We start from the raw sequence: 56,126 nt of genomic DNA on the forward strand, positions 1-56,126 counted from the left end.
AGGAGTAAATGCATTATCATGTACTGTTCTGCATCTACAATTGGAACTATTGTGGCACTTTTGTGGTACCTAAGTTCCTTTTACCACTTGAAACCCTTGATTTTACTGGGGTTTACTTGCTTGTTGACTTCAAGGTCGGGATTTTGAGGAGTTCCTGCACCTCTCCGTACGATTTGCACCTCACGGCACCTTATCATACCTTGGCGGTGCACCCATCTGTACCTCTCAGTGCACCCCTCACCCAACTTTTTGCTGTCAAATCTGCTGTCAGGTATTTTTTTGTGATACGACTCACTGAAAATGAGCCATTTTTGCTTGTTTCATGCTGGAGAATTGAGCCCCTAAAAAATACTGTCTGATGTATCTGCTGTCAAAATGCTGTCACTTCCAATTTGCTGTCAAAATACATCATCCATGTTCATTCCGAGCATCGCCATCACTTCCTGGTTCTTTGTTTCACTTGGATCTGCATAGATATCCATGGTGGTTGTTACAAACTTATGCCCCATTATCGAAGCGATGACTTTGATGTTTGTGCAAACCTCACAGAGCCACGTTGCGAATGTGTGTCTGCAAATGTGGAGCGAGAATTTTGGAAGCAATTCAGGTTCTCTCTTCTCCTTCGCTGCACACTCTTCTTCAAGCTTGTTGTAGTGTGCAACTATATCCTTGATCTCACGGTTAAGGGTCTGTGGATTATGAACTTTGGAATTCTTGTTGAGGAAAATGAAATTTGTAAGCCCGTCCACTTCCGGCTGTTCATATTCACAACTCTCAAGCTCTTCCTTCGCCATCTCAAATGCCATCTTCACGGAATCCACCATAGGCACTACTCTTATACCGGCCTCTGTCTTTGGTCTGTGTAAATGGAATCTTGACTTCTTCTCACCCTTTTTCTTGTAGTATGACAAAGAATGATTGACGTTTATCGTACGCTTCTCAAGGTCAATGTCATCCCAGGTCAGACCGACAAATTCTCCGGCTCTGAGCCCGGTTCCAAAAAGAACTACAAACAGCGGCCACCACTTAGAGTAAACTGGATGAGTTGCCATATAGCCCATGTAGGTCTTTAGCTGTGACTTGGTGAGACCTGTTCTCTTTCCCCTTTTCTTGATGCCCTTCTTGGATATCTCTTTGATCGCATCAGTTGTAGGATTCTTTCTGAGGATTTCATCCCTTACTGCAAGCTCGAATGTCGGATGCAGTAACGACTGGATATTATCCACTGTGGCAATCCCGAGGTCATCTTCCGTAAGGAGCTTCAGGTAAAACGTCATTATATCCGTATATTTTATCTCTGCAATAAGCCTCTTACCGATTGAATCCCTGACGTAATGGTCGTAACTGTAAAGATATCCGATCTCCGTTGATCCAAGGATTTCATATTTAGTTGTCATATATCTGTCGAAAACTGAATTGAGCGTTGCTGTGCTCCTTCTGTACAAATCGAGTCCGTCCAGCTTGTCCCTTAAGAGCTCCTCTTCCTTTTCCCTGAGGCCTATCAGGTCCCTGTCGTATATGTACCTGCGTCTGCCCAGTGGGTCTTTATAACTGTAACAGAATCTTTTATCGCTCTTACGGTAGAACTCGCCTTTCTTCAGCGTCCGACCCCTGCTATCTTTTCTTGATGCCATATATTCTCCTATTATTAAAGAAGACATGACATGCACAAAAACACAGGGCTTCATCACTATTAATTATGACTCTGATTCCGTGATAAAGCAATCATATTTCTGAACATGTCATGTCTTATAACGCCGCAATGACTCACTCTGCCAAAGCCGGATCCTGTAACGGGCAGGTATCAAAATACTTCTTAAGGATCTCATAGTTATATGAAACATATCCATCAACATACCTCTGAGCTCCGCATCTCAATCCGATATCTCTCGCCCTGTTCTCACTGCATCCAAACTTGTACATCACCTGCTCTATCCTGATGTAATCAGGTTCGCCCATAACTGCCGGCGTCATCTTTAATCTTCCCATTTCTGTTTATGCTCCTATCTGTAATTCCATTTCAGCTTCATCGCTGAAATATTTATCTTCCATAAACAGCACGGCACCTTCCTTGACAGTCTTTTTAGTACGTTTGATCCTTGACTTTACTGCTTCAGGAGAGAGATTGACATCATCTGCGATGGTAAAAAAGCTTTCTTTCTCCACGATGTATCTTTCCAGGAATTTCCTCTCATCATCTTCCAGGCTTTCCACCTGGCTGCAGACGATCTCGTAATCATCTCTCATATCGAGCAGTGTCTTGATCTCTGCCCTGTGTTTGAAGTAGTCCTCAGTGCCTTTAAGTGCTGTGTTGTAATCCCCCTCATGGATTGCTTCCTGTATGGAAACATTCTCAACCGCAGTATTTGCAGTCACATCACTTATGTTTGATGTCTGGACTCTTACGCCCAGATCCCCGCGCTCCCTGCGCCTTCTATGCTCACGTTCATTTCGGATAACAATGCTCAGGCACTTTTCATAGCCCTCGACCATCTTGTTGAACCTTGCGTAGTTACGCAGGATGATATCCACTCTTGTGTCCAGGTCAGCGATTCGATATTTGTCAACAATACTTCGTACTACAGCCATAAGTCCCCCTCTCCAGAAAGCCTGTAATAATCTAAAGTTGTAACCCCATATACTATCTTAAACCGCATGAACACTGAGTTTCAATGTAATTATTGTGTCGTTTTCGTCACACAGCCTGACACTTTTCAGAAGTCCTCAAGGCCTCTGATCTGCTGGATCACAGCCTGCTTCACGACAGAATTATTGATGGAGCTGTAAGCTCTGACCAGCTCATCGATCTCATTGTTTCCGGAACTCGTATCACCCTTAAGTATCCAGTCAGTTGTTACGTTGAACTTCTCAGAGTAAAGAAGCAGAACTTTGACCGGTATATCCCTGAGCCCAAGCTCGTAATTTGCAAGCGTCGATCTGCCATTGAGCAAAAACTCTTCTGACATATCCTGCTGGCTGAGCCCCCTGCTTTCACGCAGTGCTCTGATCCTGTCCCCAACAGTAGCTCCTGTAGCCATAATCATAGGTACTCATCTCCTCTCCTTTTAATATAGTAGAAACTCCAAATGCGCTATTTGGTACTGTTTTCGCGAACAGTGTGTATAATAGCACCATCAGGTGCATTTGGATTACGCATTAATTACGCTACGAATACAGCCCCAATACACATTAATTACGCTCCAATTACAGCATAAAGGGCAAAAGAAAAGACTGCCGAAGCAGCCTCAATCCTCAATCTTATTCCCATTTTCATCAATAATTCCGTTGATCTTGTCTTCCATGTCCCTGCGCTTGCAATACTTCCAGATAAGAAGCCCGAAAAGAACTATCGCATCCTTCTTGACTTTGAAGAACCTTGTATTCGGAATCCCCGTCTCCATAATCATAGTATCATTGGAAACCAGTCTGTTCTTTCCCCTAAGATACATTTCATCCACTATCTTCGCAAGAACAACTCCATCTGCAGCAAATGCCTTCATCTGGTCAAGAACTAAGGCACTTTTACCTTCAAACCATGTTTCACAAGCTACTTTCCAGGCAAATGCTCTCTTCTGTTCCATGGTATATTTCCAGGGATGCGCAACAATATCAAGAAACTTGGTCCTGTATGGAATCTTTTTTGACTCGTTGCTTACCCAAGCAAGTCCCTGAGCGTCAGCATACTCTTTCCCATCATTAAACATCTCAAGCAGATACCGTATTACTTCATCCATCTCATCATAATCAATGCCTTCAGCAAGACACTCATTAACAATTATCTGGTGTGTAGTGATTGTAGCCATCATCATAATCTCTTCCCTCTTTTCCCTCTGAACTACTGAAAAACGCAAAAACAGACAACCAGTCATGAGATAGAGCTTCACGCTGATTGCCTGTCATATTCCCCTTGTAGTTAAAACATGTTGTCGCTATGCAGGCGCATTACTAAATGCCCACAGTTGTTGATTACTTCTTCTCTTTCTTTGTATTCTTTTTGCTCGACCTCCGTGTCTTACTACCCTTTTCCTTTTTATACCACTCCAAGTCCTCTTCCCTCTGGAGAGCCAGCATGGAATCTATAACTTTCCAGATTATCTGCTGATTTTCAGGTCTCAGTTTACGATACTTCCTAAACTGATAGTCTTCTTCATCGCTTAGATGCAGCGTGTTGACTGAAGGTTCCAGTATTTCTGAAAACTCAAATCCCAATGCCCTGAGCAGTATCTGCACAGTATCAAGCTTTGGTACACGGTCTATTCTTAGAGCATCACATACAGTGCTGTAGCTCAAACGTGCTGCTATGGCTATCTGATGTGGATTGATATTCTGTTTATCCATTTTATCGCGAACGGCCTGAGTGAGGTCCTTCATATCAATATTAGCCATGGATGTACTTTCCTCCGTTAATTATTAAACAACAAATCCTCGCGGAAATCACTGACGACTGCACGTGTTTTTTATTACCGACACTTCGTGATTCCGCCAGAAGTCAACTCGTGCTTGTCTGCTCGGATTTGATGGCGGAGGTCTTACATTATACCAACCATTTATAAGTATCAGAGTATAAAAAAGAAGCCCCGGCCATCCCGGCACAAGGCTCCTGTACTCACATTTTATAAAGTTAGCATTTTCTCTAACAGCAAAAAGCACACTGATAAATCAAACGCTCCTCAAGCAAAAAGCTCAACAAAACAATTACATAATACTATATCATTTATCCGACCCTTCGTAATCTCTGTGCTTCTTTTTTATTTCTTTAAGCACTGCCAAGTAGTACTTCCTCTCTGCAGGCGTGCAGTCTTCCACAAGATCAGCTATCTCCTTTCCATATCTGAGCACAACATCAGGACTCTTTTTTCCAACCAGATAATCAAGGGACACACTCAGTGTTTCTGATATATTCACAAGAATCTCAAGCCCAACCCTTGCCTGCCCTCTTTCTATTTCGCTCATGTATGTATGAGACACACCTGCCTTATCAGCCAGATCAGCCTGTTTTATGCGCTGCTTTTGCCTCAACCGCTTTATCCTACGTCCAACTTTATCGTACTGAATATCCATAATCACCCCATAATCTGCAATACAAGTCACTTCTATTCAAGTTTAACTAAATGGATATTCAGCATAAATAAGCCACACATGAAGTACTTTAACTATAGTTTAAGTTAATGGCCTCCTATATCATATTTTAAGCCAGTTGTCATTGAGTGCAAATTGAGCGCAAATTGTTTTTGGGGCAAAAAATATCCCCGCCGTTACATTGAACGACGGGGATATCGGTAGTTCTATTATCCTTCAATTGCTATAAGGTTCTTTTCCGGAAGCTTCTTTTCAGCAGCTTTCTTAGGAATTGTGAGTGTAAGTACGCCATGTCTGTAGGTTGCCTCGACATCCTCTTTTTCTATATTCTCACCAACATAGAAGCTTCTCTGCATTGCTCCGGCATAACGCTCCTGACGGATGAGTCTGCCTTTCTTGTCATTAGAGTCCTTATCAAGTCCCTTGGAAGCTGAGATTGTGATGTAACCATCGTTGAGTTCAACCTCAATCTCTTCTTTCTTGAAGCCTGGCAGGTCGATTGCAACCTCATAGTTGTCATCTTTCTCCCTGACATCGGTTCTCATCATCCTGGCTGCTTTTCTGCCATAGAGCTTTTTCTCCATGTTGTCGAAATCCTTCATATAAGGAAATCCGAACAGGTCATCCAAAAAATTCTCTTCAAAAATACTAGGTGCTAACATAATGCTTACCTCCTTTGCACAGAAACAATTGGTTAACTGTTAATGAGCATTGGGACGGAGGGTTCAGATCATCGGAAACCTAAAGTCCTAACGGTCTTCTCTGTTCCTTTGTTCTACTTATGGTATAACACCGCAATTAGCACTCGTCAATAGAGAGTGCTAATTTGAATAAAAAGATATTGCTATTTACAGCACAAAATTAATATCTATATTTTTAGTTAAGCATATTGACATATTATACTTAACTGCATATACTTAGTTAAGTGAACAGCAACAAAATACTTAACTAATAGACTGGGGGATTAAAAATGACAGATTTTTACATGAACTATTTGGATTTATGCAAAGAAAAAAACTTGCAGCCAGTAAGCGATGAAGCTGCGAAATTATGGGGCGTATCGAAAGCAGCCATAAGTGGATGGAAAAACAAAGACTCTATGCCAAGCTATGATGCAATGTTTAACATGATGAAGTATTTCGACATCGCTATCCCAGTACTTGAGAACAGGGAGCTATTCCTGGAGAACCATTCATTCTTTATAACTATTGAAGGCAGAATAAACGGAAGACTTGCCTATATGAGATGCTATGATCTGTTCCACGCAACCAGTGAATTTGTAGGTTTTGATGTCAAAAACACAATGCTTTCACTTGAACCCGAGGGAACAATATCGGTAAGGCCATCAACTCCAGAAGAAATAGAAAAATACACAAGAAGAATTGATGGCACTGAAGATAACAGATATAAGATTGTGAGCCAGGCGGAGGCTCACAGGATATTTAAGGAAAAAACCGGGCAGTACATATCACTTGGGCACTGACACCAACAAAAAGGAAAGAGTTCGGCGCAGGACTCTTTCCTTTTTATATCTACTACTTTATTTACTCACTTATTCAAGCTTTACCCACTCTATAAAAGTATTTTCTTTAGAGTACTCGTCCATAAGAGCATTGAACTCCTCTTCAGTAATGCTCTCGAATTTATCTATATTCTCAAGATAGTCCTGAGGTGGATTCTCCTGTTTATAAAACTCCGGAGATCCGGATTCGGCCCAGTCGTCGTAGTAGTTTACAAAAGCCATGACAACCTTAGCTTCCCCGTTATCCCCAATTTCTGATACCACATACATTTTGCGGCCTTGATGGCCTGTATCGCCACTGACAAACTGGTTCTTATCGTTTATGAACGTAACACCGGAAGATCCAAGATTCTCCACATTTGCTGATTGGATTTTATTGTCCTTATACTCGATGATGTCGTAAATCCAATACCCAAAAGAGCGGACAATCAGCTCATTTACGCCATCTCCGTTCATGTCAAAAAGGGCATACTCCATATCAGGCTCGCCTACAGCCCAGAATGTCTCGCCGTTTGCATCGGTCTCATTTCCCTTCAGATACTCCATGAAATGTGTATCAGCATTGCTTTCTTTACCCATGGTAGAGGGAAGCTCAATAGTTGCGGGTTCATCTGCCCCACCTATTATTTCTGCATCATCTGCCTTTTTCGCACCGCAGGCTGTCACCCCAAACGCAATGATCAATGACAATGCCGCTATTACAGCTCTCTTCATAATCAATCCTCCTCAAATATCGAATAGTCCCTCTCAAACAGGACTTCCAGCATCTGCTTTTTCAGTAATTCTTTATCCACGCTCTCCATCAGGTACTTCTTCCGGTACGTCTTGCTCTTATCGGAGTACTTGTATAGCCCGTTCTCTTCCTGCAGGACCGCCAGCTCTCTTTTCCACAAAAGCCCCATCTGATTAGTCAGTTTCACCTTCGGACTGCGCTGCGGAGAACGCATGTCATAACAGTCCAACTTTCCGCCATCATCTTCAACAGTAATGATTCCCCAGTGCTCCGGGACATGCTCTTTTATATGCCCAGCATGACTCGTCCCCACAACAACATAGTTGTAATCAAAAAATCTGTCATAATCCCTGACCTGCCTTGAAAGCCGCTCATAGGTATCCGCATCCGACTTGATTTCAACTCCCATCAGCCCCAAGTCAGTCACAATAACAATATCAGCCCTGGATTTTCCCATGGTGAGTTCTTCAAAGAAGCGTATCTTGCCATATTTTGTTTCAAGATAGTCGCAAAGACCATCCCTGATATCCGCATCACGGAGCATAACCAAGATACCTCATCACTGTCTCAAGTCCTTCAATCGGCACACAAAACGTACCATCCCGGTGTTTGCAGCCTTCCAGGACTTTTTCAATGTCAAACCACTTTACCTCTTCTACTTCTTCAGTCTGCAGGACCAGCGTGGTCTCATCCACGGGCCTTTCATAAACATAGACAAATGCCACCTCGTTGTCCCTGAACATCTTGCCGTGGAACTCCATAGCATAATTGATATGGAACTTTCCGGCATACGTAAGATCTCCCTCATTAGCCCTTATGCCCAGCTCTTCAAAGAGTTCTCTCTGAGCAGACTCCAAAGGTTCATCCCCTGCCTGTATATGCCCGGCTGATGATGTGTCATACATTGAGGGAAAAGATTCTTTTTCCTCACTTCTCTTCTGTAGCAATACCTGATAAGAATCGCCACTTTTTCTCACAATCCATATATGGGCCGTCCTGTGCATGATACCCTTATCATGTGCTTCAAATCTTGTGACCGTCTGTCCAGTCACAAAGCCGTTTTCATCAGTTATATCAAATAGTTCTTCCATTTATTCCAGCTCCCTGCCTCAGTTGTCATAACCACTCTCTACAGTCCCAACTTGCCTTAGTTCATACATCATCCTGATTGTACTCTGTACATGAATACCTATACTATACAAAGTAAGGTAATCTACAGGTACCCCAAACGATTGATATCGCTTAGCAGAAGCTATCTTATTCAGTGCCCTTTGATTAAGCCCCTGAAGATTTTTTCTTACATACTCCCTCATATCCGGAATGTTCAGATCACTTCTTAAAAGGATTTCAACTGAAACAAAATCAAAAGTCTTCTTATCAGTATTTCCAGTACGCCTTGTTATATCAAGATGCGCGACAGAAACAACCGGATCATTTGGATCAAGTTTTTCCCTCTCTTTTTTTGTAAACTCATCCGGATGCATTTTCAGATACTCAAGTGCATCTTGTATTGAGATCGACTCGTGTTCAGAAGCCATTTTTTCGTAGAATTTTGTTGCCGAGTATCTTTTTGAAGCTCCAATAAGCGGATTGGCCACTTTTTCATAAAGGTATTGGTAATGGTAGCCGTGACCAATAAAAACAATTTTATCTGTAGATTCATTGCGCCAAAGCTTATGAATACCAGACGCATCTTCGACAACATACATTTCGTTAGTCTCGGTAAAATGAGTGCATATCTCTTCAACAGCCTCATCCATTAGTTTATCTATGTTCTCTTTAGCATGCTCCACTACTTCCTCAGGTGCATTCTTTTCTTTTGCATCCCATAACGGATCAATAATCGATGTCACAGTATGGCTCATGACATCATCCTTTATCTGCGAAAACACTGTCATATAGTATCTTTTGGAATTGGTGAGATACGTTCCCCCAAGATAAACTCCGTCACTTCGCCCTTTAATCAGCTCTGAAATATGCTCTAACATCCTTCAATCACAACCTTCATATCCACTATAAACCGCTTCATCATTACAGGAAAAGCAGCCTGTACATCATACTTTTCTTCAATCACCGGCATCAGCGGATGCCCTGTGTTGATGGTTTTGAGCCTCCTGCTTCCATCCACGATGAAGATATTTTCCCAGGAATCATATATGAGCCTTTCAAGTTCCTCGCCAAGCTTCGTTTCTCGTGTCTTTGCAAACTCACTGCACTTCGCCGCAAAATCTTCCCTGGCTTTCTCTTCATCTTCCTCGCTCATATAGTCAAAACATGGTTGTCCTTCAAGGCAGTTGTAGAATGCGTTTATGTCTGACAAAAGGACCATTTCGTCTGGGACTTCAAGTGTGAGAAGATAAGTCTTTTCCTTTGAAAAGTCCTGTTTTCCCCAGCTAGTCATCTCATATTCAGTTGAGGGCTCTTCGCATTTCCCATCAACCTTATACCATGCCCACCATGGAAGTGGCGGGATCTTCCCATGCTGCTCCGTCTCTATATAGATATCTGTCTTCTGTGCAAGTTTCTCCGCCATCCACCTATAAGCTTCAAACAGCGTCTGCTGGTCTCTGACCGATCTGTACAGATGACTTTTACTGAAATCAGTAAACATATATGTATCATCGTCAAGTGCGTTAATGGCATCAACAGCCTGCTGATCCTGAAAAGAATATAATCTCACCGTTTATCTCCTTCACTTGCCAACAGTTTTTCCGTATGCAGAACGGCCAACAAGGAATCCCGCCATCCCAAACAATGAGGAAATCACCAACAGTATTGCCATTATCGCCCATTCTCTTTTAGTACCTTTATTCATAATCACAACCTCATCTTTCGAAAATCCCTTATTATCCCAAAGCATTCCCTGATCATGTTGTTCGGAAGATACCATGGAACAGTATATGCGGCAATCCCGTAAACCTCATCATCAGTAAGCTTCTTTGCCAGATGTACTCCACGGAAAACATGGAAGTTATTAGTCACAATGCCAATCCTCAACTTACTGTCAGTACCTGCTGCCTCTTTCATGATTTCAAGAGAATAGGCTATATTCTCTGTAGTATCCATAGCTTTAGTCTCAGCTATGATCCTGTCCGGAGCTATACCCTTTGATACAAGATACTCTTTTCCTCCATCCCCTTCGCTGACAGATTCATTTGCTCCCTGTCCTCCGGATACAATGCAGATGGTGTCAGGATTCTCTGAAAGGCAGTCACAGGCTGCATCAAGCCTGTACTGGAAAATGATACTTGGTCCATAATTTCTCATCTGGGCTCCCAGAACCACTATATAATCCAGGCCTTTTGAGCCCTTGTCCCCGAAATGGCTTATCATGGCAGCAAAGCAAGTTATCAGAATCACTAATACCACCGCAATAAGGAAGTAGCTTGTTCGCCTCAACGCCGTTGGTACTTTCAGCCATCTGTCATTCCCTGAAAAGAAAAATGCCAGCCCGAAAAAGACTGCGCCTGCAATCCATATAACAAAAGAAAAGGTTCCGCTTCCCACCATGTAGATGCTCACGGAATAGATCAGGCAGACAAGCATCAGCGCCAGAAAGATAGTTCTCATATATTTCATAAATTCCCTCTTTCCGGATGTTTATCGTCAGCTCTTTTATCCAATCCCATCATAAGAAAACATATCAGCAAAAGAACTGCCGAAGTCCATATTGTCTTTTCACCAAAGATAAGAGAGCTGTTGCCACCAATCCCTGCTCCAAGAGCAAATACTACAATGACCACGATATAATCACGGGCTTTGCCCAGATCTTTTGCATCCCTTGTTCTAAGATAATTCGAAAAAGCACTTACTCCGCTTCTGAGATTTCCGATGCACATAGTGTTGGCATATACATTTCCATGGACTTTCTTGAAGGACTGCACCTGAAGCGCACATGCAAAAGAGATCATGCAGTTTGCAAGCATATTTACAGACTGCGGAAGGAATCCAACCACCAGCATTATCGCAATCTCAGCAAGGACAATCCCCTGCCTCCAATGAAGCTTTTTCGCCGCCCGGAATCTGTGCTGAACATTATCAGAAATAAAAATTCCCAGCATAAAAGAAAAAATCGGGAACAGATACATGAATCCCCGCTGCCATTTCCCTTCCATAAGATATGTGCTCATGAGAACAATATTTCCGGTCTGCGCATTTGCAAAGACCTTATCCCTGACAATGTATGTATACGCATCCTGGAATCCACCACTAAATGCCAATAAAAGATTTAGCAGCATTGACTCTGACATCTGCTTCTGTCTTGTAATGTAGTTTCTGATACTGACCTGGTCACTCACAATGCATCCTCATCAAAACGCTCTATGACATAATCCCTGGCATCCAGCTCCTCTTCCGTTCCGAATATCGTGAGCTGCTTGGCACCATCTACCAGCATGTCATAGTCTGCGCGCTCTTCCTCCGTTAACTCCCTCATCATCAAAACAAATCCCCACCATCATAAATTCTTGTAAAACTCCACTGCTGCCTGAAGGTCTTTCTCATCAGGATGTCCCTTCTGAATGCCTCCAACCAATTTGAATGGTCCAAATGTATCCCACGCAGGACACTGGAACCTGCCAAGTTCCTTACACTGCTTATCCTTTGCTATATTTGCCACAGAGTTGAAATACAGTTCCAGCGGATTGCCTGCTGTTGCAATGAAAAAGACATCCTTCTGCGGAGGAAGATTTACCCTGGCAAAGTTCAGCAGCTGGTCTGCAAACTTACTATAGTAAACTCCCGATGCAAATCCAATGCGGTCATATCCTGTTAGATCCACCTCATGCTTCTCTGTAACATCTATGAGCACGACCTTTGGATCATATTCTTTTATCGCATCAAGCACCTTCTTTGTATTGCCGTGATGCTTGCTGTAATACGCTATTGCTGTCTTTCCCATCAACAAAACTCCTTAATCAAAACTTAAGATTATCTCCCAGAACCGGAACTTTACTTGCAAAGAACGAAAACTCCCCACTGTCGAGAAGATTACCGGCATCATCAGTTACCCTTATATCAAACACAAGGATGTGCTTTCCAGTCTTAAGCTTCATACATTCACAGTATATGTATTCCGTGTTGACGGCTGGCAGAAGGAAATTCAGATTGGCAGAAACCGTTGTAACATAATAACCGCTCATGCTGCCTGTCGCCCCAGCCATGGCATCGACAAAAGATAAAAGCGCACCTCCATGGATACTTCCATAAGAGTTATGGAGTCTGGTATCGCATTTTATCCTGGACTTGCTATATGTCGGGCTCAGTTCCAGCACTTCAAAGCCTATAAACTTGTTATATTCATTTGCATAAAGCTCGGGGATTATCTTCTCCCTGATTGCATTTTCCTTTTCAGTACGCGCCTTTCTCATCTTTACTCCATTTCACCTGTTTCCTTGCTAATTCTTATAGTGCTGTCTCCCATGAGCGGCATAATCTTACCATCATCATTAATAAGTCCAAGCCCGAAGCACCAGGCATCCGGGCTCTCATAGGAATCCACTATAACAAGATTTTCAGCAAGTTTCTCTTCCAATATCTTCCTTGCGCATTCCTTATCTATCATTACAGCTTATGCCACCTTACATTAAAGACTTACCCACACGTATAATAACCGGATCCTGATCCCAGTTCTCTTTGAAAACTTTGGGAAAAAGCTGGTTAAGCTTATGTCTCTCAGAAAAGTACTTGTAAAACTCCCTGTATTCATCCTCATTCACTCCACCCATCATATTGAGAACAAGGTACTTTGAATTCTCCCCGCCAAAGAAATCAATGATATTCTCTTCGGTTATTCCATCCTTCTCCATAGACTTAAATCTATCAAGAAGGGTTTCACCTTCAAATGTTTTTACTTCCCTAAAGCCTTCGCTGTTAACACTCATTCCAATCTCCTTGTTTTGCGCTGCATATTAACAATGATACCATTAATTTTGTTTCCCTAAAATCCAGCCAAAATGCCAAACACGCATATCTTTGGCTTAAAGTATCAAATATTGTATCATGAATATATAGCCCCTTAGTCACAAGCCTTCTGTTTGTATGCGAGGAATCAATATGAGAAAAAGAATATTTGAAATCATAGAAATATCCGAAGACAATGATAAATTAAGTTCGCTGTATGATGCAGTAATGCTGCTTGCCATCATTATCAGCATACTGCCTCTGGCATTTAAAAAGAGCTATGGTCTATTTCGTTGTACGGACTGGATTACCACTGTCTTGTTCATCATGGACTACTTACTGCGCCTTATAACAGCCGATTATAAGCTTAAGGATCACTCTCCCATAGCATTTGTAAAATATCCCTTCACTCCCTGGGCTATAGTAGATCTCATATCGATACTGCCAACCCTTGCCCCTATCAACAGCGGCTTCAAGCTTTTTAGGCTTTTCCGTATATTCAGAACCTTCAGAATCTTTCGTATTTTCAAAGCTTTCAGATATTCCAAGAGTATCATCATAATTGCCGGTGTAATAAACAGATCTAAAGAAGCTCTTCTTGCAGTATGCACGCTTGCAATAGGCTATATCCTTGTATCAGCACTTGTAGTTTTCAGCGTTGAAGGACAGTCTTTTGATACCTTCTTCGATGCAGTCTACTGGGCAACCGTTTCTCTTACGACTGTTGGTTATGGCGACATATATCCCGTTACCACTGCAGGACGTGTCATCACTATGCTTTCATCGGTTCTCGGAATTGCCATTGTTGCACTCCCTGCTGGTATAATAACTGCCGGGTATCTCGATGCCCTGACGGAAGAAAAGAAAAACAAACCCAAGGAATGACTATTATACTCACTCCTCAGGTTCTTCGCTGCCACTAAGCCTTGAATCAAATATAGCTTCCTCAATAACTTTTACGCATTCATCAGTATGCTTTTTTATATCTGTTCCCCAGAATCGTACTACAGTCCATCCCTCATACAAAAGCTGTTTATTGATTTCATTATCCCGCTCACGGTTCCTTGAAATCTTGCTTATCCAAAACTCGCTGTTATTGCTCTTTTCCAGTCTGGGCTTTAATACTTCCCAGTCCTTCCCATGAAAAAACTCGCCATCACAGAATATTGCAATCTTATACTTTGTGATGACGATGTCTGGATGCCCGGGAATTTTGTCATAATTCTTTCTGTATCTGTATCCTTTGTTCCAAAGGGCTTTCCGCAGAAGGACTTCTATCTTTGTATCCTTCGAGCGGATATGCTTCATATTCTTTATTCGCTGTTCTTTTGTAAGTACATCAGCCATTGGGATACCTGTCTGCAAAAAGCTGGCGTTCTTTTACAAGTCCAAGGAAATCCTCAACAGAATACAGCCATGACTGTTGTTTCTCAGAATAAGTTGCATGGATTTCTTTAGGAACTACAAGCTGCAGTTTGCGGCTGATCATCTCATTAGTCTGGTTCTCACTAATGGCACCTTCAAGTGTTATCAGATGCTTTCTTTCAATTCTGTCTGCTTCCTCAAGGACCTGTCTCCACCTGTCCTTAGCGGTTGTTTTAGCTCCAAGCATTGTAAGCTGCACAGCCGGATAATTCGTGTCACGGTAATGCTCTATGGAAGGGAAAATGAAATCGGGCTTGGAATTATTCTCTGTAGTAGGTGTATGTGAATACCTTATACTGTGTTCAGCAAACAGCGCTTCCAGATGGTTTTCAAAAGAAAGCCCTGCTCTTGATTTCCTTCTGTTATTAACCGACAGTGAGAATTTGATGAATGCATCAACATCAACCTCGTCCCCTGTCTTGAATCCGGTCATAAGGCGTTCCTGTATCAGGTATCTCTCCATGCACTTGAACATCTTTTCTTCCCTGTCATACCACTGGAGAAGAGCCCCATCCGGATCATTAACAGGATCAGCTTCAACGGTGTCCCTGGCAAATTTTGAAAACTCCCTCGTAGAGGGAAATGCATTCCCAAACTTTTCAACCAGCATGTCTGTATAGTCTTCTTTATCATCATGTGCATCAACACCGATGGCATACAGTATCATTCTGGCCGTAAAGGACACTTTGTCAGAAGGCTGGGATGTCATGTCGGTTTTGGCCACAAACTGGTTAGGATTCTCATCCGGTCTCACATCGAAAAGCCAGAAAAGCTGGTTCTCTATTATTGAATCCTTACGCGCAATTATTGCAAGAACTGTTCCATCAGCCTTAAGACATATGAACAGTGAGTCCTCTGCAATTGCAGATTCCGTGACAGCATTGGTCGGATAATAAAGTCTCCATTCTGTCCTTGTAGGGTGATTGTACCTTGCATCATACCAGGTCAGTTCACCATCCGCAGATACCGCATTATCATCATCTGTCACATAAAGAAAGTGCGTTGGTATGTTGATCTTCTGCTCATCAGTACCGAACATTTTCTTCAGCATACTTACACCGTTATACTCATGCTGGTTGCTCACTGCCGCATCAGCTTCGACTGCTGAGAGGCGTTTCACAGCAACAGCCTTAAAATACTGGTTCAAATACCCTGCTTCCATGCAATCCACCTCATATCTTAGACAACCGCCTGCATTTCATCCCGGGCTACTATCCCAGGAATGTTTTCATCAATACCCACAGCTGTTATTTTCTCTGCCTTTATTACAGCATTCTGCTCTGCCACGGCATCAAGCTCCGAAATCTTGGAGCAGATAAGCTGCGCCACATTGCTCATAAGGGGAACCACAACCGAATTTCCAAACTGTCTGTATGCCTGGGTATCAGAGACAGTTATTTTGAATGTATCCGGAAATCCCTGCAGACGGGCACACTCCCTTGGTGTAAGTCTTCTTGGATTCTTTCCTTCCTGTGCAATAAGGATTTCTGATCCATCCTTGTAGTATCTTGCGCTTAATGTCCTTGATACTCCACCCGGATCTGCAATACCATATCCGAATCCATTTCCGGCTGCTTTATGCTTTGCAGCATATCCCTGAAGATACGTCCAGAGCTTGTCTGATAATGTATATTTTGAATCAACCTCTTTTTCAAGAATATCTCTCATGACAGGTTTGGGATCAACCCTGTTTATATCAAAAGAGAATCCTATATCACTGCCATAGCGCTTTCTGTCAAAGCCGACAATGATAATTCTCTCCCTGTGCTGAGGCACAAAGGCCTGTCCGTCAATGACCTGGTAGAATACCTCATAATCAAGCTCCTCAAGTGACTCGCAGATAACCTTGAATGTTCTTCCCCTGTCATGGCTGCAGAGGTTCTTAACATTCTCAAGCATAAATGCTTTAGGTCTCTTGGCCTTTAAGATTCTACATACATCAAAGAAAAGAGTTCCCTGTGTTTTGTCTTCAAAGCCTGTTGCCCTTCCCATACTCTGTTTCTTTGAAACACCCGCAATGGAGAATGGCTGACAGGGAAAACCGGCAACAAGAATATCATGATCCGGTATCTCATTCTCATCAACTTTTGTTATATCGCCCTCCGGCTGCTCACCGAAGTTTGCAAAATATGTCTGCTGGCTGTACTTGTTCCACTCGCTGGAATAAACGCAATGACCACCGGCATTTTCATAAGCAAGTCTCATTCCGCCTATGCCGGCAAAAAGATCTATGAATGTGAAGTTCGCATTCTCAGGAACTTCCTTGTTCTGATTATTTATATACTGCATGATTGCAGATGATACTACATCCTGCAGAGATGAATTCTCACTGGTGTTGCATCCTGTTAATGCTTCATAAACAGCATCATCAAGCCTGACATGTAACTGCTTTGCCATACTTTACTCCTCCCGGGTATTATCCCATACCAATTCTATCCCATTATAACAAAATCATGTCCGTGACACAATATATAGGGGAAATATGTGGTATATTATCCTTCCCCATACAAAATATACCTTCCAGTAGATTGTTTCCCGCTATACCTTACATACCTTACATTCTATTAATGACACATTAGGAGTCCTATAAAAATGCCAGCCTGAAAAGCCAGTATTCACCTGCTTTCTAATCAAAAAAGAGAACCAAAACATTAACTGTTCTGATTCTCCTGCTGCTCTAATACTGAACTCTCTTTACAATAAATGAAGAAAAGTCAGTTCCGCTTCGTTTATCTATGAAGCTCCCTGGGTCTATTTTTATATCCATCTGATCTTTCTTATCTGTCCTTACCAGAATACCGGACTCCGCATCCGTCGCAAGTTTAAGTGTACGAGCTGGTATTCTCATGACAATCAGTTCCATCTTTGAATTATCATTAAGGATTATATCCCAGTCTGTCTCCAACAGATTTGTCCTCAGATTTGCCCAGAACGCAGATTTGTCATCCGGCAACACAGAATACGTTGCTGTTTTATCTATGGCAACACCATGTTCATTAATAAATGTTATTGCTTCTGTCTTGGCACGCTTACCCAGCGCAAGCTTGGTCTTAATATCAATCGTGTTGATCAAGGATCCGGCTTTATCTGCTTTTGCATCAGAAAACACAGTTATTCCTATCAGCTGCATCAGAAACAAAGCTTCATCAAGGTACTGTCCAAGGAATACTTCACGGAACTTATCGACCTTTGGATTATTGCCTTTATTTTTATTATCACAGTCAAGCTTCCCTATGCTCCTGGCTTTCTCTATCAGGACAGATTCCAGATAGTCTATATCTGTATGTGTAAGGCTGTCGCTCTGTGTTGTAAGAATTACCACACTCTCCCACCAGTCTTTTCCCACTATATGCTGATTAATTCTCTTGGAAAGATCCGATGACTGTCCTACATAAACTTTAACGCTGACAGAGAAAAGAGAAGAGAACTACTTATTGCCACTGGCAAACGGATTCGAATTGAAGGCAGGCTCTCTCCGAGTCAAAGATAACGCCATCCATATCAAATATAACGCAGTAATCGTTTATCATCTCTCACCTTTTCTCAGAACACAAACGGGAATTCATATACATCGCCAACGCTGACAATGGCACCGCCATTAACCTCTGTCACTTCAAAGATTGCACCATCCCAACCGTAAGTAATTGTTCCTTTGACATTATCATCATATGAAACAAATGAAAGCTTTCCTGCACTGGCTTCCTCAACGCTTCCTTCGAGCTCTCCTGTTCTGTAGATGGATATCTTGCAGTTATAGCCGGACTCCCATCCTTCAGAAACGTAAAGTGATCCGTAGATTTCTCCGGTTCCCTGATTATCGATGTACATGCCGGTAACACCCTTGGCAGGTATTACAAAATCAACGCCCTTGAAAGCAGCAAACTCTTTTGCAATGAAATAACATCTTGTCTTGGTGCTGTTCTCCAGCAGGTCATAATACAGAACAGGATAAATGCTTCCACCTTCGTCTGCAGGACCGAGTGCTTCAAGTACTGCACTCTCCTTCATGCTATTCCAGTTTCGCTGGTCAGTGAGAACTTTTTCCTTGGTCTGATCATCAACGCCATCTGAGAATCTTCCCCACAGATCGTTCAGCTCATAATCCCATACCTTGAAATATAAGCTTGCAGCCACATTCATCTCAGCCTGGTTCTCGCTATCGCTTCTGCGTGAAGTGATGTGCTCACATATTGCATCCACTTTTGCAAACTCTTCTGCGTAAGAACCTGACTCCACAACAGCATTCTGTACTGCAAACTTGATCTCACTATCGTAGTCATACGAATAATCAAGCGTTGATGTCTCATCACAAATGCTCACGCCATAGGTCTGCTCTGCAGGAGCCACATCGGAATTATCACCCTGTCCGCTTCCATCTGCTACACCATAACCTGTCCCGGCATTATCGCCTGCTGCCTTGTCAGCATTTGCATCTGTCTGTGTTTCAAAAATGGAACTGATTTCTTCATTGCTAGTGCTACCTGCGCAGCCAGCCAATACCATCGCAGCAGTTGCAATAACAAATCCACATGTCACAAATTTTCTCATAATAGTACTACCCCTCGTTCCTTTTTGTACCAATAAATGGTAGTCCCGTTTTTGTACCTAAGTCAATGTGGATTATCTACAATCATGCTGCCAGCTCCAGATCATTTTCCAGCTCATTGCCCCAAATATCCCAGCTGGGAGTCTTCTGTCTCGCAAATAATTCTACCCGCGGAACTTCACCCATAAGTTCCAGGATCCTGTCTCTCGTCTCGGAAGGTTTCTTACTATGCTCTTCGATGTGGCTGATGATCACCTGATGGACTTTTCTGCTGACACGCTTAGGATGACCTTTGGTTGCCAAGAGACACACCTCAGCGTTGGCTCTTGTCCAGTAACCCATGCCCCAGAAAAGAGAATCCGATTTCTTGTTCTGCTTTGCCCAGACAAAGGCCACAGTCTTGTATTCAAATCCCCAGGCATCAATTACATCAAACGCTTCTTTCAGGTTCGGGAATGTTGCCCACATGAAAAGAGCTGCATCCTCCGCAGCGATATCTGCAACAGGAAGTCTACAGATGTCCTCCAGCTTCATAGTAGGATAATGATTCTCAGCTGCCTTTCCCTTCCCCTTGTCTGACCAGACTGCATATCTCCATGGCGGATCGCAATAGATCACGCTGTATTTTTTCTGCTCCCCATTTTTATTTTTGTTTTTCATTTTCACAAATCCCCCTTCAAAAGATCCACCTGCCCCATCTCCGGTACCCCGGCGTCGCAACGCTGCAAGTGGTGCATCCTGCGCCCATGATGCTCACTTGTTGGGGCACATCCCCAATCCCCTAAGCATTCAGATTAAAAATCTGACTACGCTCCTTCGGAGCTTTTTGAAAAAGTCGCCAAGATGATGGCATGGATTTGGGCACTGCCTCAGATGACAGTGCCCTGATTTTTACCGCGTGTGTTCACGCTCCTTATTTTCTTTCTGCTGACCATCGATACCCAGTATCTGGTCGATGTCATACTTTGCAGTCTGATATAACTGCATGTCCTTCTTAACTTCCTTGTACTCTGCATAGGCAGCTCTCTTTTTAGCCAGGACTTCATCATATTCTGCCGATAGTTCTTTTATCGATGGAAGTTTTCCTTCATGGTTGTTAAAAGAATCCTTGGCAGCCTTATGAGCCATGATGTCTTCCTTATGCTCTGCAAAAAACTTTTTGTTGTAACCGGACTTGCGGTAATCGGCATATATATCTCTGGTCCTGGCATAAGTGATGATGTTGCTACGAAGCTCAGAGATTTCCTTCAGCCTCTTTTCATAAGCCTTTATGTCGGAGCTGAGCTTGCTAAAACGGTCAGATGTATCTCCAGCTCTTTTCTCCAGTTCTTCATAAGAACGAAGTCCCTGCTCCTGGAAAAAGAGAATTGCCTTCATGACATTTTTCACATTGAACTTCTTAGCCCACATTTCATAGCCGGGACCTTTTCCTTTTGCAATGATGTCCTGAAGATTAAGAAGCAGGTCGAAGCTGTCCTCTTTGTAAAATGGAACACTGTCCTTCTTCATGTCAGCGCCTTTGGCAACACCCCCGATCTTTTTTACCAGCTCATCCTGGGTGTAACCTTTTCCAAGAGATCTGAATCTGATGAAACGCTGCTGACCATTCCCTCTTACAGAAATATGCTTGCCCCTCTTTATCTCATAGCCCAGCGCCGAAAGCTCTTTTAAAAAATCCTCAAAGGTCTTTGGCTTTTTGGAAAGAGCTATGTCGATATTCTCCCGGAGCCTGTCGCGAAAACTCGGGCCTGCATCTTCATGGATGTAAGTTGTCTTGCTGTGATATGGAGCCGGAGCAATCACGGAGTATCCATTTTCCATGCAGATAATGTTGGAAAGTTTTCCAAGGGCAATACCCGAACCCCAGAAGTTCCTGAACTTCCTGGTACAGTCCAGCGTAGTAGAATTAAAGATCACATGATTATGGATATGCTTCTTGTCAGTATGTGTCGCTACAATAAAAGCATGGTTGCCCTTTGTAAATCTCATGGCAGTTTCATATCCGATGCGGTTTGCTTCCTCCGGTGTAATCTCCCCGGGTTTGAACGACTGCCTGATCTGATATGCAATTACGTTGTCCGGCCTCTTAAGACCAGTTATCTGCTCATATTCTCTCTTTGATACTGCAAACTCTTCATCCACTGTCTTCGGATCACAGGCATATGAAGTCACATAAGTTCCGTTCTCGGTTTTGTCCGGGTTCATTGCATAATCCGTTCTCTCCCCGATACACTTATTAAGAGTCCTGCCTTTATTCTGATGTAATGCGATTAGTCTTGTCGCTGCCATAATCTCTCCATAGAATCACAAAATTGCGGCTACAGGATTCTCTCCCATAGCCGCACATATCACTTTATATTCGATAATCTTTCAAGTATCTGTCTGATGAGTTCCCAGATACCTTCCTGCTGAGTCCGGAGCTGCTCAATGTCACACTGATATATGCTGCCGGTCTCATTTGCTTTTTTCGCATACTGGTTCAGATTGTTGCTGTTGATGCGCATGAGCCTCACCACTTCCTTCACATCGGACAGGTCCAGCTTGATGATGTAGCCATCAATAGCCATCTTCTTCATATATGCATTCAGATTTTTTACCCCTGCTGCTTCCATGCAGTCCCTAATCCGCTGTCTTTCTTCAGGAGTTACCCTGACGTGGATCTCATTTCTTACCTTTTCCATATCACAGCACCAGCTCAGGAGCAAAACATCGATGAGGCCTTTCATCTGTTTCAGGCTTGCAGTCACGAAGTTTCTTCAGAAGAGAAGTCTTCTCCGCTTTCTCTTCTACCTTCTCGTGATGCTCTCTGATCTCCTCTTCATCAGGAATGCCATTACAGTTATCGTCGCGGAATTTTTCAGCAGGCTCTTCAACCTTGACGTTGTTAATGATGCCATCAAGATTGTTGTCGTTCTGCTCGATCTGGTCTTCCAGCCCTCTCCTCACATTTCCAAGAGCATTCGGGTCAAGCTCCTGTGGAAGCTTTATTCCAAACTCAACCCTGACCTTGTACTCGATAAGGGAAAAGACATATGCCGGCATGGTACGCACATCCCGCTCCCAGTCCTGCATTGTCCTGTAGGGAATATCAAGGTAATCAGCAAATTCTTTCCTGCTCATGCCGGTAGACTCCCGAAGCTGGATAAATCTTTCGCCCTGGGAAATGTCATTTGTTATCATAGGCATTGCATTTGTATCTGCCCCAATCTCAATATGCTGTGACACTGCCGGAGCAGTTCCATTAACGTCATCCCATTTTTCAACGGGTGTTCCAGTTTTTCTTTCCATAACAGCCTCACTCCCTTCTGAATTTTCTTTTGGGAAATCGAATCTCATACTGCACCGTTCCTTCATCGTCATAGGTGATATCAACGTAGCAGTTAAAAGTCTTGCCGGTCTTTCGGGACTTACAACCCATGAGCTTTACTGTTCCGCAGTTAAGGAGTTCCTCAGCAATCTCTCTTGTCATCTCCCGTCCGATGGCCTGGAAAAATCTGTTGTCCTTCCAGATGGCAAAGTTACAGTCCATGTTGTCACAGAAATACGCCTTATCTCTTTCAACAACGTTGGTGCCGCAGCAGGGACATACACCGACAACATCATCTGTAATAGGAGCTTCTATCTTTTCACCATCATCAAAGCTGCCAAAAGGAAGTTCATCATCGTAAGCTGATGCATCCATCCAGCCATCATCATTTACAATTCCCATAACTTTTACTCCTCTCCCATGAAGTCGTCACAGACATCTGAGCCAAAATCTGAAGCATAGTCCTCATCATATTCATATCTGTATTCATGGATAAGAATAGATGCAACTTCCTTGATGCCATCAGCCATATCTCTGGATGTCTCCAGCAGATCACTCGCATCACCAAAAAGAGAAAGCTCTTTCTCAACCAGATCAAGTGACCTTCTCATGGTCTGAGCCATATCCTTGATAAGATATGCCATATCGACTCCACTCTTTACTGACTTCAGAAGCTTTCTGTTCTCTTCATGAAGCTCGATGTTCTTCTCCATAATGTCCTGTTTTCTTGCCATTAAATTGCTACCCCCTTTTCATTGGCTGCGCCTCCGGCAGCCTTTTCCCTGCTTAGTCTTTCTTTTTCAATCTTGAGCTTGTCCAAAAGAGATGGTCTCTTTCCGCCAGCTCCATCCGGTAGGATCCTTACTGTTCCAAGAATCTTTCTGCCAACATTTCCATTAGTAGCTGTTTTGTCAGCAACAACACCCTCATCGTCCTTTAGTGGCCAGTCATCATCCTTCCTCTGATCATTAGCCTGCTCTCTCTGCTCCCTGGCATATTTTTCAAGCTCTGCCTCCTGCTCAGGACTCATTACCTGCGACTTTTCTTTATCCAGCATCTTGTCTTCCACAGCCCTGATGATTGTTGCTGATGTTGCCCTTATTGTATTAAGAGCAGCTTTCAGCTCTTTCATGGACTCATCGGTTGTATATGATGCAAGATATGGAAAAGAATATGCTCCGGTATCATAGCCAAAGAAGTTGAGGACAACGGCTGCAGTTCCTTCAGCTTCTATCTCTTTTCTGTTCTTACTGATATTACTGTCAGCATCGGAATGTAACTTGGCATGTACTACTTCATGAAGGCATGTCTTAAGAGTCTGCAGCTCACTCATATCTTTCTGAATTGCAATCCTTTTTTCAGCTACATGATAGTAACCCTTAGCCCTGGTGGTTATATCTTCATAACCGATAGGAACAGGACTCACTTCTCTTATGACATCCATGAGCAGGGAAAACTTATTAACATCACCCTTAAGTTCGTCTATTCCGAGCTTTGGAAGTTCTTTTCCTTCCGTCTGTGAAACATCGAAGGTGCTCTCTGCCTTGAATCCCATGAGATTGAGTTCCTGTTTTACTTTTACAGGTTCCCCATCTTTATCCAAAACAACCTTCCCGTTGGCATCCAGCTTATCTACTTCCTTTTCGATAGTATACGGAGCTGGGGCAATCACTTTGATCCCCTTTTCACCCTTCTTCACATAACGCCCCATCTTCTTCCACGCACCATAGCTCTGACATAAAGTTGCACCAGGCTTCTGCATGGAGATAAGGATGCAGTTGTTCAGAGAGTAATGTGGAAATTTTGCCATTGTAGCTAAAAGAGTCTTAAACTCTGCGCTGTTTCTTACAGCCTTTACTCCAACTTCAAGCTGGTCTGTCAGCTCTTTCAGCCTGTCTTCACGGCTTTTGAAGTTCATGTCCTGAGCATTATTATTTGTTTCTGCCATTCAGCTCACCTCATTTCTTTTTCACTGGTGCCTTAAAGGAAGAAGGAGCCTGCTTAGCAGACTCCCCCCCGGCAGCTTTCTTAGCCGCCTGTGCATATGAAATGTATCTCGACTTACGTGCCATCAGTCATCCTCCTCATCATGATATCCTTCCCAGATATCACTGAGTCTGGAAAAGAGGTCATTTTCATCAAAACAGAAATCCTCGCTGTCAGTGATTGTGCCTATTTCAGTCTTATACTCCGAGCAGATATTCCCATGCCCCATTCGTATTGACTTCACAAGAACGATATCGCCGTCCGCAAGGAGATATACCTGATCCCTGTCGAGAACATCCGCCTCTCCATCGCTGTCGGCACATTCTATGGTTTCATAAATCTTCACGGCCGGTATATAAAACAGTACCAGCGGGTCGGGAGCCATGTCCTTAATGTAAGTTGTAAGTACAGGAATATCCTCTTTGAAATAGTCATAGATATTCGGACAGAGGTTTTCCGTATATCTGTCAGCAAGGGCTTCTATGATCACTTCATCGTCCTCATACTCGTAATCATCAGAGCCACCGGTATAATCCAGCATCTCCATCCACTGGTCATAGTCAAGGAAGCTAAAGAGTCTTCCGAGAGACTCATGCAGCTTCTCTCTGGGAAAGATCTTTTCATCAACCATCACTCTTCCTCCCCACTATCATCATATGAACTCTCTTCATCATCACTGATGCTGCCAAGGTAGTCCTCATCCTCGTAGTCCTCATCGGGATCTGGCTGGGTGTTTTTCTTTTTTGAATTCTTTGTAGAAGTGTAATATATGAATCCGCCTGCACCGCCTAGAGCAATGATCAGAATAATAGCCATAATGCCATTCACATTAACATCCTTCTTTGGTTCCGGCTCAGGTTCAGGCTCTTTTACCGGTTCCGGTTCAGGTTCAGGGGTAGGAACAACCGGCTTCTCTTCTACCTTTTCCTCAACCTTGCCCTTTCCTGTAACAGCAATGTACTCGCTGACCTGGTCTTCATCCATAAGGGACAGAAGATCTGACTCGTCGACCATGTTAAGGAAATGTACCTTTTCGTTGCCCTCATCATCACGGTCAATGATGATGTAAAAATAGTTGCCGTTTTTGGTCATTACTGTGATGAACTGCTTTCCGCCAGCTTCAAGGCTGCCGTAATCATCCACAAGTTCCATATTTCCATCGGGAGTAAGTGGTCCCCACTTCTCCTCGATCTCAGGATCCTTACCCTCGCAGTTGCGATAATCTTCCTTGCATATTGGGCAATCCGGATTAACATGATCCTCTGTACATTTTGTTTCGCAGATACAGTCAGGACCTCCGGCTGCAGCTATTACAGGATTCAAATAAAAAAGTGACCCGCAAAGAGCCACTGACATGCCAAGAACTTTTGCCCTGGCTGTTATTGAATTAATAAACTTCATTTAACACATCCCCCTCAAACTTGTTATCGTTGTTTTCTGCAGCTTCTGTGCTGCCGGCAGGCTCTTTTCCGTCAGAGCTCTTCCCATTATCTTTACCGGAATTCTTATCCGATGCAGAACTCTTCTTAGGAGCAGGCTTTCTCTCTTCTTCGATATATCCGAGCCTCTCCGCAGCCTTTTCAGGTGTCATCTGCAAAAGGTTTATAACCCCGACAATGGCAGTAGCCTCCTCTGATCTGATATTTTCGTCCAGGGCATCCACCTTCTGCTGGAACTCTTCTATCTTTTTGATGTAGCGTTCCCGGTCAGCCCTGTACTTTCTTAACTTTTCAAACATATTCCCTCCATGTGTTAAGGCAGGCGGCCAAATCCAAGGTAATGGCTCTGCCAGTACGGTGTGTTTATTGATGAATAGTGAATAGGATTTCCTGCATGGATCATCATGCCGTTACCAACGTAGATTCCCACATGACTTGCCCCTGCCGTATCATAAGTACCCTGGAAAAAGATAAGGTCGCCGGGCTTTGCTTCTGATGAAGGAACATTTGCTGTTATATGCCGAAGACCATTAGCAGTCTGTCTGCCCACGTTCCAGCCGTTGCCGCAGTGGTTTATGACATAGCTCACAAATCCGGAGCAGTCAAAGCCGGATGGAGAATATCCACCCCAGACATAAGGAACACCGAGATACCTTTCAGCTTCATGGAGCATCCGGGCAAATTCTTCATCCGTAAGATATTCTCCCGGCACATGGTAATCGTCATAATCACCCGGTCCTGAGCCCGGAATGTTGTAGACATCATCCTCTCCAAAGAGATACTTCTTATTTCCAAAGGTCTCAAGCAGGATCTCGTATCGGACCATCTCATCCTCGGTAAATCCCAGCTCTTCCACCACCGCATCAAGAGTGTGGTTCACAAGATAGATATCACAGATATAGTAATCATATGGTTCAGGATCCTCGTCCTCATCTTCCGGCTCCGTATATCTGGTCTCCACAGTTTCTTCGTATGAAACCTCATACTGGAGATCAAAGATTTCCTGTAACTTGGACTGTACTTCATCCCTTGTATAGGACTCGAATATCACAGTAAGTATCGCTGCAAGCTGGTATGGATTATGTCCAACTTCATCAAGGTGGTAGTTTATCTCATCATAATCAGCGTGGTCTTCGGCTATATCATCAATCTCATCCTGTAGCCCTTCCTCAAGTTCTTTATAGTCATCCTCGACCGCAAGAATCTCTTCATCTTCTGCTGTAAAAGAGGTTGCAACTGTGATATCTCCTCCACCAGAACCAAGAGCTGCACAGGAGTTCATGATTCCTGAAAATGCCAGTATCAGTATAAGTATTCCGGCGATTATCGCAGATATAACAGGATTGTCCATGACAAATTCCTGTATCTTCTCTGCAAGAAGCCCGGCAAGGTCTTCTGCCTTGTCCGTGATCTTACGCCCTATCTTGCCGGTGTTCTCCGCAGCTTTGGCCTGTTTGGATGCAGCTTTTCTCTGCATTTCCTTCTTCATCCGCTCTCTGGCAGCGTCTTTGGCTACAGTATCAGCATCCTTTCCTTTATGGAGCTTGTTGCTGTACTTACTGCTCTTGGTCTTACTGGTAACACGGCTCACCGCACCACTGGCAACATAGCCTCCTGCTTCAAAAGCTTCCTCTGCAACGCTGCTCTCATCCTTGTCCTGGTCATCACTGTTCGCGCCAGAGACATCGCCCAGTACAGAAGCTACAGCTCCGACTCTTGCTGCAGCCTCACTGATACCGGATCTAGTCCGCTCCCTTGCCGCTTTCTGCTCAGCTTTCTTTGCGGAATCCTTCTGTTTCCTAACTTTTTCAGCATTTACAGTCTGACGTTTAACTTTTTCATGGCGGATATCCTCATCACTTTTCCCTGAATCGATTTTCCTGGAACGTTCCGCCCGGAACTTCTCCCCATAATACTTCTGCGCAGATTCTTTATCGCGGAGCTTGTCCGCATGCGTCATATCTTTTTGGGTTGCCCCCTTATCTTTGGGATTATCCCTTGTATATAAGTTTCCATCCATCACTCATCTCCCCATGAAACAGCTCAGGCTGACGCTTTATCAGCATCAGCCTTGTTTACGGTTTTCTCTATGAACTTCGTATTTATTACCTGATACAGCATGGTCTCTTTCGGGAACCTGTCTACAAACGGCAGGATAACGTTGCCATAAAAAATAAGCCCTTCGCCTTCTCCCGAATGTGTAACATACGAAAGCTGGTGTGGACTTATGTTAAGCTGTTTTGCAAGTATCGATCTGTCTCCGACCGCCTGGTTGAGCATGAGAATGAAATCAGAGTTCTCAAAAATGTTCTCAATCTCGCGGGAAGCCAGCAGATCCTTAATGTTCTGGGTTATGCCAGTCGGCATTCCTCCCCACTTTCTGAATCGCTTCCAGATCTCCACAGTGTAGGCTGCAGTCTGATCTTCACGCAAAAGCAAGTGCATTTCGTCAATATAGTATCTTGTGCTCTTTCCAAGCTCTCTGTTCGCAGAAACCCTGCCCCAGACAGCATCCTCTACAATGAGCATGCCTATCTTTTTGAGCTGCTTTCCCAGGTCCTTGATATCAAAGCACACAATCCTGTTGTTGATATCAACGTTTGTCCTGTGATTAAAGACATTCAGCGAACCCGTAACATATATCTCAAGCGCAGTTGCAACGAACTTTGCCTCAGGCTCTTCCTGCCTTAGGAGCTCATTATAAAGATCTTCCAGTATAGGGATGTTCTCCGGTACCGGATTCTCAAGATACTTCCTGTAGACCGTCCTTGTGCATCTGTCGATGACTGTCCTCTCCGCAGGCTTAAGCCCATCCCTTGAACCCAGGATAAGCTCGCACAGGGAAAGAATGAAATCAACCTTCAGCATTACAGGATTATCATCATCAGAATAGTTCATGTTGATATCCATGGGATTCACGTACTGGTCTGATGTGGGGCTGATTCTGATCACCTGCCCGCCCAGGTACTCTACCATTGCACGATACTCATTTTCTGGATCGCAGATGATGATATCATCGTCGGTTACCATGAATGCATTGGCTATCTCCCTCTTTGCGGCAAAAGACTTACCGGAACCGGGAGTACCAAGGATAAGGCCGTTCGGGTTCTTAAGGAGCTTCCTGTCAACCATGATAAGGTTGTTTGAAAGGGCATTTAAGCCATAATACAGTGCTCCCCTGTGATCCTGGAAAAGCTCCTGTGTCGTGAATGGTACAAATATCGCTGTTGAGCTTGTAGTCATGCCCCTCTGGATATCCACCTCATTATAGGCAAGCGGAAGGCTGCTGACAAATCCCTGCTCCTGCTGGAAGTCCAGCCGTACCAGGTTGCAGCTGTGTTTCTGTATTATGGAAGATGCCTGGAATATATTGTTTTCAAGCTCTTCCTTAGTCTTTCCCGTGTTCATGATAAGGAAAGTCAGAAGGAACATCCTCTCATTCTGCTGCTGTAATTCCTTCAGAAGGTCTTTTGCGTCCCTGCCATAAGTGACAAGGTCTGAAGGAAGTACGTCCATGTCATAACCGGCACGTACCGCCTTTTTCTGCTCTTCTATTTTACTACGGTCCAGCTCCGTTATGGTATGCTTTACTGTCTTTATCGCCTCATTCTGGTCTACAGACTGAAGGTGCATGGTGACTATCTGACTTGACTCCATACCAAGGATCTCAGCAAGCATCCTGTCACTGATATCGGATGCATCGATGGAAAGAAAGCTCATGGCGCACCATGTATCTCCCATCTTGAAATACCTTCCTGTAGGAAACTCAAAGGAGCTTGGTACCACAAAATCTTTTACCGAAAGCCCGGTCTTTACCAGATACTTCCAGTCAAAGTGAAACTTAGCATTGTCCCCGATATGCATCTGCCTGTGCATGAGTTCAAGCCTCTCATAACCATTTAATGTCTGGGCCAGGACTCCAAGTGTCTTGAAGTTATTGAGGATATCCATCTCGATATGCACAAGCCTTGGCTTTGCTGACTTCATGGAATCAGCATGGATACCGAATGTGATGTACTTCGTCTTGGTAAGTCCATTGTTACCGGCTTCCATATTCTTAAGAAGGACTCCCGAGTACTCATCACGGACATCATTGAACCTGTCCTCCTGATGCTGTATCTTTATCTTCTTCTCAAAGTCGCCCACTTCTGTAGCGAAGTTCATGAAAGAAAGCTCAAAATGCACGGAGCTGTCAAAGAAGTTAAGGAAGCTGCACCATTCCTCAAAGATCTCCTTTTTGTCCTCCTGCTGTGCCAGCTGGTAGTTGATATCCTGGAACTGGATTGTCTTGGTGTAATAGTCAGTTCCCACCCTGCAGATCCCGTCAGGGAACATCCTCTCAAAAGGCAACGTCTGCTGCGCTGTCCTGGGCGTTCCGTCATTTTTCTGCGCATTCTTTATGATCTGTCTTATTTCTTTCTGTTCACGCTTTGACAGCCCTTCCGGCATATCAAACTCTCGTGTGCTCTTATTTCTTAGCGGAAGTACGAACAATCTTTTCCACCTCCCTCTCTGCAGCCGCCTGTCTCATGAGCGCTGCATAATAGTTATCCGTTTTATACGGACGTTTCTTTGGCCTTACAAAAATGGCCTCAATAAAATGCCCCATATAGACTTCCAAAGGTCGCCCATTCTTTTCATACATGGCAAAAAAGAAGATCGGCATCATTATCACCATCATTCCCATAACTGCCACGTTCACGGTAGCCACATTCCTTATAAGAAAAAATGACGGAACTCCTATGAGTGCCGCCACCCCAAAGCAGATGAGCTGCCTTTTTGTGAGATTGAAAATAATCTTGCTCTTTACCTTTGTTAAGTCCCTGGGGACACTGATGTACGAAGCTGCCATATCAATAACCGGAATTCTGTTTATTACAGGAATTGTCTGTTTCCTGTGATAACAACTGGTAACTACAATTTGTTTTATGACTCCATTTGTTTATTCCGGTATCCTCCCTTCCTTATTACTGCCTATTACGCTGCGTTTAGAATAGCCTTGCTCACTGTACTGGTCTTGAAAAGAGACAGTCCAAGAAGGAAAGTGTATCCAAGCACCTTCCATAACGAGCCGACTATATCTGCCGAAAATGAAACTGATGCGATCAACATTGCATAGATACCCACGCATATCATGATGAGAAATCCCTGGAATCCAAGAGCAAACAGGCTCTTTACATAATGCATGCCAATACTGCTGTGCTCCTTGTTACCCCATGTTGCAAACGGGATCGGAGCCATGGAAACATACATGTATATCTCGATCATACGCACCATGATGATGACAAAAATGAGCTTTGAAGCAAGCTGCGTCAGTATCATGATGATGGAGACCTGGAAAAACAGGGCAAATATACTCCATATATCCATGGCTTCTATCGTTGACTGCATTGCCGCAAGTGCTGATGAATCTATCGCCGTTGAAGCGCCTATAACTCCCCCTGCGTTTAAAATCACATGCTGTGCCACATCAAACACCGCCATGGTGAAATCAAAAGTGTGTGTGATAAGCTCCACCGCAATGGCTGTCTTGAATACCCACTTCCATATGAACCAGGTCTCAAAATTTGCCAGGTTGTTGTAGCTGACTATCAGCTGTATCAGTTCATAACAGGCCACAAAAGTCAGGATTATGCCCGCGATGGGCATTATGACAGTATCGGATATGTTTCTGATCATGCTAAAGACTGACGGAGAAAAAGCTGAAGGCGTTGTTGCAACGTCCGATGCAATGACCCCCACCTCGTCATTAACGCAGTTAAACATGGAGCTTAAGACATTCATGAGATATGGGATTATCAGCTCTTTTAAATGCTCCTCAATCTGTTCAAATAATCTGTCCAATCTGTGTCTCCTGTTCTTGTTTCGTTTTTAGTGAAAAAGAGCTGGTCACAGGATATAGTCCCATGCCAGCCCATAACAGTTACAATATTCAGTTTTTAATATGATGTCCTCTTTCCGTTACTTCGAAGTCTTCTTTGAGGCTGCAGCCTTCTTCATAACTGACTCCGCAGTCTTCTCATCAACCTTTGTAAGGTCAATGACAAGATATCTTGGTTCATTGTTTTTCAGTAATATGGCTGAGCCGAACTCACCAACTACCTTAGTAACTTTGGAAAAATTATGATTTGCATCAGTGATTGGGAGCATAGCTTTCGTGTCTACATTCATGGAAGTACCTGCCTTTCATGAATATAGTAGCACGAATACTACGCATGTTCAATCAGAATAATCCTGAAAGAAGAGGAACAAGTGTTGTGCCGATTAATGCGACACCTCCACCCGCCATCAGCTGTTTCATCCCCTGTGATTTGGCGCCTGGATTGTCGTTTCCATAACCTTCAAGAAGGTTGATGCCGCCCCAAATTCCGAGGCCTGCGCCCAATGCGATGACAACGGTGCCAAGTGTTGAAATTGAACTCTGGAAGAATGCCATAGTGCTATTATTCTACCGTACTATAATAGCCCTTATTTGTTGTTGTGACTATTATAGCACGGTATCTCCTTTCTGCAAATAGTTTTTGTTTGTTAGCGACAATTCGCTTGTTTACTCGATTGCCGGTTGATAGTTACATTCCGGGAGCCCGTCGACTGACACCCGGTACATGGCCATGCCTGCCTGTTTCCAGGCAATATATAAAGCCATATGGAAATGCCTTTTATTGACATAACCGCAGGCTTCATACCAATAGATTATTCAGTTACTTCGATGACTTCATACTCGTCATCCGGTCTGAGCTTCAGTTCATGACTTAAGAACTTCTCGGCATCAAACCAGTTCTTTTTGTCTGCATCCGCTGTATACTTGTAGTTGGGATGCTTCGTAAGGTCGTACTTATCTGACAGGAAAGGCCTTACGCCCCTTACCTGCACTATACATTTACTGCCATCCATGACAGCCAGCTCATCAATACTCATGAGCTCATGCCCCAATTTCTGGTAGTTCATGTTGTAGCTCTGCTGTGATCCCCTCGACTCCCCGGTGTTGTACATATCGATAGTTTCCTTGCCCAAAGTGGCATTTAGGTCCTTAAGAGTGGACTGCTCTGTACCACCAAGGAATATCTGTGAATCGCAGTTAGCGCAGATGGTCTCTGCATTATCTTTGTAGATTGCCTTGAGCTGTGACTTTGCCTGCAGGACTAATGCCGCAGATATTTCACGACTTCGGATTGTTGCCATAAGCTTTTCAAGGTTCGGGATCTGCCCGACGTTCGCCGCCTCATCTATGAGGCATCTTACGTGAACCGGAAGCCTTCCGCCATAGTGATCATCTGCCTTTTCGCACAGGATGTTGAACATCTGGGAATATATCATTGCAAGCAGGAAGTTGAATGTCGGGTCTGTATCAGACATTATGAGAAAAAGTATTGTCTTCTTATCCCCAAGTGTATCCAGCTCCAGCTCATCATAGCTCATAATTTCCCGTACCTGTGGAATGTCAAATGGTGCCAACCTCGCACCACAGCTGACCAAAATACTTTTGCTTGTCTTGCCGGCCGCAAGCTTAAATTTGACATACTGTCTTACAGCGAAGTGGTCAGGGTTCTCTTTTGCCACCCTGTCAAACAGGATATCCACGGCATTCCGGAAGGATTCATCATCTTCCCTAACCTCCATGGAGTTGATCATCTCAACAAGAGTATTGAAGTTCCTCTCTTCCTCCGGAGCCTCATAATATATCAGGCCGATAAGCGCCGTATACAGGAGCTTCTCCGCCTTCTCCCAGAAAGGATCTCCGGGAGTGCCTTCCCCTTTGGTGTTTGCCATAAGAGTTGTGACAAGCTTCAATATATCAGTCTCCGAATGGATGTACTCAAAAGGATTATATCTCATGCTCTTCTTGAAATTGATGGTATTGAAGATCTTTATCCTGTAACCGGCCTTCAGAAAGACATTACCAACTTCGCCCAAAAGAGTTCCTTTCGGATCAGATAAAACATAGCTGCTATGGAGCTGCAAAAGATTCGGCTTGATCCAGAACCTTGTTTTACCGGAGCCGGAGCCGCCCACGATAAGGACATTCTTGTTCCTGGCATACTTCGGATCTTTTGGTCTCGAATTCATTGTAATACGTTCTGTCTGCGACAGAATCACGTTATTCTTAAAATCAGGATCTTCAAAAGGTTCTATGTCTTCATGTTTCCCCCACCTCGCTGAGCCATATTCTCTATTATGGCGAAAGGTCTTGGCGTTCTTACCTTTAAGGTAGACCGCCAGTCTGAGCGCTGCGCCGCAGGCAATACCGACCGCAAGGTCAAAGGGCTTAAGGCTGGGCAATATGTTGGAAAAAGCTGTGCTCAGTCCACCATACAGGACCAGGCCCTGAATCTTCTCCGACATGTTGCTTCCCCAGGATATCCTCCAGGCTTCTCCAAAGTTAGTACAAAAGAGCCCCACAACAAAGTAAGGGATATTCAGGATAATGGTCTTTTTCATCTTACTGTTCATCTGGCCTTCTCCTTGAATTTCTCTTTTACCCTGCGTGGCTGCTTTGCGATCTGCTCCTTTAGCTTTCTAAGCTGCTGGATAAGACTTGGCTTTTCTCTCTGTTCCCGATTTACCACCTTTGCAGAGTATTCTTTCACTACTGCGCTGATGGCATCGATATCTTTTGCCTTGAAAAAGCATGTATATCTGGGTGGGTCAGATGTCTTGTCTTTTACGATTGCAAAATCAACTCCGTACTTGTTTGCAATGCGCTTGAAAGTGCGGATGCTCTCGCCGCCAATTTCCATGGCAGAAGCACCCTGCCCCTGCCGGATAAGCTGCTTTACAGTCATCTTTCCCTGCTTCGGGGCTTTGGATTTACTGTCTACATGCCGGAGGAATGCGACCAGTCCTTTGATCAGCGTCCTTGTCGTGACCTTGCTTGCCCTGTAGCAGAAGGCTATGTATTTTGCTGCTACTTCTTCATTCATAGACTACACCTCATGCCGCGTCCCTGTACTCCAGAGGATATGCATCAAATTTCTCCCTTCCGTATGTCAGGGTGATGAGCCCCATCTGGAAATAAGTACGCATAAGTCTGATATCGATGTCGGAAAGAGGCTTTATCCTTGAGTCCCTGCCGACCTTTACCATGACCGCACTGCCAACAAGATATCTTGTAAACTCAGCATCCATGACACTCTTTTCTGAAAAGCAGAGAAGATAATCATCACCCACAGGCTCTGCATATCCGTTCTCTCCGATACCATCAAAGATATGGTCCATCTCTGCTGTACTGATAGTGCGGAAGTTGCCATCCGTTCCTATCACGAGTGCCTTCCTGTCCCTGATATCAAAACCGGTATTTTTATCATAATTTCCCAGGAACTGGATTATCCCGTCAGTGACCGGATCAAGGTCAATCTTTATCTTTAGTTCATCCATTTGTTTTCACGCTGCCTTTCTTAAAGCTCTGTGTTCATCCATGATCTTTGCCATGCATGGAAAGCAAAAAGTAGTTCCGTTCCCATAGGGACATGGCGTTTTACAGTTGTGGGGCTTAAGATTACCCACAGGGATTGGATCCCTTGTTCCCTGAAAACTCTTACCACCACTGTATTTATCCCTGTTATATTGTGCTGACATCTAACTATCCCCCTCGTCAAAAGAAATACTTCCTGCATAAAAACAGGCGCCAGTCCGGAAACCTGTCACAGACCAGCGCCCATTATCATCAAAGAGCTGTCTCGCCCTTAGACTTACTGCCGATATCGATGGCATTCTTCTTAGGTGCCTTTGAAGCCTCTTCCTTGGCTGCCTTAAGCTCTCCAAGAAGAGATTTCTTTTCCGCAGTCTTTTCCACTTTTGCCTGCTGGCGCTCCACAAACTTTTCCCCAAGCTCAAAGACCTTGTTCTGTGCATCGTAGTGGTACACGTTGTCAGTGAGCTGGTCTGCAGGATCCACTGTGGTAGCATTGACCTCTTTTACCATGTTCTCAAGGCTCTTAAGATCAAAGTTTCCATTGTCAGGAATTATCAGAAGTTCGTGTATGGAGCTGGGCAAAATGAAGAAGCTCTGATTATTAACTCTCTCAGAAGCCTTCTCCATAAAATCGGTGTAAGCCAGAACTCCGGCACCATGCACGTTTCCTTCTACAGAAGCAACAAACATCTGCTCCTGCTCAGGTGGAATGTTAAGGCCGAGCATCTCAAGGTCTTCGACACCCATCTGCTTCGCAAGCACTTCTGCCATGCCCTGGATGACAAGAGGTCTGATCTCGGGAGCATTCTTCACAGCGTCCTCATGGAGCTGCTCCGGTGTGATGCCATAGTTATCAAGCATCTTATTGGTAACAAGGATCGTGCCGGAACCCTGCGAAGTTTCGCCAAGAACAAAGCGGTAAACAACTGCCATGTCCTCGATGTCCTTATGAGGGACAGTCTCAAGAAGCTCAGCGTTTCTCTCTGCGGAAACAACCTCCATTGCAAGAGTTGACTTCATCCTGTCATAGTCACTGAATGCATCAATGTCGAAGTCCGGTCTGTTCTCAAGAGCAGTTCCGGCAACCTCTGCAGCACCGCTTACGATAGCCTCATAAGATCTGCCCTCCTCGTAGTCCTTGTAGAGCGCATCCACGTTGAGGTTCACGCCGATGATCCCGTCTAAACGCTTAACAGTAAGCGCATCATAGGTCTCATTCATCTTGTCCACCTTGTGGTTCTCCACAACCACCTCCGTGCCGTATCTTTCGTAGAACTGCTCCTTCACGTCATTTGCCAGATTCTCTTTAAATGTCTCAAAGTCCATGTTATTTTCCCCTCTCTTTTTCAAATGTTTTCAGGCATGAAAAAGCACCGGGTAATAGCATCTTTGCCAAAACACAGTGCTTCCATTCAGATGATTCTTTTGCAAAAGAAATACGCCTCGCGGTATGTGGTGCATCGCATCTCATATCACTTGGCGCATTATAATAATATCATACCTAAAAAATGAAAAAAAGGTGAAGTTAGGGGCGCGGAAGGGCCGCGAAAGGGTCAAATCGGGGCGCGGTAAAATCTCAGTATAATTATTTCTAAGTCGCCTATCCGGCGACACATTTATTCCATATAGAAAGTATTATTACTATATCAGTCACCAATGCATGGGCAATGATACTGAAATAGAGCATTATTTATCAGGTCAATATCATATATCCGCTTTGATAAGAAATACCTGAGAATCATATCGCCCTTACTATTTGAAGCAAAAGAATAGCCGGCCAATGCCAGAAGATCCATGCTTTCAGCGTAATTAAGTTCAAACGCTATGCACAGAGCAAACACAGTTTTCTTAGACGGATGGTACCTGCGGTTTTTAATGATCTTATGAAAGAGCCTTCGGTCAATATAAGCTCGTTCATACAGTTCCTTGGTTGATAGCCGTTTTACCCGCATATAGTAGAGAACCATAGCTGAAAAGGTGCATGTTTCGTCAACATTCACAAGCATTTCTTCCAGGTCAGAGTTTATCTGATCTTCTGAAATGCCGCTGTTTATTTCCATGCGAACATCATTGTCAGGATTATTAAGATCAAATATGCAAAAATAACGCGGATTCTTCATTTTAGAAAGGAGCCCCAATGAAAATACTCATAATTGATATCAGCCATAACTCATCAATGGCAAAGGTACGTACTTTTCTGCACTTTCACTCCGATGCCAACCTAATTTATACTTTTGATTTCCTATATACGGAATATAATTCCGCAGCTGAACTATACGCCGATTTGGAAGAGTATCCTTCAGAGTTCTTCAAAAGCCCCTGTGCATATTATGACTCAGTAACTTCAATATTAGGTTCCATAACAAAAATGGTTACAGACTCCGTAATCATATACTCTCCATGCATTGATGAGTGTAGCAGATTATCTAGCGAATTCCTTTACGAAAACTATCTACATTACTTTGGCAAATACAATAATTCAGGAGTACTTGATATCAATTTCAATGCTATTGACTTTCGGATGCCTTTGCCATCCGTGAAATCCCCACTAAAAAAGATCCTCAAAAAAATTACATCATGGACAGCTTTTGGCACAGATGATTCAGAGGAAGATTGCGAAGACTTCTATGATGCCGGCTGATTATTACAAACTTTCCCGTCAATCTATCCCAAGGCAAGATAAATTTTCAAGCGCGTTTTGGAATACAGCTACGACATTGTGTGATGTTCCTGACAACACCCCGCGGTCAGGAATCATACCACACAGTCAGGGAGCAAAAACTACTAAAAACAATCAGCCGTTACCTCACAAGATATCTCATCGGACTATCTTAATAATGTTTTACCCCATCATGAAGCCAATACATCCGAATAGTACGCTCATGAACTTGCGGATAATTATCAATTCTGAAAGTTACTTTGTGTTCTCCAGCAGATGTCCCATATGTACGATTTATACAGCAAACATGCCAACCGCTCTCAATATTGGTATAGGTATTGACGGCTTCTCTCCCCAGTCTCCATCGCTCATAATAAACCGTATGTACCCTTTTGTCAGCATCAACCAAACTTTCGTCACCAGTGTATCTGATATTATAATGAATATAAATATCGTTAGCCTCATCGACTTCACTCAAATCGGTAGAAATATCATCCTCAGAGTAATTTACGATAATATCCATTGTATAGTAAAACAACGAGTCAAAAATAGCTTGAGAATCTTTATAGCCAATCAATTTAAGCTCAATTAAGTATTTCTGAGTTTGCACATCTGAAGCATTTTTATTTGCAACCGCGTAATCATACATTGATTGCAACCGCTTATCTTTACTATCCTTATAAGCATCTAATTCCTCATATATTTCGACAGCCTTATCATATTCACCATTTTCTCTACAAGACTCCGCCTCTTCATACTTCTTATTGATTTTGGCATCCTTTATCTGGTCAATACGACTCTTGCTATCTGAATAATCCTTTATCTGAGAGAATGCCTCTATTGCTTCATCAAACTTCTCCTCAGCAAAAAGAGCTTCTGCCTCATCATATTGATTCTTCAGCATAATATCGTTAATCTGTTCTATCCTATTTTGACTATCTGAGTATGTTTTTATCTCTGTAAATGCAGAAATTGCCTCCGCATAATTACCATTAGATAGTTGAAGTTCAGCTTCTTCATATTTTTCTTTATTAATTGCTTCTGTCGCATTTTCAATTTTTGCCTTGCTATCAAGATAATCGGCAATCTCGCTGTACGCCTTTATTGCAGCCTCATAATCCCCAGCTGAATACAGTTTTTCAGCATCAGAATACTTCTCGGCATTTATGGTTTCCGTAATAGCATCAATCTGCACTAAACTATCTTTATATTCATTGGTCTGTTCAAACTCAGATCTAGCCTCAATCAATTGATTATCACTTAAAAATTCAAGTGCTTTGTCGTAATGCTTAGCATCACTTTCAAGTTGCACAGCCTTTTGCGCCATTTCGCTACTGTCTTTATAATCTCCCAAATCAGAAAAAGCGGCATAAGCTTCATCATATTGTTCCTTTCCCAATAGCGTCTTAGCTGAAACATATTTAAGGTTAGGAACTATAATATTATTGACAACACTTATAGTTACTGCAAAGGCAGACACTACTATAGCCAATGTTGCAACCAATCTCTTTGTCTTTTGTGGCCACCCAATAATCCACTGAACCACAGTGCTTATTCCACTCTTTATAATTGAAAAAAACGTGCCAAATAAAGCAACAAAATCAACACTTGCCGTGCTTGATGTAGAAGATGTAGCAGAAGGAACAGCTATGGGCGTAGGTACATTAGTAAATGATATTTGTTTTAAAGATGGAGTCATTGCATTTGTATATCTTGCATCTGCTTCACACCAAGGACATCCACATAAATCCTTTCGGTACATATGAAGCGGATTTATGTTACATGTAACCAAATCATTCGAATAATCATTCAATGCTTTGTGCCATTCTCTGGCAGACGGTCTTTGTGAAGGATCAATTTTTCCATACATAAACGCTCTGGTAAACAAATCTGAAATTTCCTCTGGTAAAACGTCCAGTGGAGGCACTGCTACAGCTTGAGGTTTATTCCCTGGCTTAAAGCAATAACTATCACGTTTTATTGCCTGATTACCTTGGCCAGGCGATCCAGTTGAAGCAGATTCAGTCTCTTTTATACCATTAAACGGTGTAAAACCATTCATCAGCAATTTGAATATATGAATCGCAAGCGCAAAATTATCCGTTTCCTTCGTAAACGTTGGAAGTGGCGCATTTGCATAAGCATCTTTCTTAAATGCCTCACATTTCTTTAATAGTTCCGGTGCAACATATCCATCCAAGCACACCTTACACCTATACGCCTTCTGGTCATTTAAAACAATATGGTAACTATCAGTATCCAAAAAAGCAACATTACCATTGCTAACATTCACACCGATATTTAAAGGATTAAAATCCCCAAATATATATCCAGCTTCATGAACTGCACTTATGACAGCACAAATATTTTGAGCAATGATTAGTTTTTGTTGAAATGATAGTTGTAATTTAGGTGGGTATACGTACACCTCGCTCAGTGAAACATCAATGTTTAGCCGTGGCATCACAAAGCCACAGAACGAACCCGAACCATCATAAACAGCATCTAACGGCCAAGCAACCTGGTCGATTACATTTCTATCAGGTTGCTTACCAGTCATATACTTGATTTTTTCTTCAAGTTCGTTTGTTATCTTATCTTTATGGTACAGCTTAACAACTTGAGCACTGTTTCCACTGATTGCATAAATATCACCCTCTCCACCGCTACTAAATGCCTTTTGCTCAAGTTCAAAAACATCTCCATATAATCCCGTTACAGTCATATATCCTCCATCTTGTATTAGTAATCACAATGGATCATTGCTATATAACTTATTTCATGTTTCATTTTAGTGTAAAACGGTTGATAAATACCCGGATCCCCAAAAGCACAAAAAGTCACATATTTAATAGATGTACATATAAAGCATATGAATATCGCCTTGTTTTTCACGATACCTATTGGTCTTCACCTATTTTATCTTCATATCTGAATAAGGAGTAGATTCATAGCCACTTTTTTGAAGTCTTTCCACAAAAGGATCCAACTTTTTACGCCATATTTTATTAAACAATGTATATGAGCCAAACATTCTAACAATCAGAGGACTAACCGCATAATATAATCTAATAAAAGCACGCCCATACCAATGTTCTGCAAGAGTATAATCACGGTATCGCCTTAATGTCCATACTTCCGGACAGTCATACGAACCATATACTGCGGTTGCTATATAACACCCGCCACTAGAAGAATTTGTATTAGAGTTCTGAGCATCGCTAGACGCAAACCAGCCTGGGGCTACAGTTGTAGTAGTTTGTCCACCACTGTCCCAAAACTCTGAATCATACACTTGCTGTGCAATTGGAGCATTGCCAAAAGATATATGCGGAAAGCCAACAGAATTATCTGCAAAATATTTAACAGACTTAATTCCATCATTCTCATCAAGTCTTTTTATGGCGTTCGAAACCTCCCAGGCCGCATTATATACTCCGCAGTCATTATCACTATTTAAGTTATAGTGATCACCGCTCTCAAAGCAGCATACAACCGCATTAAAACAATGCTCTGATGACGCAATGAGCTTATATTCCCCTATTTTATATGTTTTACCTTGATTTGCTGTTGTACCTATCTCACCATTCTCGGAAACAATTACATTATTTAAACTGGAAATGTGCTGAAGAATATCCACCGGCGTCTTATTATAAGACACAACAATAGAATCTAAAGAACCTCCGCCAAGAGCAATTGACCAATTTGCCAATTCTGTTGCAACTCTACTGCTCCCAGACATAATGTCCGGTCCAGATATGCTATTCACATCATTAAATTCTCTTTGTATCATATAAGCCTCCTATACACTGTGCCCGAGTTTTTATAAAAATGATTTATCTGTGCCAAATCTTATCATTCGACATTAAGAAAAACTAATTTCCTTATCCTAATAATATCGTGTTAAACACTATATCATATTCCTAGCACCTCCCTTATAGTCGTACACCCAGCTATTATTATTGTAATAAAGGCCGGTGCAACAACAAACCAATGCGTTGCTTCCCCTACTGATGCAGGGCTTCCACCCATAACCTGCAAATCTGCGTATGCTCCCGCAATAAAAAACACAAAAAAGAAAGCAAATATTAGTCCCCCCATAAATCCATGTATTTCAGACATTGCATAGACGATAAACAAAAGAGCCACTATAGCAAGTATTATCCACCCAAAAAGAGCTCCTGCACTTCCTACTTTTCCCCACCATAAAACCAAGCAAGTAAAATATGTCGTCATCGATGCCCCAAACCAGGCATTAACAGATTCTCCCTTCTGAATAATTGATGTATTATAGCCCACTCCAAAGACAACAATCGGGATTAACCAAATTGCTATAGCAACCAAATTATAGCTTCTTACATAAAAGTAGTATGTTTCTAAGTTCCATAATAATGGAGTGCATGCGATACTTGCAGCAACCATAAAAATCATAAATAGCATTTCATTAAACTCAAACTGATGCTTCCTATTTGATAGGTTTTTAAAAGCGCCTCCCGTCCTATTCACTATGTATTTATTGACTTTTTGTGGCCCAATTATCGAAACCACAAATAAAAACATTAGTATTCCAAATGTTTTCCATGCTTCACCAGCGCTTGCTTTACTGTAGCCTAATTGAGTATATCTTACAGTTGCTGCAGATATACTAAAAACAAACCCCCATATGCCAGATATGTATTTTGCCAAGTCACCTTTACTTTTTCTTGAAAAGGCATTCATCAAGGATAAAATCAAAACTCCCATCTCTGCTATTAAACTGCTTTTCACCACATCTATATTGTATATATTTGTTTCATCCAAATGAATTGAGCCACCTTCAACTAATGGTGCACAAACAGCTATAACACTTGCTGTAAATGCCAACCAACCAAGCATTCCAAATAGATCAAAGCCATTCCCTTTAGCCTTGGCCTTACCCTTTTTCCAAGACTGTGCTCCACCATACACATTCGATGTAATAGCAGCCCCCATACCTGCCTGACCAACCACACCTGTAGAAATATTCATGCTAGTAGGTGGCGTAACAGCAGGTCCCGAAAAACTCTTCTGTACCATTTGCGGGGACATCATATCAAAATATCTCTTATCTGCCTCGCACCAAGGACATACATTTAATCCTCTTAAATACATATGGGTTGGATTATTGCTACATGTCTCTAAGTTTTTCTCAAATTCATCAAGTGCTTTATGCCACTCGATTGCTGATGGCCTTTTTGCAGGATTTTTCTTACCTTCAATGAATGCTCTTGTAAATAGATCACAAATACTCCTTGGCAATGTTTCCAATTCAGGAACAGCGACAGCTTGTGGCTTCTTGCCTTTTTTAAAGCAATAATTATCTCGTTTAACCGCATCATCCCCTTGCCCCGGTGAGCCAACAGAAACAGATTCCCCCTCTGGGATTCCATTAAAGGGTGAGTATCCATTCATCAAAAGCCGAAACATATGGATAGCCAATGCAAAATTATCAGTCTCCTCAGTGAATGTGTCCAACGGAGTTTTGGCATATGCTTCTTTTTTATATTCAGGATGAGAAGAAACATAAGCTGAACATTTATTCAACAATTCTGGAGCAGCATATCCCGGAGCACAAACATTACACCTATATGCTTTATCTTTCCCCTTATCAAGAACAATATGGTAACTATCAGTATCAAGGAAGGCAACCGCTCCCGTGCTGAGGTTAACACCTATATTTCTCGGATTAAAATCTCCAAATATATATCCCGCCTTATGAACCTCATGAATAACAACACAGATATTTTGTGCAAGGATGAGCTTCTGTTTGTACGTTATTCCAGTTTTTGGAGGATAAACATATACTTCATTCAGTTCATGAGTGATGTTAAGTTTAGGCATCACAAACCCACAGAATAATCCAGCAGAATCAAATACCACATCTAAAGGCCAAGCCACCTGGTTCAGAACGCTTGATGATGGAGGTCTCTGTACCATAAGTTTGAGCTTTTCTTCAAGAATTTGTGTAGCACTAGATTTCTTATATATCTTTATAACCTGACTGCTATTGCCTGATATGGCAAAAATATCCCCTTCGCCACCGCTGCCCAGAGGCTTTTGCTCAAGCTGATAGCGTCTCCCATTCAACCCTGAAACAACCATATATCACTCACGCTTTCTGATTAACATTATTACCAGTCATCTATAAAGGCAGTGCACATTCCTCTTTATAATAGCGGTCTATATCAGAGAAAAATCCAACACCGAACTATAAAGAAAGTGTACTTACAACAGACAAAACTTGTTCTGATACATTATGTACATTCGAATCGATCGAAACCTCATTGCCAGTAGACTGAATAATCTGATTTTTCAAGTCTTCTATAACCCTCAGCCTATCGTCATTATCTTTCACTATTTTCATCCTATACTCGTCCACCATCTGTGAAGTTGTCGGAATCATCTCCAATTCCTGCTCATCTTTTCCTATATAATAACTCAATTCATTCTTTCTTTTGCGTGCAAAGAATCCCAAATTCTGAAGTTCATTTCTATATGAATCCAATTCTGTTTGAAGCTCAACTCTGCGTTTTTGCTGCTGTATACTTTTTTCTTTTAATTCCCCAACATATTGTTCTAAAATACCACTCATATTATTACAATAATCATCCTGGGCTTTTCTAAAAGATTCTAATAATCTCCTTGCCGCCTCTTCCTTCTCTTGCTTTTGCTTCTCTGCCTCAGCCTTAATACTCTCAAGAAGCTTTCTCAAATAATCGTAAAGCCCCATTCCGCTGTTTTCGTATTTACAATTAAGTCTACTATCCGGTGAATCCGGAATAGAATTAGCAGCACGGAGTGTATCTGATGATTTTTCAATGCTCCCAACGTTATAATATAGATAAACATCAAAATCCATCTCCATCGCTATCTGATTTAAATCACATTCAAATACTTCGGTTTTCTCATTCGTATAATCCTCTTTTCTTAAGTATTCTTCAATCTCTTCAGTTTTTTCGCGAACATAAAACCTTCCATTTGTACCCAAGAAAAACTCATAGTCAATTTTATATATATATACATCAAAATCATCATCTCCCGGATCTGGATCTCTATTCCATTCACCATACTTCTTTGTAGTAATCTTCCACTTTAAATTTTCATCCCCCCACAATGGTTTCGCCAAAGACTCAATTTCTTTCAATATGCCTCTTATCTCTGATTCATAATAAAGATTACCGTTCAAATAGTTGTCAAGTGCATTTCCCATATAACCCCTTTCTGCCGCATTTTTTGCGTCACCATAAACCATGCAAGCTTTTAACATCACATAAAAGGTTCAATAATATATCACACAAATTATCCATTATAAATACAGGATATCATCGCGCTTAGCTTGTTCTTAGTAATGTCATATTTAATGCTTATCCTATTACCTTGATTGGCTCTTTGAACCACTAGTTTTTGCAACTCCCGCGCTAGTACTATTGGCCGAAGCAGTCTTTATTGAATTTATCTTTTGTGGTGAATGACTGCTTAAACCAACAGAGTTTGTACTCGCCCGTGTGATAGCATTTTGTTTTGTATTCTCCTGCTTACTAACTGTCTGCTTTAATGAGTTTCTTTTAAACATATCCGATGTCTGGTCCACCATTTTAGGTTTTTTTGCACAAGCTTCCCTACACTTATCCGAAAACGCTCTAGCCTTATCTGTAATCCCAAGTTGATTCTCATATATATGAATCTCACCTGATCCCTTATGCACACTCTGAGGCAATGCCACAGCTTGACCATCCTTTCCTATATGGTGATGTATCAAGGTTTCATTTTCATAGCCTTTATATTGGGGAAAACATTTTACAAACCTAGCATCAACTCTTGGAGATTCACCATTATCAATTCTTAAGTTATTCTTCTTGCTAAAAACTTCGGGATGTTTAGATAATAATTCCTTGAAATAATAATTACTACTTCTCTCCCAACCTTGCGAATTAGCGTTCGCCATTCCCTCTCCCTTATACCTCATATTTATCACAAGTTCATTGGGATGATTGAGCGTGTACTTCTTTCCTTCAGATGTAATTCGTTCTGCTGTTATTTCTTTTTTTGGTATGCCGTCATAAACATCTATAGCCATTACATCCTAGCCTCCATTACACCTATAGTCTTTGCAATGGAATATGACAACAACACCTCCTTATGTGTATCTGATTCATAGCAAAACAGCTTATTGTTTTGATTATCATAAAAAATAAAATATCCGTCATCATCATTTACAATAGCATTGCCAATTAGAAACAATTGCGTCCCAGGAAAAAATGATTGTGCATCTAAGTATTCCCTTTTTATTGTATCTACCACGGGTTCTGTAGCATCAACTGGATAGAAATTCAAGAAGCACTCTCCGAATTTCCCTGACAGCATCAAAAATGAATATGTAGAAAAATACGCTTTCAGCTCATCACATAACACAAAACCGATTGTATCCTCGATATCATTCCATGGTATCGCAGTCTTTTGCAGAATTGGTTTCCACTGAACTTCGCCATCTTCATCTGGTACAGAAATTAAGCAAGCTTTATTCAAACCATCAGTATATGACACTGTTGGATTCGTCCCAAATACTCCATTAGCATAATTATTTAATCGCGAAAAATAGCCATCAAACACTTCTTTCATTTTTATATCCTCACTATATGAATATGAAAAACTCTCTGTGTAGCATTGAATCCTGTTGAATATTTGCCATACACGCACGCTTTCGCCATCGACTCTTCGATAACCTTTGATACTTTTAACTCCAACCCATACTCAGGAGCGTCATCAGGAAGCTTTACGACAAAATCCAATTCATTTTTCAAGATTTTCTCTTTGATATAATTAAATAATTCTTTTTTCCCATATATTACACTATGATTTCGCTCATAATAGTTTAAGCTTGGTTTATTTGCTATTGGATAATCTCCTTCTTTAAAAGTGTGATCTCTTGCTACTTCATCTGCTGTTAAACCAAAATAATCATACCGCAATGTGTTTAAATACCTTATGGTCGTATCAAATGTCACATCTACATGGCACCATTCGCCCTCTATTTTAACCATATTCCACGCATGAGGATTATCTGTATGTATCGTTGGATCATCTGCAGTACCAGAAACAACAAGACACTGTATTCCAACTCGTTCCAAAAGATACTTATATGCTTTAGCAAACCCTTCGCACACTGCCTTTTTCTCGACAAATGGTCCGATAATTGTATACCGCTCTTTTTCTCCATCATTGATATATTCAACATTTTTTGCAAGAGCATCATGCAACATCAACGCCTTTTCGTATTCCCTATGCCCAGCGGTTCGCGCTATTAGCCTATCTGCTCTTTCCTCACACTTTAGCTTTAATTGATTTATTTCTTGCTTGGTATAAGAATACCGCGGATATAAATCAATAGTTATTCCTCTGGTAATAGTCCTAAAGCCACTTACGTAAAAATAATTCGGGTTTTCTAACACTTCACTTTGCAGCACCCATTGCAGTTTCTCGCCATTAATAGAAGATGCACAGGTTATTTTCTGATCTCCATTTTCAAGTCCATCAAATATTGGCTTATATGCACTTTTTTCGAGAGCACTCACTATTCCCTTTATTGTTCTAATAACTTGTCACCTCTACATGATTCTTTTGACCAACACCATCAATCCTCTGGAATATCTTGATTGGCTTGTTGTTCCTCATTTTCGCTATAATTCACGACATTCTTATCTTCATCTTTAAACAAATGTGGATACGCGGCCCTTTTCCATGCATCCTCGTATTTTTTCTTCAAGGCTATCCAATCCGGTTCAGCATAATACTCAGCCGGTTGCAAGCTATATGATGCAGATGTATTCATAATGACTACTACTGTTTTGTCATCATTTACCTGTGCCGCAGATATACCGCTCATAAATTTGCCTATCTTTTCTTGTACTGCCTCCTCTCCTTCCGATTCAATTTTTAGACTTTTAGGATCCATGAAGAACTTTGCTAACGCTGTATAAATGCTCACCTCTTCATCTCTTATATATATTGGGAAAAGGATTTCATACATTCCATCTGTTGCTAAGAATACACTGACTACAGGATTTTCATACTTTTTTATAATCCATTTTTCCTCGCCAAAAAATAAAGGAAGCACCCGGCCGTCAGAGTCTCTTTGCTGTTCCGTAACTTTGCAAAACTTACCATCCGTAGTCATGGCAATTATCCCGCTATCACCAGAATGTCCATAATATAGGCAGTCATCAATCAGAATCGCAAGCGAAAGAGTAGTGTCATACTGATCAAAATCATGACCATTCTCTGTTGCAATCTGTTCGATTGTATTTTGAGACAACTCAAACGAATCTTTTATCACCCCAAGAATCTCTTCCTCGGTCGAATTACTTTTTATATGGTCTGAACAATATTCTGTAGATAACTCCGAGGCTGTCTTTGATGCCACATCTGAGTGTTCCTCACTTCCAAGGCCATCTGCAACAGCTGCAATAATCATATTCTCACTACACTTAATTATTTTATGATAATCTTGACATACCACGTTATTCTTAACGTGGTATGCACCCTGCTGTGTAACCCCATAGGCATATATCATGTTTTATCTGCCTCCTTGTGTCGGTTGTACTATTACATCCAATCATCCGTATCTTTATCAACGTTGTCAGGAAGCGGTACTCCTTTTGGCTTTTCTCCAGGAGAACTTACCGAAACAGAACGCATGCTCTTATTTACCCAATCAAAGAAGCTTGAAAAATCATATCCTTTCAACTTCATTACTTTGGGGCCAGAAAGACGGTGCAGCGTCTGAGGATCATAACCTTCAACCCCCAGTGAGAAGAACTTCAATTTCTCATTTTCTTCCATGTCCTGAATCACCTTCACAATTTCTGTTATATCATCCTGTGGCGCACCATCAGAGATCATAATAATCCAAGGCTTGTACGGCTCTGTTCCTGATCGGCGATAAAACCTTGACCTCTCATTTACCATATCAATTGCTTTCTGAATAGCTGGAGACATATTAGTACCGCCATTTGCAACAAGATTAACAGGCTCCATATATTCAATAGGTACGAACTCCTGAACAACATTAAGACCAGAGTTAAACTCGACAATGGCGATATCCAGTACATCTCTGGTTGTTTTATCCTCACATACATCAAGCTTAAACTTATTCAAACCCTCATTAAGCTCTCTTATGGGTTCGCCACCCATTGATCCTGATGTGTCAAGCAAAAGCAAACAGGCCATATGTGGCTCACTTGCGTTGACAATCGTAGGAATGTCCTCGTTAAACGATCTCTGCATCATTTCTTCTTCCATTTCTGTTCCCTCCTTATGTTTGGAATTATCTATCATCTTCTACATTATCTTTTTTTCATCTCCATCTGGCACTCCGTATTCTCTATACTGACAAACCATAGTTTTCACAAAATTGGCACATATGACACTTCGCCTGTTATCTTGTCCATAATAAACACTTCGTCTACAGCCATTCCCTGTATCTCCTCTGGTTTCACCCTGTTTTCCCTCTTTATATTTATACTGGCAGTATGCGTAGTTCCATACCCCCAATGTCCCACATAATTCGAATTTTGCGCATAAGAGTTGTTTATCTCATGCTTATCATAAGACCCAATAATATCAGAATACTTCTGGCAGCTATGCGCAGAGGAATGTTTAGAGATTATAATCTTCGAGCATTTCCCGGAAAATGCAAAAAAATCATTATCATTTCCTCCAAATCCAGAATAGACATCATCTGATGAAGCAACCACACTATAATTGCCGCCTCCTCTTTTGATGTAATCCATCAGTACATCGCTTGTACATATCTGAATACCATCTGCCACAATCATTGTCTTTCCACCTTGAGATATGATGGTTTCCGCTTCATTCACAAGTGTGTTGATCAACACCGTATTTGTACTTGACTGTACATCGACAGAAAGAATCAGTTGTTTATGTGATGCATCCACATAATTCACAGCATTACTGGCATTTGTTTTTTGCGCCAAGATAGAAGCGCCCTGTCTAGATAATGCTTGAAAAAAAGCCTCGATATTACCTCGTTCGATCTCTCCTTGCATTATTTGAGATATTATGTTTCTCGCCTCATTTTGTGATATTCTGCCCTGGTTTTCTGCCTTATTTACTCCATCTATAAAGGTCAGATGAGGACAGTTAATATACATATAGCATCTTGGACTCTTTCGATTTGCTCTTATATAATCACTTATCCCATTGATATAGTAGCGACCGGCAGCGTTAATCTTGTAGTCCTTTGTTGAAGAAGAAACTATCAATCTCGCAATCTCGTTGTTTGAAGCTCCTATGAAAGGATCATAAATAGGATTATTCCCATTAACAATGCATACATTCCCTGCTCCAAAAAAATTAGCAACACTATTTTCTAACTCTCTATTACTGCTATGTAGCAAAAGTACGGAGTATCCCTGTAAAAAAGCGCATTCTATTGCTCGTGTAATCGAACGTACACGTATCGTATTGGCTCCGCCCGTAAACATCATGTTCTCGAGAGGGTTATTTTCATCAAAAAAAGCTTCTATATCACTTGGTTCATACCTGAGCACACCTTGATTGGCTTCATTTTCGCGCTGAACAGACATTAAAGCCTTTTGTGTTCTTCTGTTCGCTATTCCTGCCACCATAAAACCAGCAAGACCGCTCGAATGATTATTAAAAAGACTCATATCCGATCCTTCCTAAACAAATCGAATCTATACTTGAACGGCTTCTGAAAAGGAAAGCTAATAATAGCCTCACCCACCTCAAGTTCATTCATATTCCAATCTTCTACAACATGACCATCGTGCCTCTCCTCATGCACGGAGTTATTAAGAGTCCTGTGCTGTTCAATTACTACATTCTTTCCGAGTAGTCCCACAATATAATCTCTTGTAAAAATATCATTTGCCCTAAAAGCATATATAGACGAGAAACCTGCTAAAATGTTTTTTCCTCTATATTCTCCATATGCTTCTGTTAGTTGGTTAATGCTTTGAAGACCAGCAAATACCTTTACGCCAAGACTTCTTCCAAAATTCACGCCGTCATCTATATGTTGCAAATATGGTATAAGCCTAAACTCATCGCATATAAGATACACATCACCTTGAGGCTTTTTTCTTCCCAAAGCTTCTTTTAACGCAAGATCAAACAGCAAACTATAAATAGGTGCCAGTGTCTCACCAATCGAAATGTCATACTCAATAAATAAAACCCTTCCGCCCCTTTTTCTTACAAAATCTCTTATTGAAAACATTCCTCTTTCATCAAAGCAAGCAGAAAGCAATTTTCTTACTGTACCTAACATTTCGGCATATACGCCAAGTGCTTGTCCATTAGTTCCATCTCCGATATAGCTAAGAACTGACGCAAACTGTGGATGAGATTCGATCATTGCCTTCACATCAAAAATTGTTGATTCATCAAGTGCTCTCTTTAATTCATTATTGAACAAACAATCCTTTCTATATTCAATATCATCCTTTCCCTCGTGTAACATGCACAATAGTATTGCAGCAAACAAATCTCGTGCCGCATTAGGGAAAAACGGATCCTTACTTTTGTCAATGGATTCCTTGAATATCGACCATGATAATTCCTGTGTATTAAGTGAAACTTCTTTAGATTCCCAACCATCAGCCACTATTTCCTTAAAAATATTCCATTTCTCAGAAATATCTGCGAACTCACGTCCGCCTCCAATAATTACATCATTTTGAGCCGAAAACAATTTGTAATAATCACCTTTTGTATCAAAAATAATCATCACATCGTCTAAAGACATTTTCTTTTTTACCTGCTCTACAATATGGTAAAAAACATTTGACTTTCCACATCCCGTCCCACCAATAAGCATGGTGTGCTTGCTCAATATATCCTTATTAATACCAAGGCATTTTGAAGTTCCTCTAAATGTCCCTGGAATAGTAATATAAGGATCCACAAATTCAACCATTGGATTATGGTCTAATATTGAGCCATAGATTGAAGAAAGCTTTATATCCATCTCTGTTCACCCTCTGATTCTTGTATTATTAGCCAATAAAGGTTTACCATCTTCATGTATTTTTGTCACAAATATTCTTAACTGCTCAATTATTTGATTTATTGTTAAGTTCTTCTCTAACTCATAGTTTTCGCCTTCTATTGTATTGAGCGGTTCATCACACACCCCCACTATGCTTATCTGTTCATTTTTATTTTTTTTTATACCCACCAAAAAAGATATAATCAACCGAGCTTGTTCCTCTGATGTTATAGTTTTACTCCATGATATACATTTTAGTAATGTATTTAAGTTGTCGCGCACTATAATTCCTATCTGGTTCTTATTCTCTTCGAACAAAACAAGAAGCATGTTCCATTCACTCTCACTAAATTGATATTTCATATGCCACTTTGTAATTTAACGCCCACGCGTATTATCTCTGTTTTCTTCTCTTTTATCGTTGATATCATTTAAAGGCTTCTTATCACTATTAATCGTAAAAGCATTTTTCTTTTTCGAACCCTTTTCTAAGCTGCTATATATCTCGGATCTGAATGCCTTTAATTTTTTTTTGCTATCTTCTAAATTATTCTCCGAAGTTATTCTTTCAAAACCATTCTTCATTTATTTACCATCCATTTGTAGCATTATATAATGCTTTCGTTGGGACTAATTTGGTCATTAAACTTCATTATCAAATCAATAGGATAAATACGTAGTTCCTCCAGCATTTCTGATGTGTCATTAATAGCATCAAAAACAAATATCAGTGCCAAAAACATAGACCACGTCATAGTTTTCTTCCCACTTTCTACCGGATAATAAGTTTGGCGAGTAACTCCAATAATACTGGCAAGTTCTTCCTGGCTAATCCCTATTTTTGCTCTTAGCGCAGATAGATTATTCTGCAGAAGATCAATGCTTGCTTTTTTATAATTATTTGATATTATCCATTTATCTTGTACCAAATCACCGACCTCCTTCCATTTATTTAAAAGGGTAATGAGTCTAAGCCCATTACCCCCATAATCATTTACCAATGCTTGTCTTCATAATAAGTCGATTCAATTCCCTTATTTTGGAGATCTCTCACCAATACATCAAGTCTTGATTTCCAAACTTTTTTAAACCATGCAGTATGCCCAAATAGTTTAACAGCCAGCGGACTTAATGTATAATATACATGAATGAATGCTCGCCCATACCAATGCTCGGCAAGCTCATAATCACGGTATCTCCTCAATGTCCATACTTCTGGGCAATCATAAGATCCATATACAGTTGTTGCTATATAGCATCCCCCTCCAGTACTGCCACTTCCAGAAGTATTACTCGTAGAGCCGCTCAAGATACCATTCCCCCATACCTCCGCTGGATTTCCTGTCTTATACCAGGTTGGAATAATAGGTGCATTATCTTTAAGCATTGTGGTATAGGGCTCTTGTAGTTTAATCGAATTTCTAAACGCATCAGCAACCTCAGAATGTACAAAATAGAATCCCTTATCCTCAAACGATTTTTTCTCAGGAAAATCTATCTTCTCAACCGAGGCGCCTTCAATCTTAATGCACATATCCATATATGTTGATACTGTAGTCATCCGATGTACAAGGCTTTTCCATTCGTCATCTGTCTCATCGCCACGGACAGACACCAAATATAGAATTACTGCTCCAAAATGATCATCTATGTTTTCTATTAAGGCATAACTCCAGTTAACATTCACCCCATCAACATACACAACCGAGTCAGAGAAGTTGCATCTCGCAGGTGGCGTTGCCTGAGCGATATAACTAAGCTTATTGCTAAGGGCTTCTAATATCTGCAGTGCCGTCATAGTATAGGAATAAACAATAAAGCCCATCCTTCCCATGGCGATTTCACATTTCAAAACACCAATATCCTCATTGGGGTATTGTGAATGCTCATCTGGTGTTATAAAATTAGATCCCATGTATTGTCTCCTTCTGTGCATATAATAAAATGTTTGAAACGATTGCTAACTTTGGCCTAAAAAGTAGACAATAATATGACAACTACAATACAATGCCGCTTCCGATAACTTCTTATAAACTATCACCGATATCTAACCGCTTCTCAGGCACTATCTCTATATAATCTATAAATATAAGGGTAATGAACCCCTCTGGCCTTCCATTACCCTTTACGCACCTAACACGATATCACATACAATACTTGCTATACTCTCTCTCCGCATCAGTAAGTGAAGAAAATGGACCATATTTTGATCTTCCATCCATAACATAAACCCAAAATGTATTTCCATCCCCTTCAATCCAGCATCTACCATATGAACCATTTCCTTCTTTGTAAATCATATAAACCCTCCTTTTAGTCATTGACATTTACACAGCAACACCCTGTTGGCCTTGCATTAACCAATAATTCTCAAAGAGGTCACCATGCACATTCCGAAAAGTCCATCATCAAAATTCTCATACCTCATCAATGTATAACAATTATTTCCAGATGATAGATCTCTCAATCAGCTATTCAAGAATATAATCTTGAAAAAGTGACCAACCTCGTATTGATGAGAATTTTACAAAATGACAATTTTTTTGTCAATTTATCACGCATTACATACAAAATAAATGAAATCATTATAAAACCAAGGGAAAATCTGCATAAAATTGTTGAACAATTCTCATTTCACCAAATATCAATAATGTTTTTATAAAAAAATAATAATTACTTTCTTGCTCAGTTAGTACCTTTATTATGTTCATACTCTTTATTATCATGACAAAAAATCCAATTCAATTTGTCACTCGTGTCTGTTGTAAAACTATTACGCTCAATACAAAGCTTTCTCCATTATGACAAGCCCTTCTAATCTATCATGATGCTAAAAACTCACCAATCTTATCTCCAATCCCCTCAAGAGCCATTCCCACAGCCACAGCTGAGAAGCTCACCAGAAATACCCCAAAAGACATTCCCAGAGCGATCATCACGCAGCCCCACATATGCTGACATGCATACATGATTATAATTGCCAACATGATGAGGTAGAACAGCCCTAAAATCACGCAGCCAATCTTTGACAGAACGCCTACCCATGCCCTGATGAAGCAGACCATCAGGAACACTGGAAACATTATTATCTTCACAAGTAATTTAATCATAAACATATTCAACCCTCCATATACTCTTCATCATCTGTGTTATTTGTTTCTTCCGGATCCTGGAAGTTATTCCTGGCACCTCTGTTAAACGTTGCTGTAAACTGCGCATCTGCTGTTGTTGATACGTTATACAGCATAGCCAGAAGATACTGCCTTGGATTTATTGGCGGCTCGGTGAGCTTATGCCAGTTATCAAGGACATCTTCAATGTGGAATCTTGTGAGCTTCATGAATCTGTCCTTAACCACATTGGTGCTTCTTTCTTCACCACCAATGACCATTTTCTCCTTGGATGAAGTCAGGACATCAACCATGAGATCCACAATGCCTCTGATTGTGCCTTCATCATGGGGATAATTCTGACAAAGCGCCTCTGTTTCGATGTTTTCATCAACACATTCTCTGTATGCCCATGCATCTTCATCCAATCCAATCCCATCAGCCCTACGTATATTACTATTACTGGGATAGATAGGGATAAGATTTTTATTATTATTTTTTATATTTTTATTATTATATGGGTCCAAATTTTGGACGGGTTCAGATTCAATTCTCACACTACCCCCATCCAGATTTTGCACCCCATAGTTTAAATTTTGGACGGGTGCTAAGTTATCCACATCCGAAGATCCAACAGATTCAAGGATTCTCTTTTTAGGTATTATTCCAGAGGTTTGTTTTTTGTACTTCTGGGAATCATTGATAATGAAGTTTTTCACATAGAATCTTGAAACGCTTCCCGGGCATCTTGTATCTTTTTCTATCATTCCCCTTGCTTCAAGACTCTTAAGTGCTGTGATTGCGGAGCTCCTTTTACAGTGTCCGAACTCCTGCGCTTTCTCCAATGAGCAGTAGACAAATGTTCTCCCCAGTTCATCATGTCCGCTGACATTACCGCCCAGCTTCATTCTTTCAAGAAGGCTTGAATATATCAGAATCTCCGAAAGCTTAAGTCCC

The 56,126-nt window shown here is 41.7% G+C and carries 70 protein-coding genes (1 of these 70 running past the window's edge); 3 read left to right on the forward strand and 67 right to left on the reverse strand.

Going from position 1 to position 56,126, the window contains the following annotated elements; translation table 11 throughout:
• Positions 1-398: 398 nt before the first annotated feature.
• The 9 genes from J6O61_RS14255 to J6O61_RS14295 form a co-directional block, all read right to left on the reverse strand.
• Positions 399-1,688: a site-specific integrase gene (locus tag J6O61_RS14255; RefSeq protein WP_330613791.1), complete on the reverse strand. Its 1,290-nt coding sequence runs from the start codon at positions 1,686-1,688 to the stop codon at positions 399-401.
• 79 nt (positions 1,689-1,767) lie between these two features.
• Positions 1,768-1,989 (reverse strand): hypothetical protein, encoded by a 222-nt coding sequence (locus J6O61_RS14260; RefSeq protein ID WP_292214594.1) that lies wholly within the window; start codon positions 1,987-1,989, stop codon positions 1,768-1,770.
• Positions 1,990-1,995: 6 nt separating this feature from the next.
• Complete coding sequence (locus J6O61_RS14265) at positions 1,996-2,589, reverse strand: hypothetical protein (protein ID WP_292214596.1); 594 nt, start codon at positions 2,587-2,589, stop codon at positions 1,996-1,998.
• A gap of 125 nt (positions 2,590-2,714) precedes the next feature.
• The gene (locus J6O61_RS14270; protein WP_292214598.1) at positions 2,715-3,044 is read right to left on the reverse strand and encodes a helix-turn-helix domain-containing protein; all 330 of its coding nucleotides are present in this window, start codon (positions 3,042-3,044) and stop codon (positions 2,715-2,717) included.
• A gap of 201 nt (positions 3,045-3,245) precedes the next feature.
• Positions 3,246-3,809: a hypothetical protein gene (locus J6O61_RS14275; RefSeq protein WP_292214600.1), complete on the reverse strand. Its 564-nt coding sequence runs from the start codon at positions 3,807-3,809 to the stop codon at positions 3,246-3,248.
• Positions 3,769-3,900, reverse strand: a complete 132-nt coding sequence (locus J6O61_RS14280; protein ID WP_292214602.1) for a hypothetical protein — start codon at positions 3,898-3,900, stop codon at positions 3,769-3,771. The genes J6O61_RS14275 and J6O61_RS14280 overlap by 41 nt, the downstream gene beginning before the upstream one ends.
• Before the next feature lie 66 nt (positions 3,901-3,966).
• Entirely contained in the window at positions 3,967-4,386 is a 420-nt protein-coding gene (locus J6O61_RS14285; protein WP_292214603.1) for a hypothetical protein, read from the reverse strand.
• Positions 4,387-4,710: 324 nt separating this feature from the next.
• The gene (locus tag J6O61_RS14290; RefSeq protein ID WP_292214605.1) at positions 4,711-5,061 is read right to left on the reverse strand and encodes a helix-turn-helix domain-containing protein; all 351 of its coding nucleotides are present in this window, start codon (positions 5,059-5,061) and stop codon (positions 4,711-4,713) included.
• A gap of 227 nt (positions 5,062-5,288) precedes the next feature.
• A complete protein-coding gene (locus tag J6O61_RS14295; RefSeq protein ID WP_292214606.1) occupies positions 5,289-5,741 on the reverse strand; it encodes an Hsp20/alpha crystallin family protein in 453 nt (150 codons plus the stop codon).
• 308 nt (positions 5,742-6,049) lie between these two features.
• Between J6O61_RS14295 and J6O61_RS14300 the strand changes: the two genes are divergently transcribed.
• Positions 6,050-6,562 carry a helix-turn-helix domain-containing protein gene (locus tag J6O61_RS14300; protein WP_292214609.1) on the forward strand — a complete coding sequence of 171 codons (513 nt, stop codon included), beginning with the start codon at positions 6,050-6,052 and terminating at the stop codon, positions 6,560-6,562.
• 69 nt (positions 6,563-6,631) lie between these two features.
• Here J6O61_RS14300 and J6O61_RS14305 read toward each other — a convergent pair whose 3' ends face one another.
• Genes J6O61_RS14305 through J6O61_RS14365 form a run of 13 tightly spaced genes read right to left on the reverse strand, consistent with a single transcriptional unit; the run spans position 6,632 to position 13,216 of the window.
• Positions 6,632-7,315, reverse strand: coding sequence for a hypothetical protein (locus J6O61_RS14305; RefSeq protein WP_292214611.1), 684 nt, complete (start codon positions 7,313-7,315; stop codon positions 6,632-6,634).
• Positions 7,316-7,317: 2 nt separating this feature from the next.
• Positions 7,318-7,878: a sce7726 family protein gene (locus J6O61_RS14310; RefSeq protein ID WP_292214613.1), complete on the reverse strand. Its 561-nt coding sequence runs from the start codon at positions 7,876-7,878 to the stop codon at positions 7,318-7,320.
• Entirely contained in the window at positions 7,868-8,425 is a 558-nt protein-coding gene (locus tag J6O61_RS14315; protein ID WP_292214615.1) for an NUDIX hydrolase, read from the reverse strand. The genes J6O61_RS14310 and J6O61_RS14315 overlap by 11 nt, the downstream gene beginning before the upstream one ends.
• An 18-nt stretch (positions 8,426-8,443) precedes the next feature.
• Positions 8,444-9,322 (reverse strand): hypothetical protein, encoded by an 879-nt coding sequence (locus J6O61_RS14320; RefSeq protein WP_292214617.1) that lies wholly within the window; start codon positions 9,320-9,322, stop codon positions 8,444-8,446.
• Entirely contained in the window at positions 9,316-10,014 is a 699-nt protein-coding gene (locus J6O61_RS14325; protein WP_292214618.1) for a DUF3841 domain-containing protein, read from the reverse strand. The genes J6O61_RS14320 and J6O61_RS14325 overlap by 7 nt, the downstream gene beginning before the upstream one ends.
• Positions 10,015-10,026: 12 nt before the next feature.
• Positions 10,027-10,149, reverse strand: a complete 123-nt coding sequence (locus J6O61_RS14330) for a hypothetical protein (protein ID WP_292214620.1) — start codon at positions 10,147-10,149, stop codon at positions 10,027-10,029.
• A 2-nt stretch (positions 10,150-10,151) separates the two neighbouring features.
• The gene (locus J6O61_RS14335; RefSeq protein ID WP_292214622.1) at positions 10,152-10,913 is read right to left on the reverse strand and encodes a YdcF family protein; all 762 of its coding nucleotides are present in this window, start codon (positions 10,911-10,913) and stop codon (positions 10,152-10,154) included.
• Complete coding sequence (locus tag J6O61_RS14340) at positions 10,910-11,632, reverse strand: YoaK family protein (protein WP_330613792.1); 723 nt, start codon at positions 11,630-11,632, stop codon at positions 10,910-10,912. The genes J6O61_RS14335 and J6O61_RS14340 overlap by 4 nt, the downstream gene beginning before the upstream one ends.
• Entirely contained in the window at positions 11,629-11,772 is a 144-nt protein-coding gene (locus tag J6O61_RS14345; protein WP_292214623.1) for a hypothetical protein, read from the reverse strand. Before J6O61_RS14345 ends, J6O61_RS14340 begins: the two co-directional genes overlap by 4 nt.
• Before the next feature lie 18 nt (positions 11,773-11,790).
• Positions 11,791-12,234 (reverse strand): flavodoxin domain-containing protein, encoded by a 444-nt coding sequence (locus tag J6O61_RS14350; RefSeq protein ID WP_292214624.1) that lies wholly within the window; start codon positions 12,232-12,234, stop codon positions 11,791-11,793.
• A 16-nt stretch (positions 12,235-12,250) separates the two neighbouring features.
• Positions 12,251-12,703: a PaaI family thioesterase gene (locus tag J6O61_RS14355; RefSeq protein WP_292214625.1), complete on the reverse strand. Its 453-nt coding sequence runs from the start codon at positions 12,701-12,703 to the stop codon at positions 12,251-12,253.
• Positions 12,704-12,705: 2 nt separating this feature from the next.
• A complete protein-coding gene (locus tag J6O61_RS14360; RefSeq protein WP_292214627.1) occupies positions 12,706-12,897 on the reverse strand; it encodes a hypothetical protein in 192 nt (63 codons plus the stop codon).
• A 16-nt stretch (positions 12,898-12,913) separates the two neighbouring features.
• Positions 12,914-13,216, reverse strand: coding sequence for a hypothetical protein (locus tag J6O61_RS14365; RefSeq protein WP_292214630.1), 303 nt, complete (start codon positions 13,214-13,216; stop codon positions 12,914-12,916).
• A 172-nt stretch (positions 13,217-13,388) separates the two neighbouring features.
• Here J6O61_RS14365 and J6O61_RS14370 point away from each other — a divergent pair, with 172 nt between their 5' ends.
• Positions 13,389-14,120, forward strand: coding sequence for an ion transporter (locus J6O61_RS14370; RefSeq protein ID WP_292214632.1), 732 nt, complete (start codon positions 13,389-13,391; stop codon positions 14,118-14,120).
• Between the two features lie 9 nt (positions 14,121-14,129).
• Here the strand turns inward: J6O61_RS14370 and J6O61_RS14375 are convergent, their stop codons facing one another.
• The 27 genes from J6O61_RS14375 to J6O61_RS14505 form a co-directional block, all read right to left on the reverse strand.
• Entirely contained in the window at positions 14,130-14,582 is a 453-nt protein-coding gene (locus J6O61_RS14375; protein ID WP_292214634.1) for a very short patch repair endonuclease, read from the reverse strand.
• The gene (locus J6O61_RS14380) at positions 14,575-15,822 is read right to left on the reverse strand and encodes a type II restriction endonuclease (protein WP_292214635.1); all 1,248 of its coding nucleotides are present in this window, start codon (positions 15,820-15,822) and stop codon (positions 14,575-14,577) included. Before J6O61_RS14380 ends, J6O61_RS14375 begins: the two co-directional genes overlap by 8 nt.
• Positions 15,823-15,839: 17 nt before the next feature.
• Complete coding sequence (gene dcm, locus J6O61_RS14385) at positions 15,840-17,057, reverse strand: DNA (cytosine-5-)-methyltransferase (protein ID WP_292214637.1); 1,218 nt, start codon at positions 17,055-17,057, stop codon at positions 15,840-15,842.
• A gap of 280 nt (positions 17,058-17,337) precedes the next feature.
• Positions 17,338-18,006 carry a hypothetical protein gene (locus tag J6O61_RS14390; RefSeq protein ID WP_292214639.1) on the reverse strand — a complete coding sequence of 223 codons (669 nt, stop codon included), beginning with the start codon at positions 18,004-18,006 and terminating at the stop codon, positions 17,338-17,340.
• Between the two features lie 197 nt (positions 18,007-18,203).
• The gene (locus J6O61_RS14395; RefSeq protein WP_292214641.1) at positions 18,204-19,208 is read right to left on the reverse strand and encodes a lysozyme inhibitor LprI family protein; all 1,005 of its coding nucleotides are present in this window, start codon (positions 19,206-19,208) and stop codon (positions 18,204-18,206) included.
• Positions 19,209-19,290: 82 nt separating this feature from the next.
• On the reverse strand, positions 19,291-19,866 hold the full coding sequence (locus tag J6O61_RS14400; protein WP_292214643.1) for an MT-A70 family methyltransferase: 576 nt from the start codon (positions 19,864-19,866) through the stop codon (positions 19,291-19,293).
• Positions 19,867-20,097: 231 nt separating this feature from the next.
• Positions 20,098-21,495 (reverse strand): relaxase/mobilization nuclease domain-containing protein, encoded by a 1,398-nt coding sequence (locus J6O61_RS14405; protein ID WP_292214645.1) that lies wholly within the window; start codon positions 21,493-21,495, stop codon positions 20,098-20,100.
• A 59-nt stretch (positions 21,496-21,554) separates the two neighbouring features.
• Positions 21,555-21,887, reverse strand: coding sequence for a plasmid mobilization protein (locus tag J6O61_RS14410; protein ID WP_292214647.1), 333 nt, complete (start codon positions 21,885-21,887; stop codon positions 21,555-21,557).
• Position 21,888: 1 nt separating this feature from the next.
• A complete protein-coding gene (locus J6O61_RS19490) occupies positions 21,889-22,494 on the reverse strand; it encodes a helix-turn-helix domain-containing protein (protein ID WP_330613793.1) in 606 nt (201 codons plus the stop codon).
• 7 nt (positions 22,495-22,501) lie between these two features.
• Entirely contained in the window at positions 22,502-22,915 is a 414-nt protein-coding gene (locus J6O61_RS14420; RefSeq protein ID WP_292214649.1) for a hypothetical protein, read from the reverse strand.
• 5 nt (positions 22,916-22,920) lie between these two features.
• Positions 22,921-23,247 (reverse strand): hypothetical protein, encoded by a 327-nt coding sequence (locus J6O61_RS14425; protein WP_292214650.1) that lies wholly within the window; start codon positions 23,245-23,247, stop codon positions 22,921-22,923.
• A complete protein-coding gene (locus tag J6O61_RS14430) occupies positions 23,247-24,461 on the reverse strand; it encodes an ArdC-like ssDNA-binding domain-containing protein (protein WP_292214652.1) in 1,215 nt (404 codons plus the stop codon). The genes J6O61_RS14425 and J6O61_RS14430 overlap by 1 nt, the downstream gene beginning before the upstream one ends.
• Positions 24,462-24,584: 123 nt before the next feature.
• Positions 24,585-25,130 (reverse strand): hypothetical protein, encoded by a 546-nt coding sequence (locus tag J6O61_RS14435; RefSeq protein WP_292214654.1) that lies wholly within the window; start codon positions 25,128-25,130, stop codon positions 24,585-24,587.
• A complete protein-coding gene (locus tag J6O61_RS14440) occupies positions 25,130-25,900 on the reverse strand; it encodes a DUF4366 domain-containing protein (protein WP_292214657.1) in 771 nt (256 codons plus the stop codon). The genes J6O61_RS14435 and J6O61_RS14440 overlap by 1 nt, the downstream gene beginning before the upstream one ends.
• A complete protein-coding gene (locus tag J6O61_RS14445; protein WP_292214659.1) occupies positions 25,887-26,237 on the reverse strand; it encodes a DUF4315 family protein in 351 nt (116 codons plus the stop codon). The genes J6O61_RS14440 and J6O61_RS14445 overlap by 14 nt, the downstream gene beginning before the upstream one ends.
• A 14-nt stretch (positions 26,238-26,251) precedes the next feature.
• Positions 26,252-27,958, reverse strand: a complete 1,707-nt coding sequence (locus tag J6O61_RS14450) for a C40 family peptidase (protein ID WP_292214661.1) — start codon at positions 27,956-27,958, stop codon at positions 26,252-26,254.
• A 23-nt stretch (positions 27,959-27,981) separates the two neighbouring features.
• The gene (locus J6O61_RS14455) at positions 27,982-30,387 is read right to left on the reverse strand and encodes a VirB4-like conjugal transfer ATPase, CD1110 family (protein ID WP_292214742.1); all 2,406 of its coding nucleotides are present in this window, start codon (positions 30,385-30,387) and stop codon (positions 27,982-27,984) included.
• A 19-nt stretch (positions 30,388-30,406) separates the two neighbouring features.
• Positions 30,407-30,790 carry a PrgI family protein gene (locus J6O61_RS14460; RefSeq protein ID WP_292214662.1) on the reverse strand — a complete coding sequence of 128 codons (384 nt, stop codon included), beginning with the start codon at positions 30,788-30,790 and terminating at the stop codon, positions 30,407-30,409.
• A 125-nt stretch (positions 30,791-30,915) separates the two neighbouring features.
• Complete coding sequence (locus J6O61_RS14465) at positions 30,916-31,782, reverse strand: VirB6/TrbL-like conjugal transfer protein, CD1112 family (protein ID WP_292214663.1); 867 nt, start codon at positions 31,780-31,782, stop codon at positions 30,916-30,918.
• Positions 31,783-31,899: 117 nt separating this feature from the next.
• Positions 31,900-32,109: a type II toxin-antitoxin system Phd/YefM family antitoxin gene (locus J6O61_RS14470; protein WP_292214665.1), complete on the reverse strand. Its 210-nt coding sequence runs from the start codon at positions 32,107-32,109 to the stop codon at positions 31,900-31,902.
• Positions 32,110-32,161: 52 nt separating this feature from the next.
• Positions 32,162-32,374, reverse strand: coding sequence for a Maff2 family mobile element protein (locus tag J6O61_RS14475; RefSeq protein ID WP_292214666.1), 213 nt, complete (start codon positions 32,372-32,374; stop codon positions 32,162-32,164).
• Between the two features lie 257 nt (positions 32,375-32,631).
• A complete protein-coding gene (locus tag J6O61_RS14480; RefSeq protein WP_292214669.1) occupies positions 32,632-34,389 on the reverse strand; it encodes a VirD4-like conjugal transfer protein, CD1115 family in 1,758 nt (585 codons plus the stop codon).
• Positions 34,386-34,859, reverse strand: coding sequence for a PcfB family protein (locus tag J6O61_RS14485; protein WP_292214671.1), 474 nt, complete (start codon positions 34,857-34,859; stop codon positions 34,386-34,388). Before J6O61_RS14485 ends, J6O61_RS14480 begins: the two co-directional genes overlap by 4 nt.
• A 10-nt stretch (positions 34,860-34,869) precedes the next feature.
• Positions 34,870-35,313 carry a hypothetical protein gene (locus J6O61_RS14490; protein ID WP_292214673.1) on the reverse strand — a complete coding sequence of 148 codons (444 nt, stop codon included), beginning with the start codon at positions 35,311-35,313 and terminating at the stop codon, positions 34,870-34,872.
• Between the two features lie 6 nt (positions 35,314-35,319).
• Positions 35,320-35,514: a hypothetical protein gene (locus J6O61_RS14495; RefSeq protein WP_292214674.1), complete on the reverse strand. Its 195-nt coding sequence runs from the start codon at positions 35,512-35,514 to the stop codon at positions 35,320-35,322.
• An 88-nt stretch (positions 35,515-35,602) separates the two neighbouring features.
• The gene (locus tag J6O61_RS14500; protein WP_292214676.1) at positions 35,603-36,676 is read right to left on the reverse strand and encodes a DUF5688 family protein; all 1,074 of its coding nucleotides are present in this window, start codon (positions 36,674-36,676) and stop codon (positions 35,603-35,605) included.
• Between the two features lie 320 nt (positions 36,677-36,996).
• Entirely contained in the window at positions 36,997-37,470 is a 474-nt protein-coding gene (locus tag J6O61_RS14505; RefSeq protein WP_292214677.1) for a hypothetical protein, read from the reverse strand.
• Positions 37,471-37,487: 17 nt separating this feature from the next.
• Between J6O61_RS14505 and J6O61_RS14510 the strand changes: the two genes are divergently transcribed.
• The gene (locus J6O61_RS14510; RefSeq protein ID WP_292214678.1) at positions 37,488-37,991 is read left to right on the forward strand and encodes a hypothetical protein; all 504 of its coding nucleotides are present in this window, start codon (positions 37,488-37,490) and stop codon (positions 37,989-37,991) included.
• 190 nt (positions 37,992-38,181) lie between these two features.
• On the opposite strand, the gene J6O61_RS14515 is transcribed toward J6O61_RS14510, so the two are convergent.
• The 18 genes from J6O61_RS14515 to J6O61_RS14600 form a co-directional block, all read right to left on the reverse strand.
• Positions 38,182-40,734: a hypothetical protein gene (locus J6O61_RS14515; RefSeq protein WP_292214681.1), complete on the reverse strand. Its 2,553-nt coding sequence runs from the start codon at positions 40,732-40,734 to the stop codon at positions 38,182-38,184.
• A 189-nt stretch (positions 40,735-40,923) separates the two neighbouring features.
• Positions 40,924-41,802, reverse strand: coding sequence for a CFI-box-CTERM domain-containing protein (locus tag J6O61_RS14520; RefSeq protein ID WP_292214683.1), 879 nt, complete (start codon positions 41,800-41,802; stop codon positions 40,924-40,926).
• 122 nt (positions 41,803-41,924) lie between these two features.
• Positions 41,925-44,129, reverse strand: coding sequence for a hypothetical protein (locus tag J6O61_RS14525; protein WP_292214685.1), 2,205 nt, complete (start codon positions 44,127-44,129; stop codon positions 41,925-41,927).
• Between the two features lie 106 nt (positions 44,130-44,235).
• Positions 44,236-45,237: a hypothetical protein gene (locus J6O61_RS14530; protein ID WP_292214687.1), complete on the reverse strand. Its 1,002-nt coding sequence runs from the start codon at positions 45,235-45,237 to the stop codon at positions 44,236-44,238.
• 162 nt (positions 45,238-45,399) lie between these two features.
• Positions 45,400-46,104 (reverse strand): hypothetical protein, encoded by a 705-nt coding sequence (locus tag J6O61_RS14535; RefSeq protein ID WP_292214689.1) that lies wholly within the window; start codon positions 46,102-46,104, stop codon positions 45,400-45,402.
• A complete protein-coding gene (locus tag J6O61_RS14540) occupies positions 46,104-46,646 on the reverse strand; it encodes a SecY-interacting protein Syd (protein WP_292214691.1) in 543 nt (180 codons plus the stop codon). Before J6O61_RS14540 ends, J6O61_RS14535 begins: the two co-directional genes overlap by 1 nt.
• A 2-nt stretch (positions 46,647-46,648) precedes the next feature.
• On the reverse strand, positions 46,649-47,599 hold the full coding sequence (locus tag J6O61_RS14545) for a transglutaminase domain-containing protein (protein WP_292214693.1): 951 nt from the start codon (positions 47,597-47,599) through the stop codon (positions 46,649-46,651).
• Positions 47,600-47,658: 59 nt separating this feature from the next.
• Positions 47,659-48,597, reverse strand: a complete 939-nt coding sequence (locus J6O61_RS14550) for a protein phosphatase 2C domain-containing protein (protein ID WP_292214695.1) — start codon at positions 48,595-48,597, stop codon at positions 47,659-47,661.
• Between the two features lie 32 nt (positions 48,598-48,629).
• A complete protein-coding gene (locus J6O61_RS14555) occupies positions 48,630-49,325 on the reverse strand; it encodes a vWA domain-containing protein (RefSeq protein ID WP_292214697.1) in 696 nt (231 codons plus the stop codon).
• A gap of 104 nt (positions 49,326-49,429) precedes the next feature.
• Entirely contained in the window at positions 49,430-50,716 is a 1,287-nt protein-coding gene (locus J6O61_RS14560) for a hypothetical protein (RefSeq protein WP_292214699.1), read from the reverse strand.
• A complete protein-coding gene (locus tag J6O61_RS14565) occupies positions 50,713-52,038 on the reverse strand; it encodes a type IV secretory system conjugative DNA transfer family protein (RefSeq protein WP_292214701.1) in 1,326 nt (441 codons plus the stop codon). Before J6O61_RS14565 ends, J6O61_RS14560 begins: the two co-directional genes overlap by 4 nt.
• Before the next feature lie 6 nt (positions 52,039-52,044).
• On the reverse strand, positions 52,045-52,422 hold the full coding sequence (locus J6O61_RS14570) for a hypothetical protein (protein ID WP_292214703.1): 378 nt from the start codon (positions 52,420-52,422) through the stop codon (positions 52,045-52,047).
• A 15-nt stretch (positions 52,423-52,437) separates the two neighbouring features.
• Positions 52,438-52,644 (reverse strand): hypothetical protein, encoded by a 207-nt coding sequence (locus tag J6O61_RS14575; RefSeq protein WP_292214705.1) that lies wholly within the window; start codon positions 52,642-52,644, stop codon positions 52,438-52,440.
• 23 nt (positions 52,645-52,667) lie between these two features.
• On the reverse strand, positions 52,668-52,988 hold the full coding sequence (locus J6O61_RS14580) for a helix-turn-helix transcriptional regulator (protein WP_292214706.1): 321 nt from the start codon (positions 52,986-52,988) through the stop codon (positions 52,668-52,670).
• Between the two features lie 65 nt (positions 52,989-53,053).
• Positions 53,054-53,974 carry a CFI-box-CTERM domain-containing protein gene (locus J6O61_RS14585; RefSeq protein ID WP_292214709.1) on the reverse strand — a complete coding sequence of 307 codons (921 nt, stop codon included), beginning with the start codon at positions 53,972-53,974 and terminating at the stop codon, positions 53,054-53,056.
• Positions 53,975-54,203: 229 nt separating this feature from the next.
• Positions 54,204-54,359, reverse strand: a complete 156-nt coding sequence (locus J6O61_RS14590) for a hypothetical protein (protein ID WP_292214711.1) — start codon at positions 54,357-54,359, stop codon at positions 54,204-54,206.
• 522 nt (positions 54,360-54,881) lie between these two features.
• Positions 54,882-55,169, reverse strand: a complete 288-nt coding sequence (locus tag J6O61_RS14595; RefSeq protein WP_292214713.1) for a hypothetical protein — start codon at positions 55,167-55,169, stop codon at positions 54,882-54,884.
• Between the two features lie 8 nt (positions 55,170-55,177).
• Positions 55,178-56,126, reverse strand: partial view of a DUF6017 domain-containing protein gene (locus J6O61_RS14600; protein WP_292214715.1) — the 3' portion only. It continues 119 nt past the right edge of the window; only the last 949 of its 1,068 coding nucleotides appear in the window; its start codon lies beyond the right edge, outside the window — the gene reads right to left on this strand; it ends in the stop codon at positions 55,178-55,180.

Origin of the sequence: Butyrivibrio sp. (assembly GCF_017635265.1) — a bacterium.
In the GTDB taxonomy this organism is placed as follows: domain Bacteria; phylum Bacillota; class Clostridia; order Lachnospirales; family Lachnospiraceae; genus Butyrivibrio.

Coding starts and splice junctions, on each gene's coding strand:
- J6O61_RS14495 (WP_292214674.1), bottom strand. CDS start 35,514: ATGTCAGCACAATATAACAGGGATAAATACAGTGGTGGTAAGAGTTTT.
- J6O61_RS14300 (WP_292214609.1), top strand. CDS start 6,050: ATGACAGATTTTTACATGAACTATTTGGATTTATGCAAAGAAAAAAAC.
- J6O61_RS14370 (WP_292214632.1), top strand. CDS start 13,389: ATGAGAAAAAGAATATTTGAAATCATAGAAATATCCGAAGACAATGAT.
- J6O61_RS14470 (WP_292214665.1), bottom strand. CDS start 32,109: ATGAATGTAGACACGAAAGCTATGCTCCCAATCACTGATGCAAATCAT.
- J6O61_RS14350 (WP_292214624.1), bottom strand. CDS start 12,234: ATGGGAAAGACAGCAATAGCGTATTACAGCAAGCATCACGGCAATACA.
- J6O61_RS14475 (WP_292214666.1), bottom strand. CDS start 32,374: ATGGCATTCTTCCAGAGTTCAATTTCAACACTTGGCACCGTTGTCATC.
- J6O61_RS14525 (WP_292214685.1), bottom strand. CDS start 44,129: ATGGTTGTTTCAGGGTTGAATGGGAGACGCTATCAGCTTGAGCAAAAG.
- J6O61_RS14425 (WP_292214650.1), bottom strand. CDS start 23,247: ATGGCAAGAAAACAGGACATTATGGAGAAGAACATCGAGCTTCATGAA.
- J6O61_RS14540 (WP_292214691.1), bottom strand. CDS start 46,646: ATGAAAGAAGTGTTTGATGGCTATTTTTCGCGATTAAATAATTATGCT.
- J6O61_RS14420 (WP_292214649.1), bottom strand. CDS start 22,915: ATGGGAATTGTAAATGATGATGGCTGGATGGATGCATCAGCTTACGAT.
- J6O61_RS14505 (WP_292214677.1), bottom strand. CDS start 37,470: ATGAAGAATCCGCGTTATTTTTGCATATTTGATCTTAATAATCCTGAC.
- dcm (WP_292214637.1), bottom strand. CDS start 17,057: ATGGCAAAGCAGTTACATGTCAGGCTTGATGATGCTGTTTATGAAGCA.
- J6O61_RS14380 (WP_292214635.1), bottom strand. CDS start 15,822: ATGGAAGCAGGGTATTTGAACCAGTATTTTAAGGCTGTTGCTGTGAAA.
- J6O61_RS14255 (WP_330613791.1), bottom strand. CDS start 1,688: ATGAAGCCCTGTGTTTTTGTGCATGTCATGTCTTCTTTAATAATAGGA.
- J6O61_RS14410 (WP_292214647.1), bottom strand. CDS start 21,887: ATGGAAAAGGTAAGAAATGAGATCCACGTCAGGGTAACTCCTGAAGAA.
- J6O61_RS14535 (WP_292214689.1), bottom strand. CDS start 46,104: ATGGCTATAGATGTTTATGACGGCATACCAAAAAAAGAAATAACAGCA.
- J6O61_RS14520 (WP_292214683.1), bottom strand. CDS start 41,802: ATGATACAAAGAGAATTTAATGATGTGAATAGCATATCTGGACCGGAC.
- J6O61_RS14260 (WP_292214594.1), bottom strand. CDS start 1,989: ATGGGAAGATTAAAGATGACGCCGGCAGTTATGGGCGAACCTGATTAC.
- J6O61_RS14375 (WP_292214634.1), bottom strand. CDS start 14,582: ATGGCTGATGTACTTACAAAAGAACAGCGAATAAAGAATATGAAGCAT.
- J6O61_RS14270 (WP_292214598.1), bottom strand. CDS start 3,044: ATGATTATGGCTACAGGAGCTACTGTTGGGGACAGGATCAGAGCACTG.
- J6O61_RS14585 (WP_292214709.1), bottom strand. CDS start 53,974: ATGGGATCTAATTTTATAACACCAGATGAGCATTCACAATACCCCAAT.
- J6O61_RS14360 (WP_292214627.1), bottom strand. CDS start 12,897: ATGATAGATAAGGAATGCGCAAGGAAGATATTGGAAGAGAAACTTGCT.
- J6O61_RS14275 (WP_292214600.1), bottom strand. CDS start 3,809: ATGATGATGGCTACAATCACTACACACCAGATAATTGTTAATGAGTGT.
- J6O61_RS14455 (WP_292214742.1), bottom strand. CDS start 30,387: ATGCCGGAAGGGCTGTCAAAGCGTGAACAGAAAGAAATAAGACAGATC.
- J6O61_RS14330 (WP_292214620.1), bottom strand. CDS start 10,149: ATGAATAAAGGTACTAAAAGAGAATGGGCGATAATGGCAATACTGTTG.
- J6O61_RS14435 (WP_292214654.1), bottom strand. CDS start 25,130: ATGGTTGATGAAAAGATCTTTCCCAGAGAGAAGCTGCATGAGTCTCTC.
- J6O61_RS14560 (WP_292214699.1), bottom strand. CDS start 50,716: ATGAGTCTTTTTAATAATCATTCGAGCGGTCTTGCTGGTTTTATGGTG.
- J6O61_RS14565 (WP_292214701.1), bottom strand. CDS start 52,038: ATGGATATAAAGCTTTCTTCAATCTATGGCTCAATATTAGACCATAAT.
- J6O61_RS14440 (WP_292214657.1), bottom strand. CDS start 25,900: ATGAAGTTTATTAATTCAATAACAGCCAGGGCAAAAGTTCTTGGCATG.
- J6O61_RS14405 (WP_292214645.1), bottom strand. CDS start 21,495: ATGGCAGCGACAAGACTAATCGCATTACATCAGAATAAAGGCAGGACT.
- J6O61_RS14510 (WP_292214678.1), top strand. CDS start 37,488: ATGAAAATACTCATAATTGATATCAGCCATAACTCATCAATGGCAAAG.
- J6O61_RS14290 (WP_292214605.1), bottom strand. CDS start 5,061: ATGGATATTCAGTACGATAAAGTTGGACGTAGGATAAAGCGGTTGAGG.
- J6O61_RS14305 (WP_292214611.1), bottom strand. CDS start 7,315: ATGAAGAGAGCTGTAATAGCGGCATTGTCATTGATCATTGCGTTTGGG.
- J6O61_RS19490 (WP_330613793.1), bottom strand. CDS start 22,494: ATGGAAAGAAAAACTGGAACACCCGTTGAAAAATGGGATGACGTTAAT.
- J6O61_RS14280 (WP_292214602.1), bottom strand. CDS start 3,900: ATGACAGGCAATCAGCGTGAAGCTCTATCTCATGACTGGTTGTCTGTT.
- J6O61_RS14590 (WP_292214711.1), bottom strand. CDS start 54,359: ATGATTTACAAAGAAGGAAATGGTTCATATGGTAGATGCTGGATTGAA.
- J6O61_RS14595 (WP_292214713.1), bottom strand. CDS start 55,169: ATGATTAAATTACTTGTGAAGATAATAATGTTTCCAGTGTTCCTGATG.
- J6O61_RS14570 (WP_292214703.1), bottom strand. CDS start 52,422: ATGAAATATCAATTTAGTGAGAGTGAATGGAACATGCTTCTTGTTTTG.
- J6O61_RS14515 (WP_292214681.1), bottom strand. CDS start 40,734: ATGACTGTAACGGGATTATATGGAGATGTTTTTGAACTTGAGCAAAAG.
- J6O61_RS14490 (WP_292214673.1), bottom strand. CDS start 35,313: ATGGATGAACTAAAGATAAAGATTGACCTTGATCCGGTCACTGACGGG.
- J6O61_RS14335 (WP_292214622.1), bottom strand. CDS start 10,913: ATGAAATATATGAGAACTATCTTTCTGGCGCTGATGCTTGTCTGCCTG.
- J6O61_RS14460 (WP_292214662.1), bottom strand. CDS start 30,790: ATGGCAGCTTCGTACATCAGTGTCCCCAGGGACTTAACAAAGGTAAAG.
- J6O61_RS14480 (WP_292214669.1), bottom strand. CDS start 34,389: ATGAACAGTAAGATGAAAAAGACCATTATCCTGAATATCCCTTACTTT.
- J6O61_RS14355 (WP_292214625.1), bottom strand. CDS start 12,703: ATGAGAAAGGCGCGTACTGAAAAGGAAAATGCAATCAGGGAGAAGATA.
- J6O61_RS14320 (WP_292214617.1), bottom strand. CDS start 9,322: ATGTTAGAGCATATTTCAGAGCTGATTAAAGGGCGAAGTGACGGAGTT.
- J6O61_RS14450 (WP_292214661.1), bottom strand. CDS start 27,958: ATGGATGGAAACTTATATACAAGGGATAATCCCAAAGATAAGGGGGCA.
- J6O61_RS14575 (WP_292214705.1), bottom strand. CDS start 52,644: ATGAAGAATGGTTTTGAAAGAATAACTTCGGAGAATAATTTAGAAGAT.
- J6O61_RS14485 (WP_292214671.1), bottom strand. CDS start 34,859: ATGAATGAAGAAGTAGCAGCAAAATACATAGCCTTCTGCTACAGGGCA.
- J6O61_RS14500 (WP_292214676.1), bottom strand. CDS start 36,676: ATGGACTTTGAGACATTTAAAGAGAATCTGGCAAATGACGTGAAGGAG.
- J6O61_RS14295 (WP_292214606.1), bottom strand. CDS start 5,741: ATGTTAGCACCTAGTATTTTTGAAGAGAATTTTTTGGATGACCTGTTC.
- J6O61_RS14530 (WP_292214687.1), bottom strand. CDS start 45,237: ATGGGAAATGCACTTGACAACTATTTGAACGGTAATCTTTATTATGAA.
- J6O61_RS14310 (WP_292214613.1), bottom strand. CDS start 7,878: ATGCTCCGTGATGCGGATATCAGGGATGGTCTTTGCGACTATCTTGAA.
- J6O61_RS14430 (WP_292214652.1), bottom strand. CDS start 24,461: ATGGCAGAAACAAATAATAATGCTCAGGACATGAACTTCAAAAGCCGT.
- J6O61_RS14395 (WP_292214641.1), bottom strand. CDS start 19,208: ATGAGAAAATTTGTGACATGTGGATTTGTTATTGCAACTGCTGCGATG.
- J6O61_RS14285 (WP_292214603.1), bottom strand. CDS start 4,386: ATGGCTAATATTGATATGAAGGACCTCACTCAGGCCGTTCGCGATAAA.
- J6O61_RS14265 (WP_292214596.1), bottom strand. CDS start 2,589: ATGGCTGTAGTACGAAGTATTGTTGACAAATATCGAATCGCTGACCTG.
- J6O61_RS14315 (WP_292214615.1), bottom strand. CDS start 8,425: ATGGAAGAACTATTTGATATAACTGATGAAAACGGCTTTGTGACTGGA.
- J6O61_RS14365 (WP_292214630.1), bottom strand. CDS start 13,216: ATGAGTGTTAACAGCGAAGGCTTTAGGGAAGTAAAAACATTTGAAGGT.
- J6O61_RS14400 (WP_292214643.1), bottom strand. CDS start 19,866: ATGAAAAACAAAAATAAAAATGGGGAGCAGAAAAAATACAGCGTGATC.
- J6O61_RS14550 (WP_292214695.1), bottom strand. CDS start 48,597: ATGATATATGCCTATGGGGTTACACAGCAGGGTGCATACCACGTTAAG.
- J6O61_RS14445 (WP_292214659.1), bottom strand. CDS start 26,237: ATGTTTGAAAAGTTAAGAAAGTACAGGGCTGACCGGGAACGCTACATC.
- J6O61_RS14345 (WP_292214623.1), bottom strand. CDS start 11,772: ATGATGAGGGAGTTAACGGAGGAAGAGCGCGCAGACTATGACATGCTG.
- J6O61_RS14555 (WP_292214697.1), bottom strand. CDS start 49,325: ATGGAAGAAGAAATGATGCAGAGATCGTTTAACGAGGACATTCCTACG.